This window comes from Mycolicibacterium gadium (assembly GCF_010728925.1).
Classification (GTDB): Bacteria; Actinomycetota; Actinomycetes; order Mycobacteriales; family Mycobacteriaceae; genus Mycobacterium; species Mycobacterium gadium.
Genome location: NZ_AP022608.1, coordinates 5,411,222 through 5,468,892, shown reverse-complemented (window position 1 = coordinate 5,468,892; position 57,671 = coordinate 5,411,222). Strand labels below are relative to the sequence as shown.

At 65.7% G+C, this 57,671-nt stretch carries 53 protein-coding genes and 1 pseudogene (1 of these 54 cut by a window edge); 24 read left to right on the top strand and 30 right to left on the bottom strand.

Going from position 1 to position 57,671, the window contains the following annotated elements; genetic code table 11:
* Positions 1-13: 13 nt before the first annotated feature.
* The 3 genes from G6N36_RS26990 to G6N36_RS26980 form a co-directional block, all read right to left on the bottom strand.
* Positions 14-2,419, bottom strand: coding sequence for an arylsulfatase (locus tag G6N36_RS26990; protein ID WP_163689758.1), 2,406 nt, complete (start codon positions 2,417-2,419; stop codon positions 14-16).
* 127 nt (positions 2,420-2,546) lie between these two features.
* On the bottom strand, positions 2,547-3,686 hold the full coding sequence (locus tag G6N36_RS26985; protein ID WP_163689756.1) for an acyltransferase family protein: 1,140 nt from the start codon (positions 3,684-3,686) through the stop codon (positions 2,547-2,549).
* Positions 3,683-5,371, bottom strand: a complete 1,689-nt coding sequence (locus tag G6N36_RS26980) for a DEAD/DEAH box helicase (RefSeq protein WP_163689754.1) — start codon at positions 5,369-5,371, stop codon at positions 3,683-3,685. The genes G6N36_RS26985 and G6N36_RS26980 overlap by 4 nt, the downstream gene beginning before the upstream one ends.
* 6 nt (positions 5,372-5,377) lie before the next feature.
* Between G6N36_RS26980 and G6N36_RS26975 the strand changes: the two genes are divergently transcribed.
* Genes G6N36_RS26975 through G6N36_RS26965 form a run of 3 tightly spaced genes read left to right on the top strand, consistent with a single transcriptional unit; the run spans position 5,378 to position 10,832 of the window.
* Positions 5,378-6,013, top strand: coding sequence for an LppP/LprE family lipoprotein (locus G6N36_RS26975; RefSeq protein WP_163689752.1), 636 nt, complete (start codon positions 5,378-5,380; stop codon positions 6,011-6,013).
* Positions 6,014-6,063: 50 nt separating this feature from the next.
* Entirely contained in the window at positions 6,064-9,483 is a 3,420-nt protein-coding gene (locus G6N36_RS26970; RefSeq protein ID WP_163689750.1) for a TM0106 family RecB-like putative nuclease, read from the top strand.
* A complete protein-coding gene (locus G6N36_RS26965; RefSeq protein ID WP_163689749.1) occupies positions 9,480-10,832 on the top strand; it encodes an FAD-binding oxidoreductase in 1,353 nt (450 codons plus the stop codon). The genes G6N36_RS26970 and G6N36_RS26965 overlap by 4 nt, the downstream gene beginning before the upstream one ends.
* Positions 10,833-10,907: 75 nt before the next feature.
* Here G6N36_RS26965 and G6N36_RS26960 read toward each other — a convergent pair whose 3' ends face one another.
* On the bottom strand, positions 10,908-12,908 hold the full coding sequence (locus tag G6N36_RS26960; RefSeq protein ID WP_163689747.1) for an MFS transporter: 2,001 nt from the start codon (positions 12,906-12,908) through the stop codon (positions 10,908-10,910).
* Positions 12,909-12,989: 81 nt separating this feature from the next.
* Positions 12,990-14,321: a multidrug effflux MFS transporter gene (locus tag G6N36_RS26955; protein ID WP_163689746.1), complete on the bottom strand. Its 1,332-nt coding sequence runs from the start codon at positions 14,319-14,321 to the stop codon at positions 12,990-12,992.
* A 145-nt stretch (positions 14,322-14,466) separates the two neighbouring features.
* On the opposite strand from G6N36_RS26955, the gene G6N36_RS26950 reads away from it, so the two are divergent.
* The 4 genes from G6N36_RS26950 to G6N36_RS26935 all read left to right on the top strand — a co-directional run bounded on the left by G6N36_RS26950 (position 14,467) and on the right by G6N36_RS26935 (position 20,905).
* Positions 14,467-15,219 (top strand): hypothetical protein, encoded by a 753-nt coding sequence (locus G6N36_RS26950; RefSeq protein ID WP_163689745.1) that lies wholly within the window; start codon positions 14,467-14,469, stop codon positions 15,217-15,219.
* A 224-nt stretch (positions 15,220-15,443) separates the two neighbouring features.
* Positions 15,444-19,133, top strand: a complete 3,690-nt coding sequence (locus G6N36_RS26945; protein ID WP_235690326.1) for a multifunctional oxoglutarate decarboxylase/oxoglutarate dehydrogenase thiamine pyrophosphate-binding subunit/dihydrolipoyllysine-residue succinyltransferase subunit — start codon at positions 15,444-15,446, stop codon at positions 19,131-19,133.
* 92 nt (positions 19,134-19,225) lie between these two features.
* A complete protein-coding gene (locus G6N36_RS26940) occupies positions 19,226-20,056 on the top strand; it encodes an SDR family NAD(P)-dependent oxidoreductase (protein WP_163689743.1) in 831 nt (276 codons plus the stop codon).
* A 21-nt stretch (positions 20,057-20,077) separates the two neighbouring features.
* Positions 20,078-20,905, top strand: a complete 828-nt coding sequence (locus G6N36_RS26935; RefSeq protein WP_163689742.1) for an SDR family NAD(P)-dependent oxidoreductase — start codon at positions 20,078-20,080, stop codon at positions 20,903-20,905.
* Positions 20,906-20,908: 3 nt separating this feature from the next.
* On the opposite strand, the gene G6N36_RS26930 is transcribed toward G6N36_RS26935, so the two are convergent.
* From G6N36_RS26930 to G6N36_RS26920, 3 genes are read right to left on the bottom strand one after another with little or no spacing between them, the layout of a single operon-like run.
* Positions 20,909-21,757, bottom strand: coding sequence for a glycine betaine ABC transporter substrate-binding protein (locus G6N36_RS26930; protein ID WP_163689741.1), 849 nt, complete (start codon positions 21,755-21,757; stop codon positions 20,909-20,911).
* Between the two features lie 9 nt (positions 21,758-21,766).
* Positions 21,767-22,951: an NAD(P)-dependent malic enzyme gene (locus G6N36_RS26925; protein WP_179964879.1), complete on the bottom strand. Its 1,185-nt coding sequence runs from the start codon at positions 22,949-22,951 to the stop codon at positions 21,767-21,769.
* 48 nt (positions 22,952-22,999) lie between these two features.
* Entirely contained in the window at positions 23,000-23,989 is a 990-nt protein-coding gene (locus G6N36_RS26920; RefSeq protein ID WP_163689740.1) for a malate dehydrogenase, read from the bottom strand.
* Between the two features lie 140 nt (positions 23,990-24,129).
* On the opposite strand from G6N36_RS26920, the gene corA reads away from it, so the two are divergent.
* Complete coding sequence (corA, locus tag G6N36_RS26915; protein ID WP_163689739.1) at positions 24,130-25,233, top strand: magnesium/cobalt transporter CorA; 1,104 nt, start codon at positions 24,130-24,132, stop codon at positions 25,231-25,233.
* Positions 25,234-25,239: 6 nt separating this feature from the next.
* Here the strand turns inward: corA and G6N36_RS26910 are convergent, their stop codons facing one another.
* The gene (locus G6N36_RS26910) at positions 25,240-25,617 is read right to left on the bottom strand and encodes a DoxX family protein (RefSeq protein ID WP_163689738.1); all 378 of its coding nucleotides are present in this window, start codon (positions 25,615-25,617) and stop codon (positions 25,240-25,242) included.
* Between the two features lie 73 nt (positions 25,618-25,690).
* Positions 25,691-26,071, bottom strand: coding sequence for a DoxX family protein (locus G6N36_RS26905; protein ID WP_163689737.1), 381 nt, complete (start codon positions 26,069-26,071; stop codon positions 25,691-25,693).
* 127 nt (positions 26,072-26,198) lie between these two features.
* Between G6N36_RS26905 and G6N36_RS26900 the strand changes: the two genes are divergently transcribed.
* Entirely contained in the window at positions 26,199-26,792 is a 594-nt protein-coding gene (locus G6N36_RS26900; RefSeq protein ID WP_163689736.1) for a TetR/AcrR family transcriptional regulator, read from the top strand.
* On the opposite strand, the gene G6N36_RS26895 is transcribed toward G6N36_RS26900, so the two are convergent.
* From G6N36_RS26895 to G6N36_RS26855, 9 genes are all read right to left on the bottom strand, one after another.
* Entirely contained in the window at positions 26,773-27,516 is a 744-nt protein-coding gene (locus G6N36_RS26895) for a thioesterase family protein (protein WP_235690325.1), read from the bottom strand. The two genes, G6N36_RS26900 and G6N36_RS26895, sit on opposite strands and share 20 nt — an antisense overlap.
* An 85-nt stretch (positions 27,517-27,601) precedes the next feature.
* A complete protein-coding gene (locus G6N36_RS26890) occupies positions 27,602-28,309 on the bottom strand; it encodes a hypothetical protein (protein ID WP_163689734.1) in 708 nt (235 codons plus the stop codon).
* A 9-nt stretch (positions 28,310-28,318) separates the two neighbouring features.
* Positions 28,319-28,750: a nuclear transport factor 2 family protein gene (locus tag G6N36_RS26885; protein ID WP_163689733.1), complete on the bottom strand. Its 432-nt coding sequence runs from the start codon at positions 28,748-28,750 to the stop codon at positions 28,319-28,321.
* A gap of 159 nt (positions 28,751-28,909) precedes the next feature.
* A complete protein-coding gene (locus G6N36_RS26880) occupies positions 28,910-29,503 on the bottom strand; it encodes a suppressor of fused domain protein (protein WP_163689732.1) in 594 nt (197 codons plus the stop codon).
* Positions 29,500-30,687 carry an ABC transporter ATP-binding protein gene (locus tag G6N36_RS26875; protein WP_163689731.1) on the bottom strand — a complete coding sequence of 396 codons (1,188 nt, stop codon included), beginning with the start codon at positions 30,685-30,687 and terminating at the stop codon, positions 29,500-29,502. Before G6N36_RS26875 ends, G6N36_RS26880 begins: the two co-directional genes overlap by 4 nt.
* 4 nt (positions 30,688-30,691) lie before the next feature.
* Complete coding sequence (locus G6N36_RS26870) at positions 30,692-31,528, bottom strand: carbohydrate ABC transporter permease (protein WP_163689730.1); 837 nt, start codon at positions 31,526-31,528, stop codon at positions 30,692-30,694.
* Positions 31,528-32,439 (bottom strand): carbohydrate ABC transporter permease, encoded by a 912-nt coding sequence (locus G6N36_RS26865; protein WP_163689729.1) that lies wholly within the window; start codon positions 32,437-32,439, stop codon positions 31,528-31,530. The genes G6N36_RS26870 and G6N36_RS26865 overlap by 1 nt, the downstream gene beginning before the upstream one ends.
* Positions 32,436-33,830, bottom strand: coding sequence for an ABC transporter substrate-binding protein (locus G6N36_RS26860; RefSeq protein ID WP_163689728.1), 1,395 nt, complete (start codon positions 33,828-33,830; stop codon positions 32,436-32,438). The genes G6N36_RS26865 and G6N36_RS26860 overlap by 4 nt, the downstream gene beginning before the upstream one ends.
* A 175-nt stretch (positions 33,831-34,005) precedes the next feature.
* Entirely contained in the window at positions 34,006-34,530 is a 525-nt protein-coding gene (locus G6N36_RS26855; RefSeq protein WP_163689727.1) for a YflT domain-containing protein, read from the bottom strand.
* A gap of 119 nt (positions 34,531-34,649) precedes the next feature.
* Between G6N36_RS26855 and G6N36_RS26850 the strand changes: the two genes are divergently transcribed.
* Together G6N36_RS26850 and G6N36_RS26845 are read left to right on the top strand one after the other, a co-directional pair.
* Positions 34,650-35,357 carry a DUF4190 domain-containing protein gene (locus tag G6N36_RS26850; protein ID WP_163689726.1) on the top strand — a complete coding sequence of 236 codons (708 nt, stop codon included), beginning with the start codon at positions 34,650-34,652 and terminating at the stop codon, positions 35,355-35,357.
* A gap of 17 nt (positions 35,358-35,374) precedes the next feature.
* A complete protein-coding gene (locus tag G6N36_RS26845; protein WP_163689725.1) occupies positions 35,375-35,761 on the top strand; it encodes a DUF4190 domain-containing protein in 387 nt (128 codons plus the stop codon).
* Between the two features lie 11 nt (positions 35,762-35,772).
* On the opposite strand, the gene G6N36_RS26840 is transcribed toward G6N36_RS26845, so the two are convergent.
* On the bottom strand, positions 35,773-36,729 hold the full coding sequence (locus tag G6N36_RS26840; RefSeq protein ID WP_163690940.1) for an HpcH/HpaI aldolase/citrate lyase family protein: 957 nt from the start codon (positions 36,727-36,729) through the stop codon (positions 35,773-35,775).
* A 25-nt stretch (positions 36,730-36,754) separates the two neighbouring features.
* Between G6N36_RS26840 and G6N36_RS26835 the strand changes: the two genes are divergently transcribed.
* The 4 genes from G6N36_RS26835 (at position 36,755) to G6N36_RS26820 (ending at position 41,352) form a co-directional block, all read left to right on the top strand.
* A complete protein-coding gene (locus G6N36_RS26835; RefSeq protein ID WP_163689724.1) occupies positions 36,755-38,047 on the top strand; it encodes a magnesium transporter MgtE N-terminal domain-containing protein in 1,293 nt (430 codons plus the stop codon).
* Complete coding sequence (locus tag G6N36_RS26830) at positions 38,047-38,598, top strand: DUF1003 domain-containing protein (RefSeq protein WP_163689723.1); 552 nt, start codon at positions 38,047-38,049, stop codon at positions 38,596-38,598. Before G6N36_RS26835 ends, G6N36_RS26830 begins: the two co-directional genes overlap by 1 nt.
* A gap of 87 nt (positions 38,599-38,685) precedes the next feature.
* Positions 38,686-40,176, top strand: coding sequence for a lytic transglycosylase domain-containing protein (locus G6N36_RS26825; protein WP_372512254.1), 1,491 nt, complete (start codon positions 38,686-38,688; stop codon positions 40,174-40,176).
* A gap of 33 nt (positions 40,177-40,209) precedes the next feature.
* On the top strand, positions 40,210-41,352 hold the full coding sequence (locus G6N36_RS26820) for an Mrp/NBP35 family ATP-binding protein (RefSeq protein ID WP_163689721.1): 1,143 nt from the start codon (positions 40,210-40,212) through the stop codon (positions 41,350-41,352).
* On the opposite strand, the gene tatB is transcribed toward G6N36_RS26820, so the two are convergent.
* The 4 genes from tatB to sigE form a co-directional block, all read right to left on the bottom strand.
* Positions 41,349-41,771 (bottom strand): Sec-independent protein translocase protein TatB, encoded by a 423-nt coding sequence (tatB, locus tag G6N36_RS26815; protein WP_083123890.1) that lies wholly within the window; start codon positions 41,769-41,771, stop codon positions 41,349-41,351. The two genes, G6N36_RS26820 and tatB, sit on opposite strands and share 4 nt — an antisense overlap.
* A 2-nt stretch (positions 41,772-41,773) precedes the next feature.
* A complete protein-coding gene (gene htrA / locus G6N36_RS26810; protein ID WP_163689720.1) occupies positions 41,774-43,264 on the bottom strand; it encodes a serine protease HtrA in 1,491 nt (496 codons plus the stop codon).
* A gap of 68 nt (positions 43,265-43,332) precedes the next feature.
* Complete coding sequence (gene rseA / locus G6N36_RS26805; RefSeq protein WP_163689719.1) at positions 43,333-43,734, bottom strand: anti-sigma E factor RseA; 402 nt, start codon at positions 43,732-43,734, stop codon at positions 43,333-43,335.
* 88 nt (positions 43,735-43,822) lie between these two features.
* Entirely contained in the window at positions 43,823-44,611 is a 789-nt protein-coding gene (gene sigE / locus G6N36_RS26800) for an RNA polymerase sigma factor SigE (RefSeq protein WP_163689718.1), read from the bottom strand.
* Between the two features lie 177 nt (positions 44,612-44,788).
* Between sigE and G6N36_RS26795 the strand changes: the two genes are divergently transcribed.
* From G6N36_RS26795 to G6N36_RS26775, 5 genes are all read left to right on the top strand, one after another.
* Complete coding sequence (locus G6N36_RS26795; RefSeq protein ID WP_163689717.1) at positions 44,789-45,454, top strand: O-methyltransferase; 666 nt, start codon at positions 44,789-44,791, stop codon at positions 45,452-45,454.
* 102 nt (positions 45,455-45,556) lie between these two features.
* Positions 45,557-46,243: a TetR/AcrR family transcriptional regulator gene (locus G6N36_RS26790; RefSeq protein ID WP_163689716.1), complete on the top strand. Its 687-nt coding sequence runs from the start codon at positions 45,557-45,559 to the stop codon at positions 46,241-46,243.
* Entirely contained in the window at positions 46,215-47,150 is a 936-nt protein-coding gene (locus G6N36_RS26785; protein WP_163689715.1) for an ABC transporter ATP-binding protein, read from the top strand. The genes G6N36_RS26790 and G6N36_RS26785 overlap by 29 nt, the downstream gene beginning before the upstream one ends.
* Entirely contained in the window at positions 47,147-48,754 is a 1,608-nt protein-coding gene (locus G6N36_RS26780; RefSeq protein WP_163689714.1) for an ABC transporter permease, read from the top strand. The genes G6N36_RS26785 and G6N36_RS26780 overlap by 4 nt, the downstream gene beginning before the upstream one ends.
* Positions 48,755-48,763: 9 nt before the next feature.
* Positions 48,764-49,438, top strand: a complete 675-nt coding sequence (locus tag G6N36_RS26775; RefSeq protein ID WP_163689713.1) for a methyltransferase family protein — start codon at positions 48,764-48,766, stop codon at positions 49,436-49,438.
* Between the two features lie 5 nt (positions 49,439-49,443).
* Here the strand turns inward: G6N36_RS26775 and G6N36_RS26770 are convergent, their stop codons facing one another.
* Entirely contained in the window at positions 49,444-50,730 is a 1,287-nt protein-coding gene (locus G6N36_RS26770; RefSeq protein WP_163689712.1) for a 13E12 repeat family protein, read from the bottom strand.
* Between the two features lie 294 nt (positions 50,731-51,024).
* On the opposite strand from G6N36_RS26770, the pseudogene G6N36_RS30455 reads away from it, so the two are divergent.
* Positions 51,025-52,242 (top strand): annotated as a pseudogene (locus G6N36_RS30455) (IS110 family RNA-guided transposase).
* Between the two features lie 42 nt (positions 52,243-52,284).
* Here G6N36_RS30455 and G6N36_RS26760 read toward each other — a convergent pair.
* Positions 52,285-52,545: a hypothetical protein gene (locus G6N36_RS26760; RefSeq protein WP_163689711.1), complete on the bottom strand. Its 261-nt coding sequence runs from the start codon at positions 52,543-52,545 to the stop codon at positions 52,285-52,287.
* A 400-nt stretch (positions 52,546-52,945) separates the two neighbouring features.
* Here G6N36_RS26760 and G6N36_RS26755 point away from each other — a divergent pair, with 400 nt between their 5' ends.
* Together G6N36_RS26755 and G6N36_RS26750 are read left to right on the top strand one after the other, a co-directional pair.
* On the top strand, positions 52,946-53,158 hold the full coding sequence (locus G6N36_RS26755; RefSeq protein WP_163689710.1) for a hypothetical protein: 213 nt from the start codon (positions 52,946-52,948) through the stop codon (positions 53,156-53,158).
* Between the two features lie 187 nt (positions 53,159-53,345).
* Positions 53,346-53,924 carry a DUF4126 domain-containing protein gene (locus G6N36_RS26750; RefSeq protein WP_163689709.1) on the top strand — a complete coding sequence of 193 codons (579 nt, stop codon included), beginning with the start codon at positions 53,346-53,348 and terminating at the stop codon, positions 53,922-53,924.
* On the opposite strand, the gene glgC is transcribed toward G6N36_RS26750, so the two are convergent.
* A complete protein-coding gene (glgC, locus tag G6N36_RS26745; protein WP_163689708.1) occupies positions 53,921-55,135 on the bottom strand; it encodes a glucose-1-phosphate adenylyltransferase in 1,215 nt (404 codons plus the stop codon). The two genes, G6N36_RS26750 and glgC, sit on opposite strands and share 4 nt — an antisense overlap.
* A 136-nt stretch (positions 55,136-55,271) precedes the next feature.
* Between glgC and glgA the strand changes: the two genes are divergently transcribed.
* Positions 55,272-56,435 carry a glycogen synthase gene (gene glgA / locus G6N36_RS26740; RefSeq protein WP_179964878.1) on the top strand — a complete coding sequence of 388 codons (1,164 nt, stop codon included), beginning with the start codon at positions 55,272-55,274 and terminating at the stop codon, positions 56,433-56,435.
* A 27-nt stretch (positions 56,436-56,462) separates the two neighbouring features.
* On the opposite strand, the gene G6N36_RS26735 is transcribed toward glgA, so the two are convergent.
* The 3 genes from G6N36_RS26735 to G6N36_RS26725 all read right to left on the bottom strand — a co-directional run.
* Complete coding sequence (locus G6N36_RS26735; RefSeq protein WP_003406247.1) at positions 56,463-56,630, bottom strand: DUF3117 domain-containing protein; 168 nt, start codon at positions 56,628-56,630, stop codon at positions 56,463-56,465.
* 124 nt (positions 56,631-56,754) lie between these two features.
* Positions 56,755-57,336 (bottom strand): DNA-3-methyladenine glycosylase I, encoded by a 582-nt coding sequence (locus G6N36_RS26730; protein ID WP_163689707.1) that lies wholly within the window; start codon positions 57,334-57,336, stop codon positions 56,755-56,757.
* Positions 57,333-57,671, bottom strand: the 3' portion of a protein-coding gene (locus G6N36_RS26725; protein WP_163689706.1) for a DivIVA domain-containing protein. It continues 36 nt past the right edge of the window; only the last 339 of its 375 coding nucleotides appear in the window; its start codon lies off the right edge, out of view; it ends in the stop codon at positions 57,333-57,335. The genes G6N36_RS26730 and G6N36_RS26725 overlap by 4 nt, the downstream gene beginning before the upstream one ends.

Below are 57,671 nucleotides of genomic sequence, written 5' to 3'. Positions count from 1 at the left end.
GCGTTCCTGACGGCTATTGCCGCGCCATCGCAATCCGGAAGCGTTCATCGGGGTCGACGTAATGGTCGGCGTCCTTGGCATCTTCGCCGAGGTCGATCCGCACCCAGTCGATCTTGCCGCTGAACCTGCTGGTGTGGGCGGTGTAGTCGGGGCTGACGGTGGTGCCCGATTCGTAACCGACGTCGGTCGTCTCGTCGGCCGAGAAGATGAAGCCCTGCGTTTGGTCGACGCGGCCGCTTCCGACCTTTTTGCCGTCGTAGTAGAGCGTCACATTGCCGCCCCTACCCATCCCGCCGCCGTCGTACTCGAACTCCATGCGTACCTGGGTGGTTCCGGTCGGCATGGCTTCCGTCGCCTCGATGTCAAAGGATTTGATACCGAGCACGTTGTAGTGGAACTTGGCCCGACCGTCCTTGGCGTAGAGACTCCAGCCCCCGAACCGACCGCCCTGGGCGATGATCACGCCCTCCGCACCGTCGGCGGGCACGTCCACCTCGGAGGTGACCGCGAACGATTTGTTCTTGATGTCGACGACGCTGTTCTCCGATAGCCGCCCCATGCCCGCGAACAGCAATTGGCTGTTGCCCTTGATCAATGACGGCCGACCGGCGGTCGTGGGGTTGATGCGCTCGATCTGGCGGTCGTCGAGCGGAAGGACGTTGTACTTGACTGCCTCGATCAGCCAAAGCCGCTGCAGCTCATGTAGTTTCTCCGGGTTTTCCTTCGACAGGTCGTTGGCTTGGGTCCAGTCGCTGTTTCCGTCGTAAAGCTCCCAGACATCGTCGTCGAAGGCCGGCATCACCGCGCCGCCCATCGCCCACGGTGTGCGATGCTTGGTGACCGCGCTCCACCCCTTGTGATAGATGCCGCGATTGCAGAACATTTCGAAGTACTGCGTCTCGTGCCGCTCGTGCGCATCGGCGTCATTGAAGCTGTACAGCATGCTCGTCCCCTCGTAGGGGCTCTGCATCACGCCATTGACCATCGTCGGCGCCGGGATGCCTGCCGCCTCCAGCACCGTCGGCGCGACGTCGATGACGTGGCTGAACTGGTTGCGGTGACCGCCCTTTTCCTTGATCCCCCTGGGCCAGTGCACAATCGTGCCGTTCCGGGTGCCGCCCCAGTGCGACGCCACCTGTTTGGTCCACTGATAAGGCGAGTCCATCGCCCATGCCCAGCCCACGGCATAGTGGCCATAAGAGCCCTCACCGCCGAACTCATCGATCTTCGACATCAGAAATTCGGGAGTCTCGATGTCAGCCATCCCGTTGAAGTTCGCCATCTCGTTGAATGCGCCCTGCAGCGTTCCCTCCGCCGAGGCGCCATTGTCACCGACGATGACGTAGATGAGGGTGTCGTCCATCAGTGGCTCCAAGACATCGAGCAGCCGGCCGACGTGGTGGTCGGTGTGCTCCATGAAGGCGGCGTACACCTCCATCTCGCGCTCGAGCGCCGGCCGCAGCGCCGGGTCCATGTCCTCCCAGGCCGGAATCTCCGCGTCGCGCGGCGTCAGCACGGCGTCTGGCGGAATGACGCCCAGTTCTTTCTGGCGCTCGAAGGTGATCTCGCGCTGCCTATCCCAGCCGTGAGCGAACTTGCCCTTGTACTTCTCGATCCACTCCTTGGGGACGTGGTGCGGCGCGTGTGTGGCACCTGGCGCGAAGTACATGAAGAAGGGCTTGTCCGGCAAGAGCGCCTTCTGCTGCCGGACCCAGGTGATCGCCTTGTCAGCCAAATCCTCTGTGAGGTGGTAGCCCTCGGCCGGGGTCTTCGGTGGCTCGATCGGGGTCGTGCCCTCATACAGCGCAGGGTCCCACTGATTGTTCTCGCCGCCGATGAAGCCGTAGAAATACTCGAATCCGCCGCCGCCCGTCGGCCACGCGGTGAACGGGCCCGCGGGACTGGTCTGCCACACGGGGACCTCGTGGCACTTGCCGAACTGCGCCGTCGAATAGCCGTTGAGCTTCAAGGTCAACGCCAGCGGCGCCTTGGTATTCGGCAGTACCGAGGTGTAACCCGGTGCCGCAGTGGCAGTTTCAGTTATGTTCCCCATACCCACCGAATGATGGTTGCGGCCGGTGAGCAAGGCCTGACGCGTCGGCGAACACAACGCCGTGGTATGGAATCGGTTGTATTTCAACCCCCCCGCTGCCAGCTTTTCGAAATTGGGTGTCTGGCAGGGGCCGCCGAACGCGCTGCTCGCGCCGAACCCGACGTCGTCGATCAGGATCACGACCACGTTGGGAGCCGTCGCGGGTGGACGCACATCCTTGATCGGTGGGTAGCTGGTGTCCGGATCTCTCGCGTCGTAGGTCGTCAAGCCGATATGCGTTACGTCCGGGATGGGAAGGATGTCGCGCCGCACAGGGGGTCCCCCTGCGTCGGAGTGGCCACTGTCGTGCACTGACGAACCGGGCATGAACATCCTCTCGACGGTTCGGACCCACTGTTCGAGTCCGACCCGGCCACACTATGCGGCCGCGTCCGTCACCGCCGGAGTTCTCGACCGAGGCTCGAAGTGTTCACTTTTTGGGCAGGGCAAGCGATCAGGGGGTGCGCACGCGGGTGACGCGGTGCAACAGCCAGGCCAGCGGCACCGTCACCACGAACGTGACGATGAACAGCCACCACATCGAGCCGGTGTAGATCGGATACCGCACGATCTCGACCATCACCAGCTCCATCGTGAGCAGGTGGATCAGGAAGATCTCGTAGGAGATCTCGCCGAGGAAGACCATGGGCCGCGACGACAGGAACCTCGCGTAGAGGCCGCGATCCCCCAACGCCAGCGGCGCCACCATGAGCGTGGCGATCACCGCGTAGAAGCCCGCCTTCACCAACGCCTCACGCAGTTCCGCCGGTGACGTCGTCGGCTCACCGCCAATCGGCGTGGACACGATGAAGTAGCAGACCAACGCCAGCGGAATGCATGCCAGCCCATATGCCCTCACCCCGAGCGGCCGCAGGGCCGCGAGAAGCATGCCGCCGAGGAACCACACCAGGTATGTCGGCAACCACAACCGCGCGGCATCGGGCAGGAAGTCGGTGGTGTGCACCAGGATCAGCCACGCCGGGGTGAGCAACGCCAACGCGCCAAGACCCGCCAACAGCAGACCCGGCCGCCATTGCCCGCGGCACAGCACCACGAGCAGTAGGTAGGCCAGCGCCGGTAGGGCGATGTAGAACGCCACCTCGACCGCCAGGCTCCACATCTGCGTAAGCCCTTGGTGCAGAAACGAATAGAGGTAGTTGTCGGTGTAGATCTGGGTCAGCGTGAGGTTGCGAAACAACCCTTCCCAGGTGTGGCCGGGGTTGGGTCCTGCCGTGCGGAAGTGGTAGAGCAGATACGCAGCGAGCACCGTGACGACGTATGCCGGCATGATGCGCCGCACCCGATGCCAGGCGTAGCGGCGCACCGAGGGCGGCGAATCACCGGTCGCGGCAGCCTTCACCCACGGGCTGAAGAGCAGAAAACCCGAGAGCACGAAGAACACCGGCACGCCGATCTCCGCTCGCGACCACACCAGACCCAGGTAGCCGTGCGTGTACTTGCCGGTGGTGTACGCGGCGTGGGTGAGCATGACGAGCAGCGCCGCCACCGCCCGGACGCCGGTGAGCGATGCGACCCGCTCGGCCTTTCCAACCGATTCCAGTCCGCCTTGAGCGACGCTGTTCGACAGGGTCATTTGGACTTGTGGCCGGTTTTCCCGCCTTTTCGTGGCGGGCGATCAGGTTGTAGGTTGATCAAAATGCCCTGAATACGGGTGTGCTCGAGGGCTTTCATGGTTTCACGGGACAGCTTGGCCGGCAGCTCCACCAAAGAGTGGTCGGGCCGGATCGAGATGTGCCCGAAGTCGCTGCGGTGCAAGCCACCCTCGTTCGCGATGGCGCCGACGATCGCACCCGGCATCACCTTGTGGCGCTTGCCGACCGCGATCCGATAGGTGGCGAAGTCACCCCGTCGCTCGCGTGGCTTACGCGGACCGTCCTCGCGCGGTCCGCGGTCCGGTCGTTCGCGACGCTTCTCCGGTGGCGGCTCGGTCATGAGGAACTCTTCGCCGTCACGACTCTGCAGCGCCAAGGCCGCGGCGATATCGGCAAGGGGCACATCGTTATCGCGCTCGTAGCCCTCGATCAGCTGGCGGAACAAATCGATTCCGGGCGCATTGAGAGCCTCGGTGATCGAGTCGAGGAACTTGGCGACGCGCTTTTCGTTGACGTCGTCCACCGAGGGCAGCTCGATCTCGACGAGCTTCTGCCTGGTGACCCGCTCAATGGACTTGAGCAGATGGCGTTCGCGTGGTGTGACGAACAACAACGCGGTACCCGATCGGCCCGCCCGGCCGGTGCGTCCGATGCGGTGCACATAGGACTCCGGGTCGTGCGGGATGTCGTAGTTGAGCACATGCGAAATGCGTTCGACGTCCAGGCCGCGTGCCGCCACGTCGGTGGCGACGAGGATGTCGAGGCTGCCGTCCTTGAGCGAGTTGATGGTGCGCTCGCGGACCGCCTGCGGAATATCGCCGTTGATCGCCGCGGCGGAAAACCCACGCGCCCGCAGCTTTTCGGCGACTTCCTCGGTGGCCTGCTTGGTACGGACGAACACGATCATCGCGTCGCCCTGCTCGACCTCGAGCAGGCGGGTCAGCGCGTCCATCTTGCGTTGGTGCGACACCTGCACATACCGCTGCGTGATGTTCTCGGCGGTCTGGGTCTTGGACTTGACCGTCACTTCGACCGGGTCGTGCAGGTACTTCGACGTGATCTTCTTGATCGCGGGCGGCATGGTCGCCGAGAACAACGCGACCTGCTTGTACTCGGGCGTGTCGGCCAGGATGCGCTCGACGTCCTCGGCGAAGCCCATCTGCAACATCTCGTCGGCCTCGTCGAGCACGAGATAGTCGAGGTGGGTGAGGTCGAGCGTGCCCTTCTCCAGGTGGTCGATCACACGCCCCGGGGTGCCGACCACGATCTGCGCACCGCGCTTCAGCCCGGCGAGTTGGGGCCCGTAAGAGGATCCCCCGTACACCGGCAGGACGTTGACCCGCAGGTGGGCGCCATACCGGCTGAACGCCTCGGCCACCTGCAGTGCGAGTTCGCGAGTGGGCGCCAGCACCAGCGCCTGGGTGGTGCGGCTGTCGGTGTCGATCTTCGACAAGATCGGGATGGCGAACGCCGCGGTCTTGCCGGTGCCGGTCTGCGCCAGGCCGACGACGTCCGAACCTTTCAGCATCGCCGGGATGGTCGCGGCCTGGATGGCCGACGGCGACTCGTAGCCGACCTCGTGGACGGCCTGCAGCACCGATGGGTGCATCTGCAGGTCCTCGAAGGTCAGTTCTGCCCGGTTCTCGTCAGGGTCGGGGGACGTCATCAGTCGATGAGTCTAGTGCCCGTAACGTGCCCGACCCGCCGCGCGGCCTGCCCGATCGTCGAGGCGGGTTTCGGTACGGTGCGCAACGTGAAGTCGGCGGTCAAGATTTGTTTGGTGACGGTCGCAGTGGCATCCGCAGTGGCCGGGTGCGGGTCCAGCGACTCCACCGCGTCCAAAACCCCCGGGCCGCCTCCCGTGAGCACGCCGCCCCCGGCGGGTGCACCCGCGCCGTCGGCGCCTGCAGCGGCCCCGGCCGCCGAAGCCGATCCGTGTGACGTCGACCTGGCCGCACCCGAGATCGCCAGCGCGGTGTCGGTACTGCCGCGTGATCCACGAAGCAATCAAGGCTGGTATCCGGTCCCGCTGGCCGGCAACTACAACCGGTGCGCGCAGCTGTCGGTGGTGATCGTGAAGGCCAACACCAATGCGGAGAACCCCAACACCCGCGCGGTCATGTTCCACCTCGGCCAGTTCATCCCGTCCGGAGTGCCGGATACGTATGGCTTCAACGGCATCGACAACGCCGTGACCACCGGGGACACCGTCGCCCTGCGCTACTCCAACGGAATCTCCGGGCTGGACAGCGTGGTGCGGTTCCGCTGGAACGGCAACGGTGTCGAGCTGATCGGCAACACGGGTTAGGGCGTTCGCGCCTGAGGTGAGGTGTCGCTGCGCTCACCTACAGTGACAGCGTGTTCGTCGTCGCCCACGGAACGCAGGACCGCGTCATCTACAGCGCATCCGATCTCGCGGCGGCCGCCCGCTGCGAGTACGCACTGCTGCGCGCATTCGACGCCAAACTCGGCCGGGGCCCGGCCGTCTCGATCGAAGACGAATTGCTCGCCCGCACCGCCCAGCTCGGTGGCGAGCACGAACAACGGCACCTCGACGGCCTTCGCGCACTGACTGAGGAGAACGTCGCGGTCATCGGCAGGCCGGACTACACCGTCGACGGACTGACCGCGGCGGCGGAGGCGACCATGCGCGCCGTGCAGCGCCGCGCACCCGTCATCTATCAGGCCGCGATGTTCGACGGCCGCTTCGCCGGTTTCGCAGACTTCCTGGTGCTCGACGGCGACGAGTACCGGCTGCGCGACACCAAGCTCGCGCGTTCGGTCAAGGTCGAGGCGCTGCTGCAGCTCGCCGCCTACGCCGACACCCTCGCCCGCGCAGGCGTACCGGTGGCATCCGAGGTCGAGTTGGTGCTCGGTGACGGCGCGACGGCGAGATACCGCGTCGACGAACTTCTCCCGGTGTATCTGAGCAGGCGCACCAGCCTGCAACGGATGCTCGACGACCACCTGGCCGGCGGGGCCGCGGTCACGTGGGAAGACGAGCACGTGCGTGCATGCTTCCGCTGTCCGGAATGCGAGATTCAGGTGCGCGCCAACGACGACCTACTGCTCGTCGCGGGAATGCGGGTGAGCCAGCGGGCCCGGCTCATCGACGCGGGCATCCTCACCGTCGCCGACCTCGCCCGGCACGCCGGACCGGTGCCGGAACTGTCGGCGCGCACCGTGACGACACTGGCCTCCCAAGCCCGGCTGCAGACGACTCCAAAGGTGGACGGCAAGCCGCCTTACGAGGTCGTCGACGCGCAGCCGTTGATGGTGCTGCCCGACGCGAACAAGGGTGATCTGTTCTTCGACTTCGAGGGCGACCCGCTGTGGACCGTCGACGGCCACGAATGGGGTCTGGAGTACCTATGGGGCGTCCTGACCGTCAACGACGAGTTCCACCCGTTTTGGGCGCACGACCGCGCGAGTGAGCGCAAGGCACTGGTCGATTTCCTGGCCATGGTGCGCAAACGGCTGAAGCGCTACCCGGGCATGCACATCTACCACTACGCGGCATACGAGAAGAGCACGCTGCTTCGGCTGGCCGGTCGCTACGGCGTCGGCGAGAACGATGTCGACGACCTACTGCGCAACGGCATACTCGTCGACCTGTATCCGTTGGTGCGCAAGAGCATTCGAGTCGGTACCGAAAACTACAGCATCAAATCCCTGGAACCCCTCTACATGGGCAACGAGTTGCGCGACGGCCAGGTGACCACCGCGGCAGATTCCATCACGCAGTACGCGCGTTACTGCGCACTGCGCGACGACGGAAGAACCGACGAAGCGGTCGTAGTGCTCAAGGAGATCGAGGACTACAACGTCTACGACTGCCGCTCGACGCGCCGCCTGCGTGACTGGATGATGGCCCGCGCCATCGAATCCGGTGTCCCGCCGCGCGGACCGCAGCCCGTGCGCGACGACGACGTGATCGAACTCGGTGACGATCTCGAACGCAAGCTGATGAAATTCGCGGGTGACGGCGTCGAAGCGCGGACCGCGGAGCAGACCGCTGTCGCGATGATCGCTTCCGCCAGAGGTTTTCACCGTCGCGAGGAGAAGCCGTTCTGGTGGAGCCACTTCGACCGCGTCAACAATCCCGTCGACGAGTGGGCGGACAACAGCGACGTCTTCATCGCCGAGAAGGCCGTCATCGACAACGACTGGCACCAACCGCCGAAAGCGCGCAAGCCCCAGCGACACGTGCGACTGATCGGCAGCCTCGCAAACGGCGGACTGACCAACAGCATGTACGCGCTGTACGACCCGCCCGCGCCCGCGGGCCTCGCCGACGATCCCGACCGACGCGGTTTCGGGAGTGTCACCGTCATCGGGTACGACGACCCCGAGGTGCCCACCGAAGTCGTGGTCTGCGAAAGACCGCCCAAGGACGGCAACACCTTCGACCAGGTGCCGTTCGCGCTGACACCGGGACCGCCGATACCGTCGAAACCCCTTCAGGAGTCGATCGAACAGACCGCGCTCGCGGTGGCCGCCGGCCTTCCCAACCTGCCACCCGACGCCGTGACCGACATCCTGTTGCGCCGTCCACCCCGCACCATCAGCGGCGCCGAACTCCCCCGCCGCGGCGTGATCGCCGACGATATCGCCTCAGCGCTGACGGATCTCGATTCGTCCTACCTGGCGGTGCACGGGCCGCCGGGCACCGGCAAAACTTTCACGTCCGCCAAGGTGATCGCGCGACTGGTCAACAACAATGCGTGGCGCGTCGGTGTGGTGGCCCAGTCACACGCGGTGGTCGAGAATCTGCTCGGTGGCGTGATCGAGGCGGGTGTCGACCCCGACCGGGTTGGCAAGAAGAAGAGCGCCGGCATGCCGTGGCGACAGGTCGAGGAGAAAGACTACTCCGCGTTCATAGCCGACCCTCAGGGTTGTGCAATCGGCGGCACGGCATGGGATTTCGCGAATTCCGGGCGCGTCCCGCGGCTTTCGCTCGACCTGCTCGTCGTCGAGGAGGCCGGCCAGTACAGCCTCGCCAACACCATCGCCGTCGCGTCGGCGGCGCGTAACCTGTTGCTCTTGGGCGATCCACAGCAGCTGCCCCAGGTCAGTCAGGGCACCCACCCCGAACCGGTCGACACATCGGCGTTGGGCTGGCTCATCGACGGAAGACACACGCTGCCAACCGAATTGGGTTACTTCCTCGATCAGTCCTATCGCATGCACCCCACGGTGTGCGCGGCGGTCTCACGTCTGTCCTACGACGGCAGGCTGCAGTCGCACGATTCGGTGACCGCGGCGCGCAGCCTCGAGGGGCAGGCGCCCGGGGTGCGCGTGCTCAGCGTCGAACACGACGGCAACTCCACCGACAGCCCCGAGGAAGCCGACGCGATCGTCGCCGAGATCCGCGGCCTGCTCGGCACCGCTTGGACCGACGAAAGCGGCACGGTTCCCCTGGCTCAGCAGCACGTGATGGTTGTGACGCCGTACAACTCACAGGTCGTGACGTTACGGCGGCGCCTCGATGCCGCGGGGCTGACCGACGTCGAGGTCGGCACCGTCGACAAATTCCAGGGCAGGCAGGCGCCGGTCGTGTTCGTGTCGATGACCGCATCGTCGGCCGACGATGTACCACGGGGAATCGCGTTCCTGCTCAATCGGAATCGGCTCAACGTCGCCGTGAGCCGGGCCAAGTATCTCAGTGTCATCGTGCAGTCCCCGCTGCTGACCGAATACCTGCCCGGCACACCGGATCGCCTCGTCGAACTGGGCGCGTTCCTGTCGCTGCGCACGTGTGATAGACCCACGGAATGAACTTGACCGAGCGGCTGGCGGACATCGTCGGCCCCGGCTACGTCAGCACCGACCCCGACGTGCTCGACGGCCGCAGCGTCGACCACACAGGGCGTTACCGCGGGCACGCCGCGCTGCTCGTCCGGCCGGGGTCGGCCGACGAAGTCGCCGACGTGCTGCGTGCCTGCCGCGACGCAGGGGTGTATGTCACCGTCCAGGGCGGACGGACCTCGCTGGTGGCAGGCACGGTGCCCGAGCACGACGATGTGCTGCTGTCGACGGAACGGCTGCGCGACGTCGGCGAGGTCGATGTCGCAGAACGGCGGATCCGCGTGGGAGCCGGCGTCACACTGGCAGCGGTCCAACACGCGGCGACGGCGGCAGGGCTGGTGTTCGGTGTCGATTTGGCCGCGCGCGACTCGGCGACCGTCGGCGGTATGGCGTCGACGAATGCCGGCGGCCTACGCACGGTGCGCTACGGCAACATGGGCGAACAGGTCGTCGGCCTGGATGTGGCGTTGCCCGACGGCGCGGTGGTGCGTCGCCACAGTCAGGTCCGCATGGACAACACCGGCTACGACCTGGCGTCGCTGTTCATCGGGGCCGAGGGCACGCTCGGGGTCATCACCAGCCTGGACCTGCGGCTGCATCCGGCCCCGCGCAGCCGGGTGACCGCAGTCTGCGGGTTCGCCGGCCTGGAGGCGCTGGTCGAGGCGGGCCGGGTGTTCCGCGAGATGGACGGTATCGCGGCGCTGGAGTTGATCGATGCCCGCGCGAGCGCGCTGACCGCCGAACACGCCGGGGTGTCCGCGCCCGTCGAGGGCGCCTGGCTGCTGCTGATCGAATTGGCGGGCGATGACGACCAGACCGAGCGTCTCGCCGACGCGCTGGAGGAGGCGCAGCTGGCCGGCGAACCCGCGGTCGGTGTGGACGCGGTCGCACAGCAGCGGCTCTGGCAGGTGCGGGAGGCCGTCGCCGAGGTGCTCGGCGTGTACGGACCTCCGCTCAAATTCGATGTCTCGCTGCCCCTTTCAGCGATTCCGGCATTCGCGAACCAGGCCGTCGATCTGGTCGCCCAGCATTCACCGGACACCATCCCGGTGCTGTTCGGCCACATCGGCGAAGGGAATCTCCATCTCAACCTCGTGCGGTGCGTGCTGGAGCCCGAGCGCGAGCACGATCTGTATTCGGCGATGATGGCGCTGATCGCAGATCTGGGCGGCAACGTCAGCTCTGAGCACGGCGTGGGCACCCGCAAACGCGACTATGTGTCGATGTCACGCACCGCGGCCGACATCGCGGCGATGCGCGCGGTCAAAGCCGCGTTCGATCCGACCGGCTACCTGAACCCCGCGGTGCTCTTCGACTAGTTCGAGCGCGAGCAGGCGCGTAAACCCCCAATTCGGGCCGAAACAAGGGGTTTTCGTGTCTGCTCGCGGAAAAGGTCAGTCCGGCCAGGGGGTGGAGTGTCTGCCGTGGCGGGACCTGTCATCGGGATCATCGCGCGCATGCCTGCCGTTTGACTCGAACCAGAACGTCCGCGGCTCGGGCTCTTCGTCGCGGGCCCGGTGCCGCGACCGCTCGCGCTCGTCGACGTGAAATCCGTTGTGCGCGAATCCGATCGGCTCGACCTTGGGCGCGGAAGTATTTTCGGCGCGCAGAAAGTCCAGGATGTCCTGCGCTGCGGGCGGAGTCTCCTCGACCACGGCCGGGTATTCGTCGGTCACGTGGCGCCAGGACTCGACCGGCTCGTCGTGCCAGAGGTCCGCGGGCGCATGCAGTACGTGCTGCGGACGGGAAGCCATCGGCTCGGTGGCCGGTTCGGGGTCGGACGCGGCGGCTGGCCGACCTGTCGTGCCCGGTTCCAAGTCATCCCACGACACCGTGTACTCGACGTACTCGTCGTGGTCGACCGCGAACCCGTCGTCGTCGCTCCATCCCGGGGCGATGCCGATGCCGCGGTCGGCGTGCGGATCGTCGAACACCACCGACCGCGGACTACCGAACCCTAGGAAGAACAGCGCCGCGCCCACCCCGAACAACGCGAAGAACGCCGGCAACAGCAGCGTCTGCGACATCGCGGCCGAGAACGGCTCCTGCAGGAATGCCGGCAACAGGTCCACCACACCTTCGCCCTGGGCAGATTCCGCCCGAGTCACTCCGACCTCGTCGCTGATCCGCCACGTCATGAAGGCCGCCACGCCGGCGCTGCCGAGCACCGAACCCACCTGACGGGTGGTGTTGTAGACGCCCGACCCCGCCCCGGCCAATTGCGGCGGCAGGTTGCGGGTTGCGGTCGCCGCCAGCGGCGACCAGATAAAGGCCATTCCAACGCCGGTGATCGTCAACGGGAGCACGATCCGCCAGATCGGGGTGGCGGACGTCATTTCTATGGACAGCCACGTCATCGCGATCGCCACCAGCGAGAAGCCGAAGCCGATCACCGGACGCGGATGCGATCTGTCGATGATTCTGCCGACGAACGGTGCGAGCACACCGCTCGCGATGGCCATCGGCGCCACCACCAGTGCCGAACGCGTCGGCGAGAGGCCGCACACCTCCTGGGCGTAGAACATGACCGGCACGATCATCGCCGTCACGACGAATCCGATGGTGGCCACGCCGATGTTGGACAGCGAGAAGTCACGGTCCCGGAAGATGCGCAGCGGGACGAGCGGGTCGGTGGGGTTGACGTACTGCCAGAACAGGAACGCGGCCATGAAGCCGATGCCACCCGCGATCGTGCCCCACACCCACGGCGCCCAGTTGTGCGACTGCCCTTCCTGGAGGGCGAACACGATCATGAACATGCCGATCCCGGACAGGGCCATACCGAGCAGATCGAACCGCTTCACCTGGGTGTCCAATTGCGGAATCAGTCGCACGGCGAGGGCGACCCCGAGGACACCAACCGGCACGTTGACGAAGAAGATCCACTGCCAGCCCAGGACGTCGAGCAACAGACCACCGGCGAGCGGACCGACCAGTGTCGCCACGCCCGCCGTCGCGCCCCACAGGCTCATCGCGACACCGCGCCGGTCGGCCGGGAAGATGCGGGTGATGGTCGACAGCGTCTGCGGTGTGAGCAGAGCCGCCCCAAAACCCTGCATGACCCGCGCGATGATCAGCGTGTTGATGCTGTCGGCCAGCCCGCACCACAGCGACGCCAGGGTGAAGACCGTCAGCCCCAGCACATAGAGGTTCTTGGGTCCGAACCGGTCGCCGAGTCGGCCCGCCACGAGCAGCGGAACCGCATAGGCGAGGAGGTAGGCGCTCGTCACCCAGATGACCGCGTCGTAGCTGGCGTCGAGCGCGGCCATGATCGACGGGTTGGCGACCGACACGATCGTCGCGTCCACGAGGATCATGAAGAAGCCGACCAGCATCGCCCACAAGGCGTGCCACGGGTTCGCCGTGGCACTGCGGGAGGTCAGGGTCTCGTACATCACATCGACTTACTCAAAGATTCGGCCGACGCTACGGATGGTGGCCGACCCCGACAAATCAGGGTCGCGCCATCACAGACCTCAGGCCGGCTCTGGGACGGCGTCGCCGATGACACCGTCCCGCTCATTGTCCTTGGATACGGGCGCCGACGTGCCCACCGCCCGAGCCCCGACACGCAGCGTAAGGGCCAATGCGAACAACGCGGTCACCATACCGACCGTCATCACGAGCGCGAGGGCGAACTCGTCGTTGCCGAGCACCCCGACGAGCGGGGCGATCGCCGCACCCAGCCCGAACTGCGCCGCGCCGAGCGCCGCCGCCGCGGTACCCGCGGCCTCGGGATGCCGGGTCAGTGCGACGGCGGGAGCGTTCGGAATCACCAGACCCATCGCACCGAGGATCGCCCACACAGGAATGACGAATCCGAATAGTCCACCGACATGGGCAGCCGAAAGACCCACGAACACAACGCCCACCACGGATGCTGCGGCCAGCGCCCACAGCGCGATGGTTTGCGGCGTGAACCGGCGCAGGAGCACCACGTTGAACTGGGTGGCACCGATCAGCGCGACGGCACCTGCCGCGAACACCAGCGCGAAGGCCTGCTGGTCCAACCCGTACCGGCCCTGCAGCACGAAGGCCGCACCCGCGATGTACGCGAACAGCCCGGACATGCCGAGCGCGGCGACGAGGACCAGCACGACGAAGCGGACGTCGCGCAGAACCTCGACATAGGTGGCCGCGATGCTGCGCACCTTCAGCGGACGTCGATGCGACGCCGGCAGGGTTTCCGGCAACGCCAGGGCGGCCAGCAACAACAGCGCCCCCGCCATGACCACCAGCACGGCGAAGACCCAATGCCAGGACGCCTTCAACAGCACGACCGCACCCAGCGAGGGGGCGAGCACCGGGGCAGCGCCGAGCACGAGCATCACTCGGGAAAAGACCGTGGCGGCGACGGACTCTTCGAACAGATCCCCGATCGCGGCGAACGCCACGACCATCGCCGCGGCGGCACCCACACCCTGCAGCCCGCGCGCCACGCCCAGGACAGCGATGTTCGGCGCGAAGAGGCACACCAGCGACGCCAGCATGTGGAGGACGATGCCGGCCATCAGCGGTCGGCGCCGACCGAGCGAGTCCGACAGCGGACCGACGATCAGCTGTCCGAGGGCGAGGCCCGCGAGGGTTCCGGTGAGCGTCAGCTGCGCCACCGACGACGACACCCCGAGGTCGTCGGCGATCTTCGGCAACGCCGGCAGGTACATGTCGATGGTCAGCGGGCCAAGGGCAACCAACAGTCCCAGGATCAAAACCATCTTGGTTCGGCTCGGCGACTTCGCCCCCGGCGAGGAATCCCCGGAGGTCGTCGATTCCACAGCCGTCGCGTCCACAGGGGGTGATGTTGCCATGAAGATGGTTAGCGTCGCTTCCCAATATTTTCTTCCCCGCTTCGCAGACAGTGAGCGCGATCACGTTCGGGCACCCGCCGCGCCCGTTCGCGCGTTCACATAGGGCTAGCCTGAAAGGCCAGCCGTTCGCACAGGGAGGCCGCACATGAGTGCCAGGTCAAGCGCCAAGAAGCAGCTGCCGGCGACCAGAGATGGCGTCGACGAGAATCCGGGTGCCGCAGCGAAGGTCCTCTCGACGATCATCGAACGCAGCGCACGCGTGCAGGCGCCCGCGGTCAAGGCCTACGTCGACCGGTTGCGCCAGCAGAGCCCCGATGCGACACCCGCCGAGATCGTGACCCGCCTCGAGAAGCACTACCTTGCCGCAGTGATGGCCAGCGGCGCCGCCGTCGGCTCGGCGGCCGCCTTCCCCGGGATCGGCACGCTGGCGGCCATGTCGGCTGTCGCCGGCGAGACGGTCGTTTTCCTCGAGGCGACGTCGCTCTACGTGTTGGCCGTCGCCGAGGTGCACGGCATCCCCGCCGATCATCGAGAGCGCCGACGGGCCTTGGTCTTGGCGGTGCTGGTCGGCGAGGACAGCAAGCGCGCGGTGGCCGATCTGCTCGGCCCCGGCCGCACGAGCGGGTCGTGGCTTGCCGACGGGGCGGCGACGTTGCCGCTGCCCGCGGTCTCACAGCTGAACTCGAGGCTGCTGAAGTACTTCATCAAGCGCTACACGCTCAAGCGCGGAGCGATCGCATTCGGTAAGTTGCTGCCGGTCGGCATCGGAGCCGTCGTCGGTGGTGTCGGCAACCGGATGATGGGCAAGCGCATCGTGTCGAACGCGCGCAACGCGTTCGGCGGTCCGCCTCCGCGCTGGCCGGCAGCGATTCACGTCCTGCCCGCACCGCGAAACTAGCCGTCACCCGGCACGCGTCTGACCACAACGACCATAAGGGCGTTGTCATGGTCTGGTGGTTGTGAGAGCGATAGCCTTTAGACGGCAGACAGCGGGTACCCGCTGACTAGAGGAGAAAAATCGGCGAGCGCCAAGGGCGCTTGCGTGAGGCGAAGGAATCGAGGCGAGTAGCCGCCGTGAGCTCACCATCACCATTCGGACAGAACGAGTGGTTGGTCGAGGAGATGTATCGCAAGTTTCGCGAGGACCCCTCTTCGGTAGATCCCAGTTGGCATGAATTTCTTGTCGACTACTCCCCCGAACCGACCAACGACAGTCAGACCGGCAACGGCCAGCGGACAGCTGCGCCCGTGGCCCCACCCGAACCCGCGCCCGCACCGCCGCCCAGGCCGGCCGAGAGCAAGGTCGAGTCGAAATCGGAAGCCGAACCCAAACCGAAAGAGAAGAGCGCCCCGCCGAAGGCCGAGGCCAAGAGCGAGCCGGCGCCCAAGCCGAAGCCGGCCCCGGCGCCTGCGGAGGGTTCCGACTCCCACGTGCTGCGCGGTGCCGCGGCCGCCGTCGTGAAGAACATGTCGGCGTCGCTGGAGGTGCCGACCGCGACGAGTGTGCGTGCCATCCCGGCCAAGCTGATGATCGACAACCGGATCGTCATCAACAACCACCTCAAGCGCACCCGCGGCGGCAAGGTCTCCTTCACCCACCTCATCGGCTACGCGCTGGTGCAGGCAGTGAAGAAGTTCCCGAACATGAACCGTCACTTCGCCGAGATCGACGGTAAGCCGAACGCGGTGACCCCCGAACACGTCAACCTCGGTCTCGCGATCGACCTGCAGGGCAAGGACGGCAACCGTCAGCTCGTCGTCGCAGGCATCAAGAACTCCGAAAACATGCGGTTCGGCCAGTTCCTCGCCGCCTACGAGGACATCGTGCGGCGCGCCCGCGACGGCAAGCTGACCGCGGAAGACTTTGGCGGCGTGACGATTTCGCTGACCAATCCCGGAACCATCGGCACCGTGCACTCCGTGCCGCGGTTGATGCGTGGGCAGGGCGCCATCATCGGCGTCGGCGCGATGGAGTACCCGGCCGAGTTCCAGGGCGCCAGCGAAGAACGCATTTCCGAGCTCGGTGTCGGCAAGCTGGTCACCTTCACCTCGACATACGACCACCGCATCATCCAGGGTGCGGAGTCCGGCGACTTCCTGCGCACGGTGCACGAACTGCTGCTGAGCGATGAGTTCTTCGACGAGATCTTCCGCGAGCTCGGTATTCCGTACGAGCCGGTGCGCTGGCGCACCGACAACCCCGACCCGATCGAGGACAAGAACGGTCGCGTCATCGAGCTGATCGCGGCATACCGCAACCGCGGCCACCTGATGGCGGACATCGATCCGCTGCGCCTGGACCAGACGCGGTTCCGCAGCCACCCCGATCTCGATGTGAACACCCACGGACTGACGCTGTGGGACCTCGACCGCGAGTTCAAGGTCAACGGATTCAGCGGTGCCGACCGCAAGAAGCTGCGTGACGTCCTCGGGCTGCTGCGCGACGCCTACTGCCGACACGTCGGCGTCGAATACACCCACATCCTGGAGCCCGAACAGCAGAAGTGGCTGCAGGAGCGCATCGAGGTCAAGCACGAGAAGCCAACGGTCGCCGAACAGAAGTACATCCTTTCCAAGCTCAATGCGGCAGAAGCGTTCGAGACATTCCTGCAGACCAAATACGTTGGGCAGAAGCGCTTCTCGCTCGAGGGCGCGGAGACCGTCATACCGATGATGGACGCGGCGATCGACCAGGCCGCTGAGCACGCGCTCGACGAGGTCGTCATCGGCATGCCGCACCGCGGCCGCCTCAACGTGCTGGCGAACATCGTCGGCAAGCCGTACTCGCAGATCTTCAGCGAGTTCGAGGGCAACCTGAACCCGTCGCAGGCGCATGGCTCCGGCGACGTGAAGTACCACCTCGGCGCGAGCGGCAATTACATCCAGATGTTCGGCGACAACGACATTGCGGTGTCCCTGGTGGCCAATCCGTCGCACCTCGAGGCCGTCGATCCGGTGCTCGAGGGTCTGGTGCGCGCCAAGCAGGACCTGCTCGACGTCGGAGAAGAAGCCGACGGTTCGAACAAGTTCTCGGTCGTGCCGATGATGCTGCACGGCGACGCCGCGTTCGCCGGACAGGGCGTGGTCGCCGAGACGCTGAACCTGGCGCTGCTGCGGGGTTACCGCACGGGCGGCACCATCCACATCATCGTCAACAACCAGATCGGGTTCACCACTCATCCGGCTGACTCGCGTTCTTCGGAGTACTGCACCGACGTCGCAAAGATGATCGGCGCGCCGATCTTCCACGTCAACGGGGACGACCCGGAGGCCTGCGTCTGGGTGGCGCGGCTGGCGATGGACTTTCGGCAGCAGTTCAAGAAGGACGTCGTCATCGACATGCTGTGCTACCGCAGGCGCGGGCACAACGAAGGCGACGACCCGTCGATGACGCAGCCCTACATGTACGACGTCATCGACACCAAGCGCGGATCGCGAAAGACCTACACCGAAGCGCTGATCGGCCGCGGCGACATCTCGATGAAGGAAGCCGAGGACGCGCTGCGCGATTACCAGGGTCAGCTGGAGCGGGTGTTCAACGAGGTTCGTGAACTCGAGAAGCACGAGATCGCGCCCAGCGCGTCGGTGGAGGCCGACCAGATGGTGCCCGCCGGCATGAACACCGCCGTCGACAAGTCACTGCTGGCCCGGATCGGCGATGCCCACCTCGCCTTCCCCGAAGGCTTCAACGTGCACCCGCGCGTCAAGCCGGTGCTGGAGAAGCGCCGCGAGATGGCCTACGAGGGCAAGGTCGACTGGGCGTTCGCCGAGCTGCTCGCACTGGGATCCTTCCTCGCCGAAGGCAAAACGATCCGAATGTCGGGTCAGGACACCCGGCGCGGCACGTTCACCCAGCGGCACTCGGTGATCATCGACCGCAGCACCGGTCAGGAGTTCACGCCGCTGCAGCTGCTCACCTCGAACTCTGACGGGTCGCCGACGGGTGGCAAGTTCATGGTGTACGACTCGGCGCTGTCCGAGTTCGCCGCGGTGGGCTTCGAGTACGGCTACTCGGTCGGCAACCCCGATGCACTTGTGTTGTGGGAGGCGCAGTTCGGTGACTTCGTGAACGGTGCGCAGTCGATCATCGACGAGTTCATCAGCTCCGGTGAGGCCAAGTGGGGCCAGCTCTCCGATGTGGTGCTGTTGCTGCCGCACGGTCACGAGGGCCAGGGCCCGGACCACACGTCGGGCCGCATCGAGCGCTTCCTCCTGCTGTGGGCGGAGGGCTCGATGACGATCGCGATGCCGTCGACGCCTGCGAACTATTTCCACCTGCTGCGTAGGCACGGCCTGGATGGCATCCACCGCCCGCTGATCGTGTTCACGCCGAAGTCGATGCTGCGAAACAAGGCCGCTGTCAGCGACCTTCGCGAGTTCACCGAGATGAAGTTCCGCTCGGTGATCGAGGAACCCACCTACACCGAGGGCACCGGTGACCGTGAGAAGGTCAAGCGAATCCTGTTGACCAGCGGCAAGATCTACTACGAGCTGGTGGCGCGCAAGAACAAGGAGGAGCGCGACGATGTGGCGATCGTGCGCATCGAACAGCTCGCCCCGCTGCCGAAGCGCCGGCTGAGCCAGACGCTCGACCTGTATCCGAATGCCGAGGAGTATTTCTGGGTGCAGGAGGAGCCGGCCAACCAGGGTGCGTGGCCGACGTTCGGGCTGACGCTGCCCGAGGTCTGTCCCGATCGGTTGAAGGGCATCACGCGGATCTCGCGGCGTGCGATGTCGGCACCGTCGTCGGGCTCGTCGAAGGTGCATGCCGTCGAGCAGCAGGAGATCCTCGACGAGGCGTTCGCGCGCTGAGCGGGTGGATCAACCCGTTCGCAGGCCGCTGTAAGCGGAACCAGCGGTAACGACTACCCTCGATCCGAGTCAACGGACACTGAGGAGTGGGCATGGACGGCTTCGCCGGAAAAGTCGCCGTGGTAACCGGTGCCGGGTCGGGCATCGGTCGGGCGCTGGCGATCGAACTCGGACGCTCGGGCGCCAGCGTGGCGATCAGCGACGTCGACACCGAGGGCCTCGCGGTCACCGAGGAGCGCCTGAAAGCCATCGGCGCACCGGTGAAGGCCGACCGGCTCGACGTCACCGAGCGTGAGGCCTTCGAGCTCTATGCCGACGCTGTGGTCGAGCACTTCGGCAAGGTCAACCAGATCTACAACAACGCGGGCATCGCCTACGTCGGCGATGTAGAGGTGACGCCGTTCAAGGACATCGAACGGGTCATGGATGTCGACTACTGGGGCGTCGTCAACGGCACGAAGGTCTTTCTGCCGCATCTGATCGCCTCCGGCGACGGGCACGTCGTAAACGTGTCCAGCCTGTTCGGCATCTTCTCGGTTCCCGGCCAGGCGGCGTACAACTCGGCGAAGTTCGCGGTGCGCGGGTTCACCGAGGCGTTGCGCCAGGAGATGGCCGCCGCCGGGCACCCGGTCAAGGTGACGACCGTACATCCCGGCGGCATCAAGACCGCGATCATGCGCAACTCGACTGCAGCCGAGGGTGTCGACAAAGAGGGTCTGACAAAGACTTTCGACAAGAAGCTCACGATCACCACGCCCGAGAAGGCGGCGCGGATCATCCTCGACGCAGTCCGCAAGAACCGGGCGCGCGTACTGGTCGGCCCCGACGCCAAGGCGCTGGACATCATCGTGCGGATCACGGGATCGGGCTATCAGCGGTTGTTCTCGACGGTCGTCTCGCGGATCGTGCCCAACGCGCACTGATTCACTGCGACACTGGACGCGATGGAGAAATTCGCGGGCAAGGTTGCCGTCGTCACCGGCGCCGGATCGGGCATCGGGCAGGCATTGGCGGTCGAATTGGCACGCCGCGGTGTCAAACTGGCGATCAGCGATGTCGACACCGAAGGTCTGGCGCGCACCGAGGAGCGCCTCGCGGCCATCGGCGCACCGGTGAAGGCCGACCGGCTCGACGTCACCGAGCGTGAGGCGTTTCTCGCATACGCCGACGCGACCAAAGACCATTTCGGCTCGGTGAATCAGATCTACAACAATGCAGGCATCGCGTTCATGGGCGACGTCGAGGTCACGGCGTTCAAGGATCTCGAGCGGGTGATGGAGGTCGACTTCTGGGGCGTGGTCAACGGCACCAAGGCCTTCCTGCCGCACCTGATCGCATCGGGCGACGGCCACGTGGTCAACATCTCCAGCATGTACGGCCTGTTCGCGGTGCAAGGGCAGGCGGCCTACAATTCGGCGAAATTCGCAGTGCGGGGTTTCACGGAAGCACTCCGCCAAGAAATGGCGGCAGCAGGCCATCCAGTGCAGGTGACGTGCGTTCACCCCGGCTACATCAAGACCCCCCTCATCCACAATGCCAGCACCGCAACGGATCTCGACAAGAATGCGCTCGCAACCGTATTCGACAAGGTCGCGATTACCAGCCCCGAGCGCACGGCCAAGATCATCCTGCGAGCTGTCGAGGGCAACAAGGCGCGAGTGCTACCCGGCGCCGACGCCAAACTGTTCGACGCGATCGTGCGGTTGATGGGTTCTGGCTATATGCGGGTGCTCGGTCCGATGAACAAGAGGCTGCTGCCCCCGACGCGCTAGGGCTCAGTCACCCAGTGGGTGTTCGGCGAGAAACGCGCCAGCGACCAGACCCGGTTCGGTTCCGTCCTCGACCTGAGCGCGCATATCGGCCAGCGCGGCGGTGTCCAGTACCCCGGCAACCTCGTTGAGCGCCAGCACCTGCGACTCGTTGAGCTCGTTGCGCCGGTAGAGCGGCACCAGGTTCTCGGCGCGGATCAACGACGTGCGGTCGGACAGCATGAGCAACTCGGCCGGGATGTCGGGCGCCGCCGTCGAGGTCCACGCGGCATTGATCTTGCCCGCCAGGACCGCCTCGAACAGCGTTGCGGGATCGGGATATTCGCGAGCCTCGGACAGCTTGCAGGTGCCGATGACGTCGGGTCCTGGCACGCGGAACGCGTCCTTGACCTCGCCGACCTTCAGCTTGTCGCAATTCCGCGTCGCCGCCGTCAGATCCCGCCCGCCCCATGCTTCTGCGGTCGCCTCGGTGACGGCCAGCGCGGGTTTGTCCTCGGCCGACGTCGTGTAGTCCCCCGCGGCGATGCCTTCAGGCAACGCTGACACCATCTCGCGGTACACCTGGGTCGCCGACCGAGCCGTCGAATCGGGGAAGAACCTGTGCAGCAGGCGGCCGGTGAGGCCGGGAACGACGCGCGCCTCCCCCGAGTCCAGTTTCGACAGTGGATCCGATGACGTCTCGACGTGGGCGGGGCTGCCGTAGAACCGCAACGCCTCGGCGTAGATGTGCGCGATCAGGGCCGACTCCGGATCCGGCGCCGAACCGACCGTCAGCGACGGTGTGTGTTCGCTGACGCCGCAACCGGCTGCGCTCACCGCGACGAGCGCGGCGAGCGCGCAGGCGAGCCGGCGCACCGAGAAGACCTAGGCCTGCGACGCCGCGGCAACCGCCTGGGCCACGGCGGGGGCGACCCGCGGGTCCAGCACGCTGGGCACGATGTGGTCGACCGTGAGATCGTCGGCGACCACCGAGAAGATCGCCTCAGCCGCCGCCACCTTCATCGCCTCGGTGATGCGCCGGGCACCTGCGTCGAGCGCGCCGCGGAACGCCCCGGGGAACGCGAGCACATTGTTGATCTGGTTGGGGAAGTCGCTGCGCCCGGTGGCCACCACCGCCGCGTACTGCTTCGCGTCGTCGGGATGGATCTCCGGGTCGGGATTGGATAGCGCGAACACGATCGCGTCCGGAGCCATCGTCGCGACGATCTCCGGTGGTACGACGCCGGCGGACAGTCCGAGGAACACGTCGGCACCTCGGAGCGCCTCGGCCATGCCGCCCGAGAGGCCGTTCGGATTCGTCTCCTCGGCGATCTCAGCCTTGTACGAGTTGAGGTTGCCGCGGTCTCTATGCAGGATGCCCTGCGAGTCCAACAGGGTGATATCGCGGATTCCCCTGGCCAGCAGGATCTTTGCGCATGCCACACCTGCGGCACCGGCACCGGAGACGACCACGCGCAATCCGGTGATGTCACGGTCGAGCGCCCGCGCCGCACCGATCAGCGCCGCGAGCACAACGATCGCGGTGCCGTGCTGGTCGTCGTGCATCACCGGGCAGTCCAGCGCGTCGATGACACGGCGTTCGATCTCGAAGCAGCGCGGCGCGGAGATGTCTTCGAGGTTGACTGCACCGAACGACGGCCGCAACCGCACCAGGGTCTCGACGATCTCGTCGGGATCCTTGGTGTCGAGCACGATCGGGATCGAATCGAGGTCGGCGAACTGCTTGAACAGCGCGCTCTTGCCCTCCATCACCGGAAGCGCCGCCGCGGGCCCGATATCGCCGAGTCCGAGAACCGCGCTGCCGTCACTGACCACCGCGACCATGCGGTTGGCCCAGGTGTAGCGCGCAGCCAGCGTCTGGTCGGCCGCGATCGCGCGGCTGACCTGGGCAACACCGGGCGTGTACGCGACCGACAGCGCACGCTGGGTGTCGAGCGGCGTGTTCAGCGCTACCGACAGCTTTCCGCCCACATGCGCGGCGAAGATCTCGTCGTCATTCAGGACGATCGGGGCTCTCTTGTCAGACAGGTTTCTCACCGCTTGGGACACGGCGCTCAGGTTACTGACGAACTGGTAGGTAACCTAATCGACTTTGTCTCAGATAAGCCCCAGCTCAGTGACGGCTTTGCGCTCGTCAGCGAGCTCAGCGGTCGACTTGTCGATGCGCGCCCTGGAGAAGTCATCGATTTCCAGACCTTGAACGATCGACCAGTTGCCGTCCTTGGTGGTGACGGGGAACGACGAGATCAGCCCCTCGGGAACGCCGTAGCTGCCGTCCGACAGGACCGCCATCGACACCCAGTCGCCGTCCGGGCTGCCGAGCAGCCAGTCGCGTGCGGCGTCGGTGGTCGCCGAAGCGGCCGAGGCCGCCGACGACGCGCCGCGGGCGTCGATGATCGCCGCGCCACGTTTGGCGACGGTCGGGATGAAGTCGTTCTCGATCCAATTCTGGTCGTTGACGACCTCGGCGGCGTTCTTGCCACCCACCTCGGCGTGGAACACGTCCGGGTATTGGGTGGCCGAGTGGTTACCCCAGATCGTCATCTTCTTGATGTCGGTGACCTTTGCGCCCGTCTTCCGGGCCAGCTGCGAGATCGCCCGGTTGTGGTCGAGGCGGGTCAGCGCGGAGAACCGCTCGTTCGGGATGTCGGGGGCGTTGCTCATCGCGATCAGCGCGTTGGTGTTCGCCGGATTACCGGTCACGCCGATCCGTACGTCGTCGGCGGCCACCTCGTTGAGCGCCTTGCCCTGGGCGGTGAAGATCGCACCGTTGGCCTCGAGCAGATCTCCGCGCTCCATGCCGGGGCCGCGGGGACGGGCGCCGACGAGCAGCGCCAGGTTCACACCGTTGAAGATCTTGTTGGCGTCGGCACCGATCTCGACGCCGGCCAGCAGCGGGAACGCGCAGTCGTCGAGCTCCATCACGACGCCCTCGAGCGCCTTCAGCGCTGGTTCGATCTCCAGGAGCCTCAGCTCGATCGGACGTTCCGGGCCGAGCAATGAACCGCTGGCCAGACGAAACAGCAGGCTGTAGCCGATCTGGCCGGCGGCACCGGTGACCGCGACCTTGAGGGGAGATGTGCTCACGTCAGGTGCTCCTTGGACGGATGTGTAAAGCGGTTGCTTTCGGGGACGAAACTAGCAGGGTCCGTTCGAGGTATGCCGCGTAGCATTCACCAAGTCTTATAAGGCCAGCGCTGCACGTATCGATCCGGGGAGGTGACCCGATGCCATCGTTTCGCCAACTGCCTCCGTCACTGCGACCGAACGTGCGGCCCAAGCCCGGCCAACCGGATGCCGCCTCGATTCACGTTCCCGTCGCGCGGGCCATGGTCGACTGCGCCGTCTACTGCGAGGGCACCCGGTTGCCCGGCAAATACACCCACGCGGCGGCGCTGAGCAAGGTGCACGATCTCGAGGCCGCCGGCAAGGACGCCTTTGTCTGGGTCGGCCTGCACGGGCCCGACGAGCGTCAGATGCAGGCCGTCGCAGATGTGTTCGGCCTGCACCCACTGGCCGTCGAGGACGCGGTGCACGCCCACCAGCGACCGAAGCTGGAACGCTACGACAACACCTTGTTTCTGGTCCTCAAGACCGTCAACTACGTCGAGCACGTCTCCGTGGCACTCGCCCGCGAAATCGTCGAGACCGGCGAGATCATGATCTTCGTCGGCCAGGATTTCGTGGTCACCGTCCGCCATGGCGAACACGGCGGCCTCGCCGGGGTCCGCAAGAAGTTCGACGCATCGCCCGACAGCCTGAAGTTGGGCCCGTACGCGGTCATGCATGCCATCGCCGATCACATCGTCGACAGCTATCTCGACGTCACAGACCTGATCGAGACGGACATCGACGCGATGGAGGAGGACATCTTCTCACCGACCGCCAAGACCAATATCGAGTGCATCTACCTGCTCAAGCGGGAGGTCGTCGAGCTACGCCGCGCTGTCGCGCCGCTGACATTCGCATTGCAGCGAATCGGCACCGACCACAACGACCTGATCTCGATCGAGGTCCGCCGGTACATGCGCGACATACTCGATCACAACATTCAGGCGTCCGACCGGATCACCAGTTACGACGAGGTGCTCAGCTCGCTGGTGCAGGCTGCGGCGGGCAAGGTGGCGATGCAACAGAACACCGACATGCGCAAGATCTCCGCGTACGTCGCCATCGCCGCCGTACCAACGGCGATCGCGGGCATCTACGGCATGAACTTCGACTACATGCCAGAACTCAAACAGGCCTGGGGCTATCCGGCAGTGCTGTTGGTGATGGTCATCATCTGCTCCCTGCTGTTCCGGGCATTCCGCCGCAACCACTGGCTTTAACTGCAGTCACTGTTCTGGAAACCGCAGATTGCAGGCAAGCAGTCTCATGGCAAGTGCGGCAACCGCCAAACAAAAGAAGGCGAACCAGTTGATCCAGCTCGCGACGTGGGTGTCGCGCGCCCTGATATGGGCACCGCCTGCGCACAGGAAGTACAGGACAAGGCCGCACGCGGCCGCGACCCCGACCGGCGGCAGAACGAATCCGGCGATCAGCCCGACCGACCCCGCCGCCAGCAAAAGGCCTAGCGGCAGCTGCCATGACACGGGCACGCCCAACCGCTCGGCGCTTTGTACTACCGACCTGTTGTGGGTGAAGTTCAATGCGGCGGCATAAGCGACGGCGATGGCCGCGACGATTGTTACCGCGATGTAGGCATAGAACACGGTGAATCCTCACACTCCGTCAAATAGGCATTCACTCGCACATCCACCCGTGCGATCTCCGCTGGATTCATAATCAAATCCATTGCACTGCAACGAATAGACAAGCGACAAGAATGACGACGTTGACTCCGACATTCCGCCATTCCTTTCGCTGGTGTTGAGCAATGGCGAGCTTCGAGTGCATGGTCAAGGCTCCGATCATCACGATCACCAAACCTATTGCGGCCCAACCGACGAGTGGCTCGGCAGTGCCGACCAACGGCGGCAGGATCAGGCCGACGGCGGCAAGCAATTCGCAGGTTGCCGTGAAGCGGACGACCGGCAGCGGGAACGCAGCCGCGCCAGTTTGGCCGGTGGCCTGCATGCGTTCGCGAGACATCGTCAGCTTCGCCAGTCCGGACGCGAAAAACACGATTGCAAGCGCGATCTGAATCGTCCATACAGCGGTGTACATGAATGAACCTCCATGGTGAGCGGCACTACTTCGTGACCTCTAGACGAGACGGACAGGCACTTCTGTGACAAATTGTGGCGAAGGTCACACGTACTGTGTTCTAGAACATTTCTTCTAGAATGACGTCATGCCGCGGCCTCCGCTACATTCCACGGACACGATGCTCGATGCCGCGCGTGCACTGCTGCTCCAACACGGCGTTCGAGCGGCCACGATCGAGGCCATCGCCGAGGCAAGCGGGGCCCCCATCGGTTCGATCTACCATCGATTCGGGTCGCTGGACACACTGATCAAACAACTCTGGATGCGCGCCGTCTACCGTTCGCAGGCGTCGTTCGTGGCGGCGGCCGAACATCAGGATGCGAGGGAAGGTGCTGTGGCGGCGGCGCTTTCGATCTTCGAGTTCTGTCGGGACCATCCGGCTGATGCCCGGCTGCTCGCTTCGTTCGGCAAAGAAGACCTCATCGGCGCCACGCCCGACGGGCCGATGGCGGCCGAGCTCGCAGAGCTGAACCTTCCGGTGAAGCGAACTGTGACCGCGCTGGCCGAGCGGCTGTACGGCCAGCGCAGTCGCAAGGCCGTCGATCGCGTCATGTTGGCCGTCTTCGATCTGCCCTACGGAGCAGTGAACCGACATCTTGTCGGTGGAACCAGGTTCCCGAGCGGCCTACGACGCCACCTCGAGACGGCGGTCAAGGCCGTCATCGACGATGCGCAGTGATTGCATCTGGTAGCGGCGCCGGATTGCCTGTTCTGTCCAGGCAGACGTATCGGGAGGTGGCTTCGGCCACTGTTCTTGCGTCGACGACAGCTTCGTAGTGAACTGTGATGGAGCGCTTGGTGATTCGATCTAGCGAGACGGAAATTTGTATCTCATCGTCGCAGCACACTCCCCCGATGTAGTTGACATTGACCGCGCCGACGGTGAGACTCCGCTCGTCGCCGAGCGAAGCATCGATCCGGCCGAAGCGATCCCGCCAGCACTCGATGAATGCGGCCTCGAAGAACTCCAAGAAACGCGGATGGCCCAACATTGTGCTTGCCGCGCAGTCCTGCGGGCGCACACGCTGTGCGTAGACGAAAGGCCTCGGGCGAGCCGCGGCCCAGGCCTCCTCGACGTACTGATGGTCGAGCGGCACCGACCACGCCTCCGCGATCTTTCCGTTCGCTACGCGATAGACATCTGCCGTGCGCCAGAAGACGTCGCCTTCTGCGACCCGTGCGTGACGGTCGGCGAGCCGAATCACTCCGTCGCCATGGTGCGATTGCCCGCGCTCGGTGGTCTCCATCGTCTCGCCGGCCAGCGATCGTCGGAAGCGCAAGTATCGGAGGACGGCCGCACGGCCGCTGAAGTCGCCGGCGATCGGACTCCTTCCCGGCACATGCCACGTGACGTCGTCGGCAAGCAACTCGTCGACCGCCGCTTCTTCTCCATCGGCATACATCGCCTGTTGACCGGCCAAAAATGCATCCACGAGGCCTTCGGCTCCCGCAGAGTCCGCCGGCCCACACATTGCGGTCACCGGTGCGTCACGATCCTTCTGACGGTGCCAGTTGCGGATGCCGCAGCCAGCGGAAGCTGACCGCGAGAATCCAGATCACCCAGGCGGACACGGGCCCGGCCAACCCGCCAAGCAAGCCATTGCCCGAGTTCGGCGCTCCAGCGAGAGAAAAGAATCCGGCGACAGCGGCGAGATTGACCGCCGCGCCAAGGACCGCCAGCCATCCGAAGGAACGCGGCCATGTACCGCCGAAGGCCAGAGCGGCCACGGCAACGAAAAACACAGCCCCGGCTCCAGCCGCCGGGGCGGCCAACAGGAACGCGACAGCGTGCAGTGTCCAGACCGTCTCGGGCGAAACGGATTCGAAGAGCAGTACGGCTGCAGCGTCGACACCAAGGGCTGCGCAGAGAGCGGTCATGAACATCAGCGCGCCCCCCAGAGCGCTCCACAGCCAGCCCGAGCCGCATGGGATCAAATCCGCGACCAGTCGGCCGGCGAAGATGAAGAACGCGATGAAGCCGACGCTGATCGAGGCGAGGATCCACTTCATCGAGTTCGCATGGTCGGCGTAGAAGACGCCGATTCCGGTTGGCCCGGCCAGGTTGGGGAAGAAGGGAATCACCAAGGCCATCGGCGCCCACAGCACCGCCAACGCGATACCCGCCAGAGCTCCGCTCCGTCGGCTGAGCATCGCGCTGCCCATACGTTCTGGCGTCAGAGTTTTCGCTCGCTCCATCGACGACTCCTACCGTGCCCGATTGAGGAATTCGACCATCGCGGCGGTGTCGAAGTGAAACATCTGAGCGCGTGCAAACTTGCCATCGCGCACCTCGTACAAGCCCAGCACCTCTGACTCGAATCGTTCACCATCGGGTCCTACGCCGCGCATCCAATACTTCACGACAACCTCGTCACCGTTGACCGCAACAACTCTCGGGTCGAACCGCCTCTCGGCCTCAGTGGGTTGCAGGGGACCCCAGGTTCCGAGCCAGGTTCGCTGCGGGTCCGATTCGAGCTGCTCCTGCAGGACCGCCTTGCCCTCGAGGTCGCCTCCGTATGGCAAAGAGGGTGGCTCACGAAATTCAAGATCGTCGTGGTAGAGCCGATCCAGTGTCTCGGCATCACGGTCCTGAACTGCCTGGATGACATCCAGCACCACCCGAACCCTGTCGTCCATATCCAATCCTATCCGTCGCCTGGGTCAGATACTAGAGCATTTACTCTAATATGACGAGCGCGTGACGATACTGGCTTGGAGACAACCCATTTCCTTTGGCACTAAGCGTTCGGGACGGGCGCGATAACCGTCTCGCAGACCGCGGGTCCGCGCTGGGCGCTAGCCCGGCTGCGCGGCTCTCCTGGACGGATCAAGCACGTCGGCGCCGTCCTGCGTCCACGCCTCGCGCATGGCTTCGGCACCTTTGAGTCGCACCCACGCCGCCTCGGTGGCCGTGATGGGTGTCGCGCTCAGCACCGTCACCGGCGGCAGCGGATCGGTTAATGCGATGTCTTCGATGTCGCTGCGGCCCAACAGAAAAGCGGAGAACGGTGCACCCTCCCAGAGCGGCGTTTCCAGGTCGATCAGCGCGTCCGGTTCCAGGATCAGGCCTTCGACGGCGGGCGCCGCGGCCAGGATCGCCAGCGAGCGCGCGAGACCCTTGGGCGTCGGACCTCGCAGCGCGACGACGGCCTCGGCGCGGGGACCGTGCAGTGCGTCGGTCACCAGCTCCGTGGGATCGAACATCGGGTGACGGGAACAACCAACCGACACATAGTGACTGACACCGCCACCATCGGGACCGAAGCGCAGCACATCGATACGTTCGGTGCCAAGGAACGTGACGCTGGCCTCGACGGGGTCCGCGGTGATGCCAGCCCGGACGAAGTGCTCGAGCAGGTGTGCGCGAACCGCGGCCGGGACGTCGATCACTCGGCCGGCGCGGGGGCCGCGTCGGGAAGCGTGAGGTTCTTGCCGGTGTCGGCGTCGAAGATCGTCAGCTTCGACGTATCGAACGCCAGCTGGACCGTGTCGCCCTGCTTGGCCTGGGATTCGGTGGAAACCCTTGCCACGAACTCGTTTTCGGCGGTTCCCGACTCACTGGCCAACTCGGCCAGCTGCGCGGCCTGCGCACCCTCGCCCTCGCTCTGGAAATGCAGATACTTGTCCGCGCCGAGCGATTCGACGAAGTCGACCGTCACGTCGAACGTCAGCGCCCTTATCCGCGCGTAGCCGTCCATCACTGCGGCGTCCTCGAGGTGTTCTGGCCGGATGCCGACGATCACGTTGTTGGGGGTTTGGTGCCTGGCGATCAGGTCGTGGACTTCCTGGGTCAGCGTGACCTCGCCGAACGGCAGACGCACGCCGACGTCGGTCATGGCGGCCGGGAAGAAGTTCATCGCAGGCGATCCGATGAAGCCCGCGACGAACAGGTTGGCCGGCCGGTTGTACAGCTCCTCCGGCGTGCCGATCTGCTGCGCTTCCCCGGCGAGCAGGACAACCACGCGGTCCCCCAGCGTCATCGCCTCGGTCTGGTCATGGGTGACGTAGACGGTGGTGGTGCCCAGCTTGTCCTGCAGGCGGGCGATCTCCGAACGCATCTGCACGCGCAGCTTGGCGTCGAGGTTCGACAGCGGCTCGTCCATCAAGAACGCCTTGGGGTTGCGCACGATCGCGCGTCCCATGGCCACCCGCTGGCGTTGGCCGCCGGACAGCTGGGCCGGCTTACGGTCCAGAAACTGGGTAAGATCAAGGACTTTCGCGGCCTCCTCGACCTTCTGCGTGATCTCGGCCTTGTTCATCTTGGCCAGGGTCAGCGGGAACGCGATGTTCTGGCGCACGGTCATGTGCGGGTAGAGCGCATACGACTGGAAGACCATCGCGATGTCGCGGTCCTTGGGCGCCTTCTCGTTCACCCGCTCGCCGCCGATCCTCAGCTCTCCGGAGGAGATCTCCTCGAGACCGGCGATCATGTTGAGCGTGGTCGACTTTCCGCAGCCGGAGGGTCCGACGAGGATGATGAACTCGCCGTCGGCGATCGTCATCGAGAGGTCCTTCACGGCCGTGGCGCCGCCTGCGTAACTCTTGGTCACCCGGTCCAACACGATTTCGGCCATGGAGTTACCCCTTCACCGCGCCGGACGTGAGGCCGGCGACGATCCGTCGCTGGAAGATGAGAACAAAGATAATGATCGGGATCGTGATGACCATCGCTCCCGCCGCGATCGACCCGGTCGGTTCCTCGAATTGCGAACTGCCCGTGAAGTTGGCGATCGCGACCGGCGCGGTGATCGCACGCTGAGTCGCCGTCAGTGAAAGCGCCAGCAGCAGGTCGTTCCACGCGAAGATGAAGACCAGGATCGCCGCGGTGACGATCCCGGGCGCGGCCAGCGGGGCGATCACCTTACGGAACGCCTGCGCCGGCGTGGCGCCGTCCATCTTCGCCGCCTTCTCCAGATCCCAGGGGATCTCCTTGAAGAACGCCGAGAGGGTGTAGATCGCCAGCGGAAGCGCAAAGGTGATGTACGGGATGATCAGACCCGGCCAGGTGTCGAACAATCCCAGCCTGCGCTCGATGTTGAACAGCGGTGTCACCAGCGAGATCTGGGGGAACATCGCGATCAGTAGCGCGACGCCGACCAGCAGTCGTTTACCCGGAAACGCCAGTCGCGCCACGGCGTACGCCGCCATTCCGCCGATCAAGACCGCGATGAGGGTGGTGATCAGCCCGATGCCGATCGAGTTGATCAGCGCCGAGCTGAACGCATCGCCGGTGAAGATTCCCTTGTAGTTGTCGAAGGTGATCTGCGTCGGAATCAGCTTGCCGTCCTTGACGCTTGACGTCGGCTTGAGCGAAAGGCTGAGGATCCACAGCACCGGCAACAACGCATAGGCGACGACGATGATGTTGACAACCGTCCATCCGGTCGCACGGCCCGCGCCAACCCGCTCGGCCATCAGCGCCTCTCCTCGTCAGACCCGGGCGCCGCCGCCCCAAAGAGCTTGATGTAGATGAAAGCGATGACCGCCACCGACAGGAATATCAGCACGCTGATCGCCGATCCCAGCCCGAGATTGAACGCCTTGAACAGATTGTCGTAGCCCAGGATTGACACCGAACCGGTGTCGTTGGCGCCGCCGGTGAGCACGTAGATGTTGTCGAAGATACGAAACGCGTCCAGCGTGCGGAAGAGCAGCGCCACGAGGATCGCGGGTTTGATCAGCGGCAGAATCACCTTGACCAGCCGCTTCCATGCCCCCGCACCGTCGACCTGGGCGGCGTTGAGCAGATCCTGTGGCACGAGCGCCAGCCCGGCGAGCAACAGCAGCGCCATGAAGGGCGTCGTCTTCCAAACCTCGGCGAGGACCACGATGGCCAGGGACGGCAGCTGCTCGGTGAGTGGAGCGCTGCCCTCCGGCAGCAGATTGGCCAGATATCCGGTGCCGGGCGTCCACGCGTAGTACCAGCTATAGGACGCAGCGACTGTGACGATGCCGTATGGAATCAAGATCGCTGTGCGCACAACGCCTTTGCCGAAGATCGTCCGATGCATGACCAGCGCCAGCGCCATGCCGAGGACGAACTCGATCGCCACGGACACGACGGTGATCGCCAGCGTCACGGCGAACGCCGTCCACCAGTACCTGTCGGTCAGCACCGTGATGTAGTTCTCCAGGCCGACGAACTCGACATCGTCTGGCTGAGCGAGGTTGTAGCGCTGCAGGCTGAGCCACACCGCGTAACCGATCGGGTAGGCGGTGACCGCAAGCATCAGGATGACAGCTGGCGCGATGAGCGTGAATGCCAGCCGCCGTTCAGATTTCGTGTCGTCGGTCCCGACCTTGACCTGCTCTGCGGTGGCGGTCACGGAATCAGCCCCTTACCGTCGATCGCCTTCTGCACCTGAACGGTCAACTCGTCGGCCATCCGCTCGGGGTCGATATCCGTGATCGGGGCCAGCGTCGCCGAGATACGCGTGGAGACAGCCTGATAGACCGGCGTCGCCGGCCGCACCGCCGCGTTGGTCAGCTGTTCACGGATGATCTCGTACTGCGGGTACTTCGTCTGGAACGTCGGATCGTCGTACAGCGACGCGCGCACCGCGGGAAGACCGCCCTCGACCGACGTGTAGCGCTGATTCTGCGCACTGCGCATGCACCGGATCGCCTCGAAAGCCTCGGCCCGATGTTGCGTCGTCTTGGCTACGGCGAGGTTCAGGCCGCCGAGCGTCACCTTGGCAGGCTCGTCGGTCACACCCGGGTAGTTGGCGAAACCGAACACCTTTTTGCTGGCTTCGTAGGCCGCCTCGAACTGTGCATCGCTCGGCGAGAAGGTGCCGACGTCGTTGATGCTGCCCGCCAGCGCGGGATCCTGGTTCAGCGGCAGGAACGAAACGCCACCTTTGACGGCGTTCTCCAGCATCGACGGCAGCACGAACGGCCAGTTCACTTCGAGCGCAGCCTTGCCCTGCTCCAGTGCCAACCGCGCGGTGCCCTCGTCGGTCTGGGTGATGGACGGATCCGCTCCCGGTGCGGTGGCGACCGATTTCATGATCTCCAGCGCCTTGACCGTCGCGGCGCGATGCTCGTCGGTGTCGGTCAGCGTGACGGTCTTGCCGTCGTCGGAAAGCACTTGACCGCCAGCGCTTTCCAGCAGCGTGTTGAACCACACCACCAGACCCTCGTACTGCTTGGCCTGCAGCGCGATCCAACTCGGCTTGCCCGCGGCGTGCAGGCGTGTCGCCTCGGCCACCATCGCTTCCCACGTCGCAGGCGGCTCGTTCATCAAGTCCGCTCGATACCAGAGCAATTGAGTGTTCGTGGTGATCGGCGCCGCGTAGAGCTTGTCCTGCCACTTGGCTGTTTCCAGCGGGCCCGGCAACGTGTCGGTGGTCGCATCCTGTTCGGCCTTGCCAGATGGGTCCTCCGACAGCGGCAATGCCCAACCCGCTTCGGCGAACTCGGCCGTCCACACGACGTCGAGGGCCATCACGTCGAGGGTCTTGTCGTTGCCCGTCAGCCGCCGCGCCAACTGCAACCGCTGGGCGTCGGCTTCTTTCGGCAGGCTGATCTGCTGAATCGTGAAGCGGCCGGCGAGTTCCTCGTTGCACCGCTTGGCGACCGCGGTGAACGTGGCCATCTCGCTTGCCGGCGTGTAGTAGTTGATGACGATTCCGCCGCCGCCTGATCCGCACGCCGAAACGATCGACGCCGTCGTCAGCGCGGCCAATGCCGCAGCACCAAGCCGCCGTGGGCGCACCGCTGCCTCCCGTCCGCGTCCGAGGTCGCCGCCGGGGCGGCTCCGAGCAACACTCCTGCGCGGAAACCGTATTGCCAGTTACGCGTGATTTGCAACACTTGCCGCGCGCGCGTCGCACACCGTTACGCAATTGCGCGCCTGGGCAAAGTGCCAGCTAACGCCCGCGCGTTCCCGACTAGATCTTCAAGCGTGCCAGCAGATCCCGGCCGTGCTCGGCGCTCTGAGGATCGCACAAGACGTCGTATCGTCCCGCGACGAGTTGCATCGTCGAACTGAAATCTCTTGTGCCACGCGCCATCGCATACGGAATCGCGGAGGTGATGAGGCCGAAGAACACACCGGCTACGAGGCCGGTGATCAGCGCGCCCCACGGGCTCGGGCTGAAGAACCCCAGGATCAGGCCGATGAACAGACCCAGCCACGCGCCGGTGAGCACGCCGCCGCCGAGCACCTTGGGCCAACTCAGCCTGCCCGTGACGCGTTCCACTTGCATCAGGTCGACACCGACGATCGTGACCTGCTGGACCGGAAACTGCTGGTCTGACAGGTAGTCGACCGCGCTCTGCGCCTCGGCGTAGGTCGGATACGACCCGATCGGCCAGCCTTTCGGAGGTGTGGGCAGGGCCGCGGGACCGCGTCGGGTCGTCGGCGTGCCTGGCGTTGTGCCGGCTGGCTGTCCAGGCTGGAACGGGCTGGTCATCGCTGAATCATTCTCCTTTGTCGCGGGCCTGCTACTGCCGCGGATCCGGCTGGCGATCTCACCAGGACAACGTCTTCGGACCCGCAAACGTGCCGCGTATTTGCGCTAGGTTGAACAGCATGACAAATCCGGGCGACGACGCTGGCCAAACGGCATCATCCGGCTCCGGCGACGGGGCATCCGAGCCCCCGTCGACCAGCTACGAGGCGCCGCCGATCGAGCAGAGCCAGGAGCAGTCCGGAGGACAGCACGAGCAGCCGACCCAGGTCTACGAGCAGAGGCCGCCCGAGCAACCGACCCAGGTCTACGAGCAGAGGCCGTTCGAGCAGCCGGGGTACACGCCCCCGCCGGCCTACGACCCCACGCCCCAGTCGGCACCGGAGTATCCGAGTTATCCGCCGCCTCCGTCTTACGGCGAGTTCGGCGCTCCGGCTGCCCCCGGGTATCCGCCGCCCCCGCCCTACGGCACGCCGCCCCCCGGCTTCGGACCACCGGCTCCCGGCTTCGGGCCACCGCCACCACCACCCGGCTACGGCCCGCCTCCGGGCTTTGGTCCACCTCCGGGCTATTCCGCGGCTCCGAGCTATCCCGCGTACGGCGCGCCGGAGAAGACAAACGCGATGGCCATCGGCTCGTTGGTGGCGTCGATCGTCGGATTCTGCTGCGGCATCGGTTCGATCGTCGGCATCGTGCTCGGCATCGTCGCGATGAACCAGATCAAGCAGAGCGGGGAAAAGGGCCACGGACTCGCGGTCGCAGGCATCGCGGTCGGCGCGCTCTCGCTGCTCATCAACGTGCTCTGGACCATCGGCGTCATGGCTAGTTGATCGACGGACGCCCACGGATGAACGACAGCGACCCAGAACAGTCGCCCGTCGACTATCCGTCCGCACCCGGGCTGCCTCCGCCGGTTTACCCGCCCCTGCCCGGATATCCAGGCGTGGCGGCTTATTACCCCGTTTATGACCCGTACCGGCCGCTGAAGCCGCCTGGCACCAATGACAAGGCAATCGCATCGCTCGTCACGTCCATCGCAGGCTGGGTGTGCTGCGCCCCGCTGGCCATCGTCGGTCTCGTGCTGGGTGTGCTCGCGATGCGCGAGACCAAGCGCTCTGGGCAGGCGGGGTGGGGCATGGCGCTGGCTGGCACGATCATCGGTGGCCTGTTCACCGCAGGCTTGCTGGTCGTCTTGCTGCTTTACATCGCGCTCGGCATCAGTACCATCCGTTAGGCCCTGACGCGCTAGGCCGGCGGGCTGAACCGCTCGCCCTTGCGCTCCATCCCCGCCGCGCGACCCTTGCCGGCGATCACCAACGCCATCTTGCGGCTCGCTTCGTCGATCATCTCGTCGCCGAGCATCACCGCGCCGCGCGCACCGCCCGCCCGCGACGTGTGCCATTCGTAGGCCTCGAGAATCAACTCGGCGTGATCGTAGGCCGCTTGGCGAGGGCTGAAGATCTCGTTGCCCGCAGCGATCTGGTCGGGGTGCAGCACCCATTTGCCGTCGTATCCCAGCGCAGCGGACCGGCCCGCGACCCGGCGGAAGCCTTCGACATCGCGCACCTTCAGATACGGGCCGTCGATCGCCAGGATGCCGCGCGTGCGGGCCGCGACGAGAATTCGCATCAGCACGTGATGGTGGGCGTCACCGACGTCGTAGCCCTCGGGCTGTTCCCCAACCTCGAGCGTGCGCATGTTCAGGCTGGCGGCCATGTCCGCGGGCCCGAGGACCAGCGCCTGCACCCGTGGGGCCGCCGCGATCGCATCGATATTCGTCAAACCTTCGGCATTCTCGATCTGAGCTTCAATACCGATGCGGCCCAACGGGAATCCGTGTGTCGCCTCGAGTTGACCAAGCAGCAGGTCGAGCGCATGGATGTGCGAGACATCGGAAACTTTCGGCAACACCACAATGTCCAGCGACGCACCCGCGGCCGACACCACCTCGATGACGTCGGCATGCGTCCACGGCGTGGTCCAGTCGTTCACCCGAACGCCGCGCAACTGCCCGCCCCAACCGGGCTCGGTCAACGCGGCCGCCACCGCGGCGCGCGCCTCGGCTTTGGCGTCGGGTGCGACCGCGTCTTCGAGATCGAGGAAGACCTCATCGGCGGGCAGAGACTTTGCCTTCTCGATCATCTTCGCGCTGCTGCCTGGAACCGAAAGTATCGTTCGGCGGGGTCGATAGCGGTTTTCCACAACCACACTCTTTACCCTTCTAGGCATGGCGGCGGTGAACAGGGTCTATGCGGCCCGGCTTGTGGGGATGGTGGTGCTGGGACCCGACGGGGAGTCCCTTGGCCGCGTCCGCGATGTGGTGATCAGCATCAGCATCGTGCGCCAACAGCCGAGGGTGCTCGGCCTGGTCGTCGAATTACTTACGCGCCGAAGAATTTTCGTGCCGATTCTGCGGGTGACATCCATCGATCCCGGCGCTGTGACGCTGGCGACCGGCAGCGTCTCGCTGCGCAAGTTCACCCAGCGTCCCGGTGAGGTGCTCGTGCTCGGCCAGGTGATCGAAACCCAGGTCAGAGTCGACGATCCCGACCAGGAGCAGTTGAAGGGAGTCGACGTGTACGTGGTCGATCTCGGCATCGAGCCGACCCGCACGCGCGACTGGATGGTGACCAAGGTGGCGGTGCGGCCCGCGCGACGCCTCGGCCGCCGCGGCAATGTGCAGATCATCGACTGGCAGCACGTGCAGGGGCTCACCCCCTCGGGACTGGCGATGCCCGACCAGGGGGTCGCGCAGCTGCTGGAGCAGTTCGTCGGTCAGCGCGCCGTCGAGGTGGCCGAAGCGATCCGCGAACTGCCTGACAAGCGCCGCCACGAGGTGGTCAACGCGCTCGACGACGAGCGTTTGGCCGACGTGCTGCAGGAGCTGCCCGAGGACGAGCAGGTCAACGTGCTCAGGAAGCTGCCCCCCGAACGGGCCGCCGACGTGCTCGAGGCCATGGACCCCGACGACGCCGCCGACCTGCTGGGCACGATGACGCCAACGGACGCCGAACAGTTTCTACGCCGAATGGACCCCGAGGACTCCGAGGACGTACGCCGGCTGCTGGCGCACTCACCCGACACAGCAGGCGGCCTGATGACGTCGGAACCGGTGGTGCTCGCGCCGGACACCACTGTCGCCGAGGCGCTGGCCCGCGTCCGCGACCCCGACCTGACCCCGGCGCTCGCGTCGCTGGTGTTCGTGACGCGCGCGCCAACGGCCACCCCTACCGGTCACTACCTGGGCTGTGTCCACCTACAGCGGCTCCTGCGAGAACCGCCCGCGGAGCTGGTCAGCGGGATCGTGGACACCGACCTTCCGAATTTGGCACCAGAGGATTCGTTGTCGGCGGTGACCCGGTACTTCGCCGCGTACAACCTCGTATGCGGACCGGTCGTCGACGAGGAGAACCACCTGCTCGGCGCGGTGTCGGTCGACGACGTGCTCGACCATCTCCTGCCGCACGACTGGCGTGAACGCGAAGAGCCCGAGTTGTTCGCCGCCAACGAGGGCGCGTGATGAGCGACCTGACGGCGCGCCAGCGCCTGGACACCCCGCGGGTCTCCCGTCGACGGTTCACGCTCAACGTCGACGCCGAGGCGGTCGGCAAGTTCTCGGAGTCGATCGCCCGCTTTCTGGGCACGGGCCGTTACCTGGCCTGGCAGACCATCATGGTGATCGTCTGGATCATCCTGAATCTGTTTGCCGTGAAGTTGCGGTGGGATCCATATCCGTTCATCTTGCTCAATCTCGCGTTCTCCACCCAAGCGGCGTATGCGGCGCCGTTGATTCTGCTGGCTCAGAATCGGCAGGAAAACCGGGATCGGGTGTCGCTCGAGGAAGACCGTCGGCGCGCCGAACAGACCAAGGCGGACACCGAATATCTGGCCCGTGAGCTGGCCGCATTGCGGTTGGCGGTCGGCGAAGTCGCCACCCGCGACTACCTGCGGCGCGAGCTCGAGGAAATTCAGGAGCTACTGAACCGGCTGGCCCCGCCGGCAGGATCCGATAAGCGCGACGGCGGCGGCAGAACAGAGCAGAATGAGCGCCGCTCGAAAAGGCAGAGCTGAATCACGTAACGCCATTGCTGTAACGCGCGAGATACCGACTAGGTATGGTGACTTGGTTCACAACCACAACAGACCAAGGACGGTTGAGTGCACATAGGGGCAGGGGCCGCCCTCGAGGCAGCGCGACGGGGGGCGAAGCGAGTCGCGCACAGTGCTGGCGATGGTGTTTCTCGCATGCGAGCCGTCAACTTCAGCGCTGCCGTCAAACCGTCCAATGTTCGCGGCGCGCTCACCCCTGCCCGCGCCCGCGTCGCCTCGGGATTCGCAGTCATCGCGCCGATCATTCTGGTCGGCGCCGTGGGGGCCTCCGTACAACCGAGCTCACCGGTCCGCGACTCCGCGGTCACCCCGCTGGCCTCTGTCGAGTCGTCCTCGGTCGACCGCGCGGGCCCGACGGTGGTCGCTGTCACCAAGACACCGACCGAATTCCACATCGCGGCCTCGGCGGCTTCGTCGCCTCAGCCCGCAGCTGTAGTGAATGCTCCTGGCACACTTCGCATTCCGGCGATGGCCCTGGCGGCATACCGCAACGCCGAGCGGATGATGGCCGTGGCCGATCCCGGTTGTGGCGTCAGCTGGAACCTGCTGGCGGGCATCGGGCGTATCGAGTCGATGCACGCCTATGGCGGCGCCACCGACGCCCGCGGTACGGCCGTGCGGCCCATCTACGGGCCCGCTCTGGACGGGACTCTGCCCGGCAACGAGATCATCGTGCAGAATCGCTCGGCCGAGCGCGTCACCTATGCGCGCGCGATGGGTCCGATGCAGTTCCTTCCCGGTACCTGGTCGCGCTACGCGTCCGACGGCGACGGGGACGGCAAGGCCGAGGTGCAGAACCTGTTCGACTCGACCCTGGCCGCCGCGCGCTATCTGTGCAGCGGTGACATGAACCTGCGCGATCAGGCCCACGTGATGTCGGCGATCCTGCGCTACAACAACTCGGTGGCCTACGCCCGCAACGTGCTGGGCTGGGCCGCTGCGTACGCCACCGGCGTCGTGCCGGTCGACCTGCCGCCCATCACCGGGTCGGTCCCCGTATTGAGCGACGACGACGGCGGCGCCACGCACCTCAATGCATACGAAGGCCTCGGTCCGGGATTGCCGCTCAACGCCTTGGGCCTGCCCTCCAACGATCCGCTGGCACTGATGCCGGTGCTGGCGCGCAGCGACGTCGCCAGCCAGCTCCCCGGCTTCGTGCCCGGTCAGCGGCTGGGCCCGCTGCCCGGTCCCGCACCCGGCCCGTTGGCAACCCCTGCGACATCGCAGCAACCGGCGCCGTGGGTGCCCCCGTGGATGCAGCCGCCTCCGAGGCCGACGCCGGAGTGTGCGGTGTTCTGCATCAAGGACCAGCCCGCACCGCTGCAGGCTGCGCTGGGCGGGCCGCCCGTCGCGCAGCAGATGGTGCCGCCGGGAATGGCACCGCCGCCCGGCCCGCTGGCGCCTGCCCCGGGACCCGTCCCGGCCGGACCCGCCCCGGGTCCGCTGGCACCGCCGCCCGGTCCTGCGCCGGGTCCGGTCGCGCCACAGGGCGCACCGCCGGGACCGCTGCCCGGTCCCGCGCCCGCACCGGCTGGTTAGCACGCCCGTCGGGTCGGCCTAGACTCGACAGCGATGTCCACTACTTCTCCTGACCTGGAGTCCGCGGTCCGTTCGGGGCTGGCGAAGGTGATCGATCCGGAACTGCGGCGGCCGATCACCGAGCTCGGCATGGTGAAAAACGTCACGATCGAGCCCGACGGCGGGGTGCACGTCGAGATTTACCTCACCACTTCGGCGTGCCCGAAGAAGAACGAGATCTCCCAACTCGTGAGTCAAGCCGTCGCCGATGTCCCGGGCACGGGTCACACCACGGTGACCCTCGACGTGATGAGCGACGAGCAGCGCACCGAGTTGCGCAAGCAACTGCGCGGCGATTCCCGCGAGCCCGTCATCCCCTTCGCCCAGCCCGGTTCGCTCACCCGGGTATACGCCGTGGCGTCGGGTAAGGGCGGCGTCGGCAAGTCCAGCGTCACCGTCAACCTGGCCGCGGCGATGGCCGCGCGCGGGCTGTCGGTGGGCGTGCTGGACGCCGACATCTACGGGCATTCGGTGCCGCGGATGATGGGCACGACCGACCGGCCGACCCAGGTCGAGTCGATGATCGTGCCGCCTGTCGCGCATGACGTTCGCGTCATCTCGATATCGATGTTCACCCAGGGCAACACCCCGGTGGTGTGGCGCGGACCGATGCTGCACCGCGCATTGCAGCAGTTTCTCGCCGACGTGTACTGGGGCGATCTGGACGTCCTGCTGCTCGACCTGCCGCCGGGCACCGGAGACATCGCCATCTCGGTCGCCCAGCTGATCCCCGGAGCGGAGATCCTGGTGGTGACGACGCCTCAGCTGGCGGCCGCCGAGGTGGCCGAGCGGGCAGGCGCCATCGCGCTGCAGACCCGTCAGCGCATCGTCGGCGTGGTCGAGAACATGTCCGGTCTGCTGCTCCCTGACGGTACGACGATGCAGATCTTCGGCGAAGGCGGCGGCAGGCAGGTCGCCGAGAGCCTGACCCGTTCGGTGGGCGCCGACGTGCCGCTGCTGGGCCAGGTTCCGCTGGATCCCGCACTGGTCGCTGCAGGCGACGAAGGGGTGCCGCTGGTGCTCTCGGCACCGGATTCAGTGGCGGGCAAGGAGTTGCGCAACATCGCCGATGCGCTGTCGAGCCGCAAGCGGGGACTCGCGGGCATGTCGCTGGGCCTGGACCCGGCCGGCCGTTAGGTCGCGTCGCTGTCGTAGGGGGTTTTCGCCGGGACTTCGGGCGTCTCTGGTTGCGGTGGCTCCTGCGGTGACACCGGCTTCGGCGCACCGTCACTCACGGGCTTCTCGGCGTTGGCCGCGGGGGTGTCCACCTTGCCCGTGAAGATCGAATCATCCCCGTCGAGAAGATGTTTCGTGAGCGCGGCACGCGGCGTCATCCCCCGCAGCTTGTTCAGCTGACTCAACGGCTCCCGAAGGTCGTCGAACTCCGGACCAAGATCGTCGCGCAGCTGGCTGGTGGCGCCGCTGATGTAGTCGCGGGCCTGCCGCAGCGTGCTCGACGTCCACCGGATCGCTCCGGGAAGGCGTTCGGGGCCCAGGATCACCAAACCGGCGATCACCAGGACCAGCATCTCGCCCCAGCCGACGTTCGCGAACATCTTTAGGTGCTGTTGTCGGGGCCGGGGTTGACGGTCAGGACGACGGGCCTGCCGTCACGCATGACCTCGATGGGGGCGTCCTGCCCGATCTTGAGTTGGCGCACGGCGACGACGAATTCGTCTGCGTCAGCGACGGTTCGGTCACCCACCTTGACGACGACGTCGTTCTCCAGGATGCCCGCCTTCTCGGCCGGGCTGCCGGCCTTCACGTTGGCGACCTGGGCGCCCGACGCGAGGTCGTTGCTCACCGAGCGGGCGGTCAGACCCAATGTCGGATGCGCGATCTTCCCGTCGCGGATCAGCGACTCGATGACCGTCTTGACCTCGTTCACCGGAATCGCGAAGCCCAGGCCACTGGCGCTGTCCGACAACGATTTGCCCGCCGTGTTGATGCCGATGACGTCGCCGTTCATGTCGATGAGCGGGCCGCCGGAGTTGCCGTGGTTGATCGACGCGTCGGTCTGCACACCGTCGATGACGGTGTCGGTGTCCGAACCGTCACCCGACAGCGGCACCGGGCGGTGCAGCGCGCTGATGATGCCCGCCGTGACGGTGCTGCGCAGACCCAGCGGGGCACCGGCGGCGATCACCTCTTCGCCGACATAGAGCTTGTCGGAGTCGCCCAGCTTGGCGACCGTCAGGTTGTCCACGTTGTCGACCTTGAGCACAGCGAGGTCGGTCTTCGGATCACGGCCGACAAGGTTGGCGGGCACTTCCTTGCCGTCATTGAAGACCACGGTCATCTTGTACTTGCTCGCGTTGACGGCGGCCTCGGAGATCACGTGGTTGTTGGTGACGATGTAGCCGCGGCCGTCGACCACGACACCGGAGCCCTGCGAGCCCTCCTCGTCGCTCTTGGTCTCGATCGTGACCACTGAATCGGCAATCGCCGCAGCAACTTTGGCGAACCGGCCCTCCGGCGCGTCGCCGACATCGCTGGTCTCGAGCGTCACCTTGGAAGTGGTGAAGGCCTGGACCACCTCGGCCGTCGTACGGCCGACCCAGCCGCCGGCGAACCCGATCACGAGTGCGACGATGCCGAGCACCGCGAGCGCGACGTAGGAGACCTTGCCGCCGAACAGGACGTCGCGCACGCCGAGCTTGCCGGTGCTGACGCTGGACGCTGCGCGGGGCGGCTGCGTCATCGCCGGAGTGCCCAGCTCCACCGGGGCACCTGGATTGCGCCACGGATCATCGGGTTGGTCGGCGCCTGGCCCTTCGCGCTCGGCGTCCAGCGCACCGGCATCGGCGGGGTGACGCTGCAGCGAATCGCCGCTGGCGTAGGGCCGGCCGAACGCCTCGGCCAGCACGGGATCGGGCGGCTGATCCTTGGGCGTGAAAGCGCCTTGATCGCGATACTTCTCCGCACCCTGGAAAGATCCGCTGACGCCCTCGGGCCTGCCGAATGCACGCCGTGACGCCGGGTCGACAGGCGGCCGCGACACCTGCCGCGGCTCGAGACGTTCGCGTCCGGTCTCGTCCAGATTGCTCACCCGTTCATCACCTCTATCCGAGCGCCAGCAATGGCCGGCGCACGCCGTTGATCGACTTTGTATCCACCCTACCGGCGCTTACGGCGGCCTTGCTGGGCGCCTTCAGCTAACTGCGAGTCCTGTGTCGCCGCGGTCGGATCGGGGGCGTTGCCGCTGCACAGGGGAATCTGCGACAGCTGGCCCAGCAACGAGCTGGGGATGGCTATCGGATGAGATTCCCGCAGCGCACTGCGTGCCTGACGCTGTGCCTCGACCTCTGCCGCGCACTGCGGACACAGCGAAAGATGACTGGCCGCGCGTAGATGAGGAGTGAGTCGGAGTTCGTTGTCGACGAACGCCGCGATGGCCTCCGTCGACAGATGCTCAGTGGATCCGAACTGCCGAGGCCCCACGGGCGCTTCGCTCTGCGATGCCAGCTGGGTAGGCAGCCAGGAGAACGCACGGCGGAACCTGTGCCCCGGGTCGACCATCGCCCAGCTCCTCTCGGCGTACTCGCGTCGAGTCAACGTTACTGATTCGAATGTAGCGCGGCGCGCGGCGCCAAACACCTGCGAACACTCAGGCTGACTTGGCCGTGTCCCGGTAGTGGGTCGAATCCCCGTCACCGTGGCGGGCCAAATAGTCGCGCAGCGCCTGCCTGCCGCGGTGAATGCGGCTGCGGACGGTGCCGAGCTTGACGCCTAACGTCGCGCCGATCTCCTCGTAAGACAAGCCCTCGACGTCGCACAGGACCACGGCGGCACGAAACTCCGGCGGCAGCGAGTCCAGCGCGGCCTGCAGGTCGGGACCCAGTCGCGAGTCGTGATAGATCTGCTCGGGGTTCGGATCGTCGGCGGGCACCCGGTCGTAGTCCTCCGGCAGCGCCTCCATGCGGATACGGCCGCGCCTGCGAACCATGTCCAAGAACAGGTTCGTGGTGATGCGGTGCAGCCAGCCCTCGAACGTGCCCGGCTGATAGTTCTGCACCGAGCGGAAGACGCGGATGAACGTCTCCTGCGTGAGGTCCTCGGCGTCGTGCTGGTTGCCGGACAGGCGGTAGGCCAGTCGGTAGACGCGGTCAGCATGCTGGCGCACGAGCTCGTCCCAGGACGGCATCGTGGTGTGGTCACCCGTCGCGTCGAACACGGCGGTTCCGGTCAGTTCGTCGGAAGGCTCAACCCATTCCCCGTCGGTGTACTGCTCGAGATGAGCCATCGACGATGGCGCGGCCGGCGCAGCTGGGGCGTTCGAATTCTTCGTCAGATCCTCCTGTTGACAGCCGTCGTCATTTATCGACGGCCCGACGATGGCGGCAACGTGAAATTCCCTCCGCTTATTCCCGGTATCCCAACGTCCGCCGTCATCCATGGGACATACCGTCTCCGACCCTGGTGTGTTTGGCATATGAGCACACTGAACATTTCCTGAGAAAGATCTTCTACCCATTTTCGACCTGCGAGAACCAGGCCATTTCGATGGAAATCCGCAGTTCGGGGACGGGCGTGTCGCGGGCGTGCCCTTCGGAGGAGGTTCTACGCTGCGGGCATGGCTGGCATCGACGACGTGATAGGCGGCGGACCGCAGAATCGCGCCGAGTCGATCGTCAAGCATGCCGAGCAGTCGATCTCGGAGGACGCGATCGTCGCGGCCGCCCGTGAACGCGCGGTCGAACTCGGCGCCGGCGCGATCACCCCCGCCGTCGGGGCGCTGCTGTGCGTGTTCGCCAAGATGACCGGAGCCAAGGCGGTCGTCGAGGTGGGTACCGGGGCCGGGGTGAGCGGGTTGTGGCTGCTGTCGGGCATGCGCGAGGACGGCGTGCTCACCACCATCGACGTCGAGCCCGAACATCAGCGCATCGCGAAGCAGGCGTTCACCGAGGCCGGTGTCGGTCCCGGCCGCAGCAGGTTGATCAGCGGCCGGGCGCAGGAAGTGCTCACCCGACTCGCCGACGAGTCCTACGACCTGGTGTTCATCGATGCCGATCCGGCCGATCAGCCGCAATTCGTGACCGAAGGCGTGCGACTGCTGCGCTCCGGCGGCGCCATCGTGGTGCATCGCGCCGCGCTGGGCGGACGGGCAGGCGACGCTCATGCCAAAGACGCCGAGGTGGCCGCGGTACGCGAGGCCGCGCGGCTCATCGCGGAGGACGAGCGGCTCACGCCGGTGCTGATCCCGCTGGGCGACGGCTTGCTCGCTGCCGCCCGCGACTAGAGGCCACTTCGCCACGTCAGGCGGACGATGGCGCGATCTTTGCGAACTCTTGACGGGCCGATCCCTTGACCGTCGGCTGAACGCGCGTTTAGCGTACTAAACATGCGTTCAGCGCCTGACGATCGGACGGCCATCGCCCGGATCCGCGATGCCGCGATCGACCGGTGGGGCAAAGACGGCTTCAACGTCGGGCTCCGGACCATCGCCGAGGCCGCCGGCGTGTCCGCCGCGCTGGTGATCCACCATTTCGGCTCCAAGGACGGCCTGCGCAAGGCGTGCGACGACCACATCACCGAGATGGTGCGCGAGTCCAAGACCGAGTCCATGCGCACCACCGACCCGGCCGACTGGCTCGCACAGGTCGCCGAGATCGAGGAATACGCCCCGATGATGGCGTATCTGGTGCGCAGCATGCAGTCGGGTAGTGACCTCGCAAAGTCGTTCTGGCAGCGCATGATCGACAACGCCGAGCAGTACATCGAGGAGGGCGTTCAGGCAGGCATTCTCAAGCCGAGCCGCGACCCGAAGGCCAGGGCGAGATACCTCAGCATGATCAACGGCGGCGGTTTCCTGCTCTACCTGCAAATGCATGAAAACCCCACCGACCTTCGGGCCGTGCTGCGCGATTACGGCGAAGACATGATGCTGCCTGCGCTGGAGATGTTCACCAACGGCCTGATGGCCGACTCGACGATGTACGACGCATTCCTGGCACAACACGAAAAAGGCATCCCGTTCACATCTGGAGAAGGAGATGGAAATGACGGCACCGTCCCTGCAGCGGACTAATGCTGGCGCGCGATCCGAACTCGCGGTCGAGATTCGTGGGCTGTCAAAGTCTTTCGGACGAACCAAAGCACTCGACGGCCTCGACCTGGCTGTTGCGCACGGCGACATCGCGGGATTCCTCGGCCCCAACGGGGCGGGCAAGTCCACTACGATCCGTGTGCTGCTTGGCCTGCTGCGCGCCGACGGCGGAACTGTACGGCTGCTCGGCGGCGACCCGTGGCACGACGCCGTCGACCTGCACCGCCGAATCGCATACGTCCCGGGCGATGTGACACTGTGGCCCAACCTGACCGGCCTGCAAGCCATCGACTTCCTGGCCCGACTGCGCGGCAACGGCCTCGACACCCGCAGACGCGACCAACTGATCGAGCGCTTCGAACTCGACCCGCACAAGAAGGCGCGCACCTACTCGAAAGGCAACCGGCAGAAGGTGGCAATTGTCGCTGCGTTCTCCACCAACGCCGAGCTCTACATTCTCGACGAGCCGACTTCTGGACTGGATCCCCTGATGGAGAAGGCGTTTCAGCAATGCGTCGAGGAAGTGACCGGACACGGTGCGGCGGTGCTGCTGTCCAGCCATATCCTCGCCGAGGTCGAGAAACTGTGCAACACCGTGACGATCATTCGCTCCGGCCGCACCGTGAAGTCGGGCTCGCTCGACGAGCTGCGGCACCTGATGCGGACAACGGTTACAGTGCGCACCCGCACCGATGGGCAAGCGCTGCAACGCAGTCCGTTCGTACACGACTTCGCCATCAGCGATGGCCACTACACGTTCTCCGTTGACCGCAACGAACTCGACCGCGCCATGGGTGAACTCTCCGACCTGGGCATCCTCGACCTGACCGTGACACCGGCATCGCTCGAAGACCTGTTCCTGCGTGAGTACCAGGGAGCCTCGCGATGAGCACCGTCCTCGCACCGCACACAGCTCAACGCAACGCCGGGTTGTGGACGGGCACGCTGAGCCTGCTCCGGCTGGCCCTGCGCCGCGACCGAATTCGCCTTTCGATCTGGCTGGCGGCCTTGACGCTGATGATGGTGTACGCGCCCAACGCGATCAAGCTGGCTTATCCGGACGAGGCGCAACGTCAGGCCCGGGTGAACCTGATGAAGACGCCGGCGGCGATCATCATGGGCGGCCCCATGTTCGGCGGCAACGAAACCGACCTCGGCGCGATGATGGCCAACGAGCTCATGCTCACCATGATCGTCGCGACGTCGATCCTGGCCATTCTGACCGTGATTCGCCACACCCGCGCCGAGGAAGAAAGCGGCGCAGCGGAACTGGTGCTGTCCTCGGTTGTCGGACGCTATGCACGAACGACCGCCGCGTTGATCATGGTCGGCGGCGTGAACGCCGTGCTGACGGTGACGATGACGCTGGCAATGGCCTCCACCGGTTTCGGGCTGGTCGACACCGCCGCGATGTGCCTCGGCATCACAGGGGTGGCCATGGTGTTCGGCGCGGTCGCCGCTGTCACCGCCCAGCTGTGGCGGCAGTCGCGCACCGCCACCGGCGCCGCGATGGCCGTACTTGCGCTGGCGGTCTTCGTCCGCGGGATCGGCGACGTCATCGAGCATTCCGGCAGCGCGCTGAGTTGGTTCTCGCCGATCGCATGGGCGCAACAGATGCGGGCATTCGTCGACGTGCGCTGGTGGCCGTTCGCCCTCCTCGTCGCCCTGACGCTCGGGCTGATCGGGCTGGCCGCCGGCCTGGAGAGCAGACGGCAGTACGACGACGGCACCATCCCGTCCACCGGCGAGCGTCCCAATGCGCACGCCATCAGATCCGTGCTCGGCCTGCATCTGACGCTGCAACGCGGCCAGACCATCGGCTGGGCGGTCGGACTCTTTTTGGGCGGCTTGGCCTTTGGCTCGATGACAAAATCACTGCTGGACGCCGCCAAGGAGAACGAACTCATTCAACGCGTGCTGGTGGCACAGGGCACCGACAGCGTGTACACCACGATGACGCAATTCCTCGCCGCCGCGGCCACTGCGTTCGTCGTGTCGTCGGTGCTGCGGGTGTACGGCGACGAAGAGAAGGGCCTCGGCGAAGCTGTGCTGGCCGGCGCGGTGTCACGGTGGCGCTGGCTGCTCACCGCGGTCGCGTCGGCGCTCATCGGCTCCGCCGTACTGATGTTCTTCGCCGGCCTTGGCAACGGTCTTGGTGCGGGTCTCACGCTCGGGGAACCGGGCACGATAGTGCGGCTCACGTTGGCGGGCCTGGCCTACGTGCCCGCGATGGCCGTGATGGCAGGTATCGCGGCGTTCGGGGTGGCGATCAGGAGGGGCTGGATCGGCTGGCTTGCAGTCACGTTCGTCGTCGTATCGCTGTACCTCGGTGCGCTCCTGCGCCTGCCGAGTTGGCTGCTCGACCTTTCCCCCGTCGGCCAGACCACCGCGCCGTCGGACTACCCGGTTATGGCCCTGGTCGTGATGATCGTCGTGGCCGCGGCCCTGACATTCGCCGCCGGCGCCATCTATCGCCGTCGCGATGCCCTGTGAGCAGGAATCGTGAAGATAATTCTGCAGTCGCTGGCGTCGGTGGTCTTCGGCTTCGTCTTCTTTGGGCTTGCACTGTTCTGGCCTGCCGCGACGTTCCAGTATTGGCAGGCTTGGGTTTTCATCGTCGTGTTCATGTTCGCCACTATGGGGCCCAGCATCTATCTGGCCGTGAAGATGCCCGATGCACTGCAACGGCGCATAAAGGCGGGTCCGTTCGCGGAGACGAGACCGCTACAGAAGCTCATCATGACCGGGACGATCCTTGCGGTCGCAGCGGTTCTGGTGGTCAGCGCGTTCGATCATCGGTTCGGATGGTCGAACGTGCCCACACCCCTCGTGGTGATCGGCAACGTTTTGGTCTTCCTCGGGCTCACCATCACCCAGTTCGTCATCATCCAGAACAACTACGCCGGTGCGACAGTCACCGTCGAGGCGGATCAACGGTTGGTCTCCACCGGCCTGTACGGGCTCGTACGTCACCCGATGTATGCCGCCACCCTCATCATGATGTTCGGCACCCCGCTGGCGCTCGACTCGTACTGGGGCCTCCTCGTCGTCGCACCGGCTCTGCTCATCCTCGCCGTCCGGATCCAGGACGAAGAGAAGATGCTGCGCGAGGAGCTCGACGGTTACGTCGCATACACCGAGAAGGTGCACTACCGCCTCGTGCCCGGCGTCTGGTGACAGGGTCAGGCGGCGATCAGCCCGGCGAGGTGATCGGCGATCAGCCCCTCGACGGCACTCGGCTTGAATACGACGACGTCGTTGAGCATTGGCGGCGCATGTGACTCGTGGTGCGCGCCAGTGGGCGTCACGTACACCGCCTTGTGACGCTGGCCATCGGCGTCGAAGGTGTGGACTCTCCAGCCCGGCGCTTCCTTCGCGTAATTGCAGGCCTCACACTCGCCGAGACCGTTTACGGCAGTAGTGGAACCATCGCGCGCGTGCGGCGTGGCATGGTCGGTATGCCGAATCGGCGCATCGCAATATGGCGTACGGCAGGTGTCGTCCCTGAACGCGATGAATTGCGCGAGACCCTTTGGAAACAGCCGTGATCGGGACTCCATCGTGACTAATGCTCCCGAATCGGGATGGCGATAAAGCCGACGCAGGGTGGCTTTGGACTGCTCGTCGGCGATCGCGTCGCCCGCCAGACGGCACGCGATGGCAGCGGGCACCGGACCATATCCGGGAATTCGTGCCGGTGTGGTGCCACCGCCGAACAGGGTCTCATCGGTCAGAACCAGATTGACCGCGATGGGGACCGGGACGTCAGCGGGTTGACCGGTGACGCGCTCGACAAGGGTGTCGGCCATGACCTGGCCACGACCGCGGCCGTCGAAAGTGGTGTCGGCCTCGCGCTTTAGCGCGGCGTAGACAGACACACCCTGCGCCATGGGGAGTAGAGCGGTCACGTAGGTCATCGCGTCGGGGGCCGGCCGGACGGTAACGGTGCGCTCGGATTGAGCGCGGACCGCCTTGTCCACGACAACCTGCGGATCGAGTTCGTAAGCAATGGCCTTGGCGTCAGCCTCAATCCGCTTGTCGCCGAGGCCCTCCAATGCAGACTGGTCGGCGCACATCCGGGCATCCAGGGTTCGGCGGTCCTCGAGCGAAAGGCACGCCGACTCGCGCACGATCAGGGTCGCACGCCATTCGGAGAGCGCACCGGCTTCCAACGCCGAGAGGGTGTGGGGCATCTCGTGGACGAGCGCCCGGGCGAAGCCGAGATGCCGGCCGCCCCGGTTGGGGGAATCGTGGCGGGCGAGCGCGATCTCGGCGGCGAGTCCGCGCCCACGTTTAGCGCCGGGCACGCCTTCGGCCGCCTCGCGAGTGCGGCGGGCCACGTCGAGTTCGGCGGTGACCCTGGCCTGTTCGGCAGCCGCGGCGGCCTTGCCGCGTTCGAGCTCCGCGATACGGTCGACCAGCGACGCCTCATAGGCGAGTGGGTCGGCGACGGCGCGGGATTCGAACATACTTTCGACTCTACATCGCGGCCCCGACATTGATTCCGTTAAACGGGTTCGGGTGAGGATGGTCTTGCTCGTTCGCTGCCGGTGATGACTCGGCCTCTGACTGGCGCCCTGCTGGGTTGTCTTCCAATTGATTTGTCTCACCGGCGACGTGCGGGCAAGTACCACAACAGCCCTGGTAGGGCGGACATGACTTAATCAGGAGCCTGTCCGCTGCCTCATCAATGTCTTGTCTGCCCGCCCTACCGGGTTGTCACTCGGCCGCACGGTTCATTGCACGGAGAGGACACCACCATCGTGACATCCCCACGCCGCGTCGTCATCGGCGCTGACACCCACCTCGACACCATCCACGTGGCTGCGATCACCGATACCGGCGGACTGCTTGGCGATGCCGAATTCCGTACCAACCCGAGCGGCTACTGGGCCGCGATCTGCTGGGCGCGTAGTTTCGGCGAGGTCGTCGCTGTCGGTGTTGAGGGCACCAGCTCCTACGGTGCAGGCTTGACACAAGCATTGCAGATCAACGACATTCACGTCGTCGAGGTCAACCGTCCCGACCGCTCGGCGCGGCGCCGCCAAGGCAAATCCGACCCTCTCGATGCTTATAGCGCTGCTCGTGCGGTGTTGGCCGGCCACGGCCTTGCCGTGCCCAAAGACCCCCACACCGGGGCCCTCAAAGCGCTGCTGATCGCTCGTCGCGGCGCGATCAAAGCCCGCACCGCGGCTATCCAGCAGATCAAGGACCTGCTCGTGACCGCCCCGGCCGACCTTCGGGAACGCTAGCGCCGTTACCCCACCACCCTGCGTCTGGTCGAAGCGCTGGCCGGCTGCCGCCCCAGCGCACACGAGAACCCCACAACGGTGTCGGTGCTGATCGCCTGCAAAGCGCTCGCGCAGCGCATCGGGTACCTCGAGCGCCAAGACCGTGAGCTGACCGCTGAGCTCGACGCCTTGACCGCCGCGCTCAACCCCGCTTTGCGGGCGGCCTACGGAGTGGGCCCCGACACCGCCGCCCAACTGCTCAACACCGCCGGCACCAACAGTCACCGACTACGCAGCGAAGCAGCGTTCGCCATGCTGACTGGGGTCGCACCGATCCCGGCCTCATCGGGAAAACCAACCGGCATCGGCTTTCCCGCGGCGGAGACCGCGCCGCCAACAACGCCCTGCACCGCATCGCTTTGGTCCGCTGGTCTCACGACCGACGAACCCGCGACTACGTCGCCCGCCAACTGGCCGCCGGGCGCAGCAAGAAAGACGTCCTACGTCTAGTCAAACGGGCCATCGCTCGCGAGATGTTCCGACACCTCACCCAGCCCTGCCCCATCGACGACTACAGCGACCTACGTCCAGCCCGCCAAGCCCGCAACATCACGTTGACCGCCAGCGGCAGCACACTTCAACGTCTGGCCAATCACGATCTCCCGACTCGAACGCGGCCTCAAACGCGACGACACCCTCGCAACCAACTACCGCCAATGGCTAAACACCCTGATCATCGACGCTGCTTGACCCATAACAGAGATAGGAGCATCAATCACCGTCATCACGGCCTCAGACCGCCCTGCCGAACAGGTCGGGGTCCTCGTCGTCGGCCAGCTTGCGGCGAAGCTTCCTGAACCACCTGTCCTCCCAGGCGTCGATCGTCTCGAGCACCTCAACGGTGAGGTCCGAGCGGATGCCGACGTCATCGTGCGCGAACCGAATGAACGCGCGCAGCAAGACCGGGGCCACCTCCACTCCGTCGAGGAAGTAATGATCGGTTTCGTCCAGCAGGTGGCAAAACAACCATCGTTCAGCCCGGCGTTGGCGCACCTCCCGGTGATGTCGAAAACCTCGCAATGAGCGCGGCGACGTCAGCCGGACTCCACTCGGCCCGCGGGAGCGCGGAACCGCCGGCCGGCAAATCTCGAAGCAGCCATTCCACCAGCCCGCCGTATTCCGGCCACCCCGAAGCCGCACGGGGCGACATCAAGACTTCGAACTCGATGGCAGCGTCTAGACGGGCACGAACGTCTGCGAGGTCGACTGGCTCGTGGCGCATGTCAGTCGCCGGTTCGTCAATCCTGTCGAGAACCGTCTCCAAGCGTCCTCGGAAGATATCGACTCGGCGGATCAAGTTCGCATAGTCGAGATCGAAGTCGACCGCACACGTGAATTCACCAACGCTCGGCACTCGAAACTGCAGCAGAACAAGGTCGTTCGGATCGAGCGCATGACTGACTCGCATGGCACGGTGGATCCGTGTCTGCCCGAGCTGAGCGAGCCATCTGGGCGTCTGCGGCCGCCGCGCCGCGAGCTCCTCAAGGACCTGGTTCGCCAGCTTGTCATCGACACCAGCGAGGAACTCTGCGAAAACGGCGAGTACTACGGAGCCCCGCGCCGTAGGTTCCCCGATCATGCTGTCAACCACACGTGCGCGGTCTAGCGGCTCCGGAGCGCCGAACCGACTGCTTCGACGTGGATCCGTCAGGTACATCATCGTGCTCACCATCGCCAGCTGGCTGAATGGATCGGCACCGGCCGTCCGAGCACGGCGTTTGCTTCGATTCCGTTTCGACCCCATGCGGTCAAGGTATGAACGCGCACTGACAAGTCATGCCCATAATGCGTAAATGGAGCTGCTGACCGGATTCGGGTTGGCCACCGCCGCGGGACTGAACGCGTACATCCCGCTACTGGCGCTCGGACTGCTGTCGCGGTTCACCGACCTCGTCACCCTGCCCCACGGGTGGACTTGGCTCGAGAACGGTTGGGTGATGGCGATTGTCGCCACGTTGCTGATCGTCGAGATCGTCGCCGACAAGGTTCCCGCGCTGGACTCCATCAACGACGCGGTCCAAACCTTCATCCGCCCGACGGCCGGCGGCATCGTGTTCGGGTCGGGCACCTCGGCGCAAACCAACGCCGTCGCCGACCCGGGCGCCTTCGCACAATCGGGTCAGTGGATCCCCGTCGCCATCGGTGTCGTCGTCGCGCTGGTGGTCTCGTTGACGAAGTCCGCGGTGCGACCGGCCGCCAATGTGGCGACGGCAGGCGTCGCCGCGCCGGTGCTGAGCACGGTCGAGGACGGCATCAGCGTCGGGCTGGTCTTCGTGGCGATCCTGGTCCCCGTGCTGGTGCTGGTGGCCGTCGTCGTGCTGGCCTGGGCGGTCTGGCACCTGGTGCGCAGACGACGCCGGAAACCGGCCTAGATCCAGACGCCCTTTCCGACGGCGACGACACCGCCGGAGCTGATGGCGAAGCGTTCGCGGTCTCTCTCCAAGTCAACGCCCACCATCTCGCCCGGCCCCACGACGACGTTCTTGTCCAAGATCGCGTGGCGGACCACGGCCCCGCGACCGATTCGGGTGCCCGGCATGATCACGCTGCCCTCCACGATCGCACCGTCGTCGACGACGACATTGGACGACAGCACCGAATTGCGCACCGACGCCGCGGAAATGATGCTGCCCGCGCCTACCACCGACTCCTGAGCTGAGCCGCCGTTGACGAACTTCGCCGGCGCCAGATTCGCCGACTCGCCGAGGATCGGCCAGCGCCGGTTGTACAGGTTGAACACCGGGTGCACCGAAACCAGGTCCATGTGGGCGTCGTAGAAGGCGTCGAGGGTTCCGACGTCGCGCCAGTAGCCGTGATCGCGCTCGGTGGAACCGGGGACCTCGTTGTCATTGAAGTCGTACACCGCGGCCATGCCGTCGTTCACGAGTCGCGGAATGATGTCGCCGCCCATGTCGTGGTCGGAGTGATCCTCGTCGGCGTCGGCCTTTATCGCGTCTACGAGCACCTTGGTGCTGAAGATGTAGTTGCCCATCGACGCGAACGTCTGCTCGGGATCGTCGGGCGTGCCCGGCGGATCAGAGGGCTTTTCGATGAACGCGCGGATCCGTCCCGACTCGTCGGCGTCGATGACACCGAACGCACTCGCTTCCGAGCGCGGCACCCGGATCCCCGCGACGGTGACACCCGCGCCGCTCTCGATGTGGAAGTGCAGCATCTGCTCCGGATCCATCCGGTAGATGTGGTCGGCACCGAACACGACGACGTAGTCGGGATCCTCGTCGTAGACGAGGTTCAGCGACTGCAGGATGGCGTCAGCGGAACCGGTGTACCACCGTGGACCTAGGCGCTGCTGGGCGGGCACCGGGGTGATGTACTCGCCGGCAAGCCCCGAAAGCCTCCAGTTCTGCGAAATGTGACGGTCCAGCGAATGCGATTTGTATTGCGTCAGAACGCAGATCTTCAAATATCGTGCATTGACGAGATTCGATAACACGAAGTCGATCAGCCGGTACGCACCGCCGAACGGGACCGCGGGCTTGGCCCGATCGGCGGTCAATGGGTACAGCCGCTTGCCTTCGCCGCCAGCCAGGACGATACCCAGCACGTGTGGCAGTTCCCGCATGATCCAAACCTATCCGTCCCCGTCGACCGGGGCTAGGCATTCGCAGCTGTCTGTCAAGGTTATTGACACCTATTCGCATTCGAAAACCAGGATGCGGCCCTGAGATACGGCCCTCTTTTTCTGTACCGTCGTCTGCATGCGGGTGGCGATGATGACTCGGGAGTATCCACCCGAGGTCTATGGCGGGGCAGGCGTTCACGTCACCGAACTGGTCGCCCAGCTGCGTCACCTATGCGAGGTCGACGTGCACTGCATGGGCGCACCGCGCGAAGGCGCGATCGTCGCGCAACCCGATCCCACGTTGCTGGGCGCCAACCCCGCCCTGTCCACGTTGTCGGCGGACCTCAGCATGGTCAACACCTCGGGTCATGCCAACGTGGTGCATTCCCACACCTGGTACGCCGGGATAGCGGGCCACCTGGCCGCACTGCTGTACGGCGTTCCACATGTGCTGACCGCACACTCTCTGGAGCCGATGCGGCCGTGGAAGGCAGAACAGCTCGGCGGTGGATACCGGGTGTCGTCCTGGGTGGAGAAGACGGCGGTGGAAGCAGCCGACGCGGTGATCGCCGTCAGCTCGGGCATGCGCGACGACGTGCTGAGCACCTATCCCGCGCTTGACCCGAACCGGGTGCACGTGGTGCGCAACGGGATCGACACCGAGGTGTGGTACCCGGCCCCGCCCGAACCGGGCGAGTCGGTGCTCGCCGAACTCGGCGTCGACATGACCCGGCCGATCGTCGCGTTCGTCGGGCGGATCACCCGCCAAAAGGGCGTCCCGCATTTGATCGCGGCGGCACACAGATTCGCCCCCGACATTCAGCTGGTCCTTTGCGCGGGCGCACCCGACACCCCTGAAATCGCGGCGGAGGTCACCGAGGCCGTACAGGATCTGGCGCGCAGCCGCACGGGCGTCTTCTGGGTCCGCGAGATGATGCCGATCTCGAAGATTCGCGAAATTCTTTCCGCCGCAACCGTTTTCGCGTGTCCATCGGTGTACGAACCGCTCGGTATCGTCAACTTGGAGGCAATGGCCTGCGCAACGGCGGTGGTGGCGTCCGACGTCGGCGGTATCCCCGAGGTCGTGGCCGACGGCCACACCGGCACTCTGGTCCACTACGACAAAGACGACCCGACGGGCTATGAGTCGCGGCTCGCCGACGCGGTCAACGCGGTGGTGTCCGACCCGCAACGCGCCGCGCGATACGGTCAGGCGGGCAGGCAGCGCTGTATCGACGAGTTCTCGTGGGCGCACATCGCTGAGCAGACCCTCGAGATCTATCGGAAGGTGGCTTCCTAGGCGCGCAGGCTCACGGGCACGCGCTGACTAACTGGTGACGCCCTTGAGCTCGTCGCCGAGGGCCGCCGCCTCATCGGGGGTCAGTTCGACGACCAAACGTCCGCCGCCCTCCAGCGGTACCCGCATCACGATGCCTCGCCCCTCCTTGGTTGCTTCCAGTGGACCGTCTCCGGTCCGGGGCTTCATCGCCGCCATCGAGTGCTCCCTCCACATGAGCCAGCCCGCACGGTGGGCCTAACGAACCCCTCTATTGTTCCCTATCCGCGGCTTCGCGTGTGCAAAGACCCGGCGATGGCCACCTCGACGCCCCCTCTACAGGTCACTGGAATCTCGCTGGAACCCAGCAGTCTGCCGTGTGATCGTCGACCATTCCGGTCGCCTGCATCAGGGCGTAGGCCGTCGTCGGCCCGACGAACCGAAAGCCTCGCCGCTTCAGTTCCTTGGCCATCGCGGTCGACTCCGGGGTGACCGCCGGGACATCTGACATGGCGGCCGGACGTGGCCGCTGTGACGGCGCGAACGACCACAGCAACTCGCCGAAGTCCACATCCAGATCAGCGACTGCGCGGGCGTTGGCGATGGTCGCCTCGATCTTCGCGCGGTTACGCACGATGCCGGCGTCCTCCATCAACCTGGCGATGTCGCGGTCGCGGTAGCGTGCGACGCGCTCGACGTCGAACTGGTGAAACGCGCGACGGAAGTTCTCCCGCTTGCGCAGGATGATCAGCCACGACAGGCCGCTTTGGAACGCCTCCAGCGTCACGCGCTCGAACAGTGCAGTCGAGTCGCGCAGCGGCCGGCCCCACTCGGTGTCGTGGTAATCCCGGTAAAGCACGAAATCGTCTGGCGACAAGCGCGATTCGTCGATCCACGCACACCGGACACGATCGTCCGCGGTCACGATTCGCCCTCGGCCTCCGACGACGGCAGCGCGTGCGCTCCACCCTCGATGTGGCGCGGATCCCCGACGTCGTCTTCGATCCCGTGAGCCGCACGGACCGCGGCCAGCTGCCCGCGCACCAGGTCGAGCTCCTGGGCCAGTCGGTCGAGCACCCAGTCCACCTCACTGGTCTTGTAACCGCGCAGGGTCTGGCTAAACTTGACGGCCTCGACATCGGCGCCGGTGACGCCGGAGGCCGGGAATACCGTAGCCGTCGTATCGCGCGGCAACGGCGGCAACGACTCGCCACGTCCGAAGAGCACGCTGCCCAGTGCGAACAGCACGATGGCGATCAG

Bases quoted from the DNA above. Each gene is read 5' to 3' on its own strand.
- glgC (WP_163689708.1), bottom strand. From the start codon at position 55,135: ATGCGGGAACTGCCACACGTGCTGGGTATCGTCCTGGCTGGCGGCGAA.
- G6N36_RS26905 (WP_163689737.1), bottom strand. From the start codon at position 26,071: ATGTACACCGCTGTATGGACGATTCAGATCGCGCTTGCAATCGTGTTT.
- G6N36_RS26980 (WP_163689754.1), bottom strand. From the start codon at position 5,371: ATGACGTCCCCCGACCCTGACGAGAACCGGGCAGAACTGACCTTCGAG.
- G6N36_RS26975 (WP_163689752.1), top strand. From the start codon at position 5,378: ATGAGTCTAGTGCCCGTAACGTGCCCGACCCGCCGCGCGGCCTGCCCG.
- glgA (WP_179964878.1), top strand. From the start codon at position 55,272: ATGCGGGTGGCGATGATGACTCGGGAGTATCCACCCGAGGTCTATGGC.
- G6N36_RS26780 (WP_163689714.1), top strand. From the start codon at position 47,147: ATGAGCACCGTCCTCGCACCGCACACAGCTCAACGCAACGCCGGGTTG.
- G6N36_RS26755 (WP_163689710.1), top strand. From the start codon at position 52,946: ATGACTGACTCGCATGGCACGGTGGATCCGTGTCTGCCCGAGCTGAGC.
- G6N36_RS26890 (WP_163689734.1), bottom strand. From the start codon at position 28,309: ATGGAGCGAGCGAAAACTCTGACGCCAGAACGTATGGGCAGCGCGATG.
- rseA (WP_163689719.1), bottom strand. From the start codon at position 43,734: ATGGTCGACCCGGGGCACAGGTTCCGCCGTGCGTTCTCCTGGCTGCCT.
- corA (WP_163689739.1), top strand. From the start codon at position 24,130: ATGCCATCGTTTCGCCAACTGCCTCCGTCACTGCGACCGAACGTGCGG.
- G6N36_RS26770 (WP_163689712.1), bottom strand. From the start codon at position 50,730: ATGTTCGAATCCCGCGCCGTCGCCGACCCACTCGCCTATGAGGCGTCG.
- G6N36_RS26895 (WP_235690325.1), bottom strand. From the start codon at position 27,516: ATGTATGCCGATGGAGAAGAAGCGGCGGTCGACGAGTTGCTTGCCGAC.
- G6N36_RS26790 (WP_163689716.1), top strand. From the start codon at position 45,557: ATGCGTTCAGCGCCTGACGATCGGACGGCCATCGCCCGGATCCGCGAT.
- G6N36_RS26855 (WP_163689727.1), bottom strand. From the start codon at position 34,530: ATGACCAGCCCGTTCCAGCCTGGACAGCCAGCCGGCACAACGCCAGGC.
- G6N36_RS26820 (WP_163689721.1), top strand. From the start codon at position 40,210: ATGTCCACTACTTCTCCTGACCTGGAGTCCGCGGTCCGTTCGGGGCTG.
- G6N36_RS26850 (WP_163689726.1), top strand. From the start codon at position 34,650: ATGACAAATCCGGGCGACGACGCTGGCCAAACGGCATCATCCGGCTCC.
- G6N36_RS26735 (WP_003406247.1), bottom strand. From the start codon at position 56,630: ATGGCGGCGATGAAGCCCCGGACCGGAGACGGTCCACTGGAAGCAACC.
- G6N36_RS26990 (WP_163689758.1), bottom strand. From the start codon at position 2,419: ATGCCCGGTTCGTCAGTGCACGACAGTGGCCACTCCGACGCAGGGGGA.
- G6N36_RS26835 (WP_163689724.1), top strand. From the start codon at position 36,755: ATGGCGGCGGTGAACAGGGTCTATGCGGCCCGGCTTGTGGGGATGGTG.
- G6N36_RS26795 (WP_163689717.1), top strand. From the start codon at position 44,789: ATGGCTGGCATCGACGACGTGATAGGCGGCGGACCGCAGAATCGCGCC.
- G6N36_RS26985 (WP_163689756.1), bottom strand. From the start codon at position 3,686: ATGACCCTGTCGAACAGCGTCGCTCAAGGCGGACTGGAATCGGTTGGA.
- G6N36_RS26935 (WP_163689742.1), top strand. From the start codon at position 20,078: ATGGAGAAATTCGCGGGCAAGGTTGCCGTCGTCACCGGCGCCGGATCG.
- G6N36_RS26830 (WP_163689723.1), top strand. From the start codon at position 38,047: ATGAGCGACCTGACGGCGCGCCAGCGCCTGGACACCCCGCGGGTCTCC.
- G6N36_RS26940 (WP_163689743.1), top strand. From the start codon at position 19,226: ATGGACGGCTTCGCCGGAAAAGTCGCCGTGGTAACCGGTGCCGGGTCG.
- G6N36_RS26750 (WP_163689709.1), top strand. From the start codon at position 53,346: ATGGAGCTGCTGACCGGATTCGGGTTGGCCACCGCCGCGGGACTGAAC.
- G6N36_RS26900 (WP_163689736.1), top strand. From the start codon at position 26,199: ATGCCGCGGCCTCCGCTACATTCCACGGACACGATGCTCGATGCCGCG.
- G6N36_RS26885 (WP_163689733.1), bottom strand. From the start codon at position 28,750: ATGGACGACAGGGTTCGGGTGGTGCTGGATGTCATCCAGGCAGTTCAG.
- tatB (WP_083123890.1), bottom strand. From the start codon at position 41,771: ATGTTCGCGAACGTCGGCTGGGGCGAGATGCTGGTCCTGGTGATCGCC.
- G6N36_RS26845 (WP_163689725.1), top strand. From the start codon at position 35,375: ATGAACGACAGCGACCCAGAACAGTCGCCCGTCGACTATCCGTCCGCA.
- G6N36_RS26875 (WP_163689731.1), bottom strand. From the start codon at position 30,687: ATGGCCGAAATCGTGTTGGACCGGGTGACCAAGAGTTACGCAGGCGGC.
- sigE (WP_163689718.1), bottom strand. From the start codon at position 44,611: ATGGATGACGGCGGACGTTGGGATACCGGGAATAAGCGGAGGGAATTT.
- G6N36_RS26870 (WP_163689730.1), bottom strand. From the start codon at position 31,528: ATGGCCGAGCGGGTTGGCGCGGGCCGTGCGACCGGATGGACGGTTGTC.
- G6N36_RS26965 (WP_163689749.1), top strand. From the start codon at position 9,480: ATGAACTTGACCGAGCGGCTGGCGGACATCGTCGGCCCCGGCTACGTC.
- G6N36_RS26950 (WP_163689745.1), top strand. From the start codon at position 14,467: ATGAGTGCCAGGTCAAGCGCCAAGAAGCAGCTGCCGGCGACCAGAGAT.
- G6N36_RS26945 (WP_235690326.1), top strand. From the start codon at position 15,444: ATGTATCGCAAGTTTCGCGAGGACCCCTCTTCGGTAGATCCCAGTTGG.
- G6N36_RS26955 (WP_163689746.1), bottom strand. From the start codon at position 14,321: ATGGCAACATCACCCCCTGTGGACGCGACGGCTGTGGAATCGACGACC.
- G6N36_RS26960 (WP_163689747.1), bottom strand. From the start codon at position 12,908: ATGTACGAGACCCTGACCTCCCGCAGTGCCACGGCGAACCCGTGGCAC.
- G6N36_RS26785 (WP_163689715.1), top strand. From the start codon at position 46,215: ATGACGGCACCGTCCCTGCAGCGGACTAATGCTGGCGCGCGATCCGAA.